Origin of the sequence: Streptomyces typhae (genome assembly GCF_009755605.1) — a bacterium.
GTDB classification, from domain to species: domain Bacteria; phylum Actinomycetota; class Actinomycetes; order Streptomycetales; family Streptomycetaceae; genus Streptomyces; species Streptomyces typhae.
The window spans coordinates 57,672-113,999 of record NZ_WPNZ01000027.1 but is presented as its reverse complement, the minus strand read 5'-3'; the positions used below and the strand labels follow the sequence as shown (position 1 = coordinate 113,999).

General features: G+C 71.4%; 55 protein-coding genes and 2 riboswitches (2 of these 57 running past the window's edge). Of the genes, 37 read left to right on the top strand and 18 right to left on the bottom strand.

Annotated features, from left to right (window positions below; translation table 11 throughout):
• Positions 1–2,117, bottom strand: the 5' portion of a protein-coding gene (gene glgX, locus GPA10_RS35230; protein WP_425505874.1) for a glycogen debranching protein GlgX. It extends 301 nt beyond the left edge of the window; 2,117 of the gene's 2,418 nt are visible here — the first part of the coding sequence; the start codon lies at positions 2,115–2,117; the stop codon falls past the left edge of the window.
• 209 nt (positions 2,118–2,326) lie between these two features.
• On the opposite strand from glgX, the gene GPA10_RS35225 reads away from it, so the two are divergent.
• From GPA10_RS35225 to GPA10_RS44200, 8 genes are all read left to right on the top strand, one after another.
• Positions 2,327–3,556 carry a L,D-transpeptidase gene (locus GPA10_RS35225; protein ID WP_343041668.1) on the top strand — a complete coding sequence of 410 codons (1,230 nt, stop codon included), beginning with the start codon at positions 2,327–2,329 and terminating at the stop codon, positions 3,554–3,556.
• A 174-nt stretch (positions 3,557–3,730) separates the two neighbouring features.
• Positions 3,731–4,972: a L,D-transpeptidase gene (locus GPA10_RS35220; protein ID WP_157168983.1), complete on the top strand. Its 1,242-nt coding sequence runs from the start codon at positions 3,731–3,733 to the stop codon at positions 4,970–4,972.
• Positions 4,973–5,114: 142 nt separating this feature from the next.
• Complete coding sequence (locus tag GPA10_RS35215) at positions 5,115–5,885, top strand: enoyl-CoA hydratase/isomerase family protein (protein ID WP_058850846.1); 771 nt, start codon at positions 5,115–5,117, stop codon at positions 5,883–5,885.
• A 264-nt stretch (positions 5,886–6,149) separates the two neighbouring features.
• A complete protein-coding gene (locus tag GPA10_RS35210) occupies positions 6,150–6,653 on the top strand; it encodes an ATP-binding protein (protein ID WP_157168982.1) in 504 nt (167 codons plus the stop codon).
• A 379-nt stretch (positions 6,654–7,032) separates the two neighbouring features.
• Positions 7,033–7,833, top strand: coding sequence for a polysaccharide deacetylase family protein (locus GPA10_RS35205; RefSeq protein ID WP_157168981.1), 801 nt, complete (start codon positions 7,033–7,035; stop codon positions 7,831–7,833).
• Positions 7,833–9,092: a YncE family protein gene (locus GPA10_RS35200; RefSeq protein WP_246260334.1), complete on the top strand. Its 1,260-nt coding sequence runs from the start codon at positions 7,833–7,835 to the stop codon at positions 9,090–9,092. The genes GPA10_RS35205 and GPA10_RS35200 overlap by 1 nt, the downstream gene beginning before the upstream one ends.
• Positions 9,093–9,197: 105 nt before the next feature.
• Positions 9,198–9,410: an EF-hand domain-containing protein gene (locus GPA10_RS35195; RefSeq protein WP_058850844.1), complete on the top strand. Its 213-nt coding sequence runs from the start codon at positions 9,198–9,200 to the stop codon at positions 9,408–9,410.
• 322 nt (positions 9,411–9,732) lie between these two features.
• Entirely contained in the window at positions 9,733–10,461 is a 729-nt protein-coding gene (locus GPA10_RS44200; RefSeq protein ID WP_425505873.1) for an endonuclease domain-containing protein, read from the top strand.
• A gap of 15 nt (positions 10,462–10,476) precedes the next feature.
• On the opposite strand, the gene GPA10_RS35185 is transcribed toward GPA10_RS44200, so the two are convergent.
• Positions 10,477–11,031, bottom strand: coding sequence for a glycoside hydrolase family 25 protein (locus tag GPA10_RS35185; protein WP_157168979.1), 555 nt, complete (start codon positions 11,029–11,031; stop codon positions 10,477–10,479).
• A gap of 359 nt (positions 11,032–11,390) precedes the next feature.
• Between GPA10_RS35185 and GPA10_RS35180 the strand changes: the two genes are divergently transcribed.
• A complete protein-coding gene (locus GPA10_RS35180) occupies positions 11,391–12,278 on the top strand; it encodes a phosphatidylinositol-specific phospholipase C (RefSeq protein ID WP_157168978.1) in 888 nt (295 codons plus the stop codon).
• Positions 12,279–12,776: 498 nt separating this feature from the next.
• Here the strand turns inward: GPA10_RS35180 and GPA10_RS35175 are convergent, their stop codons facing one another.
• On the bottom strand, positions 12,777–12,986 hold the full coding sequence (locus GPA10_RS35175; RefSeq protein ID WP_157168977.1) for a hypothetical protein: 210 nt from the start codon (positions 12,984–12,986) through the stop codon (positions 12,777–12,779).
• Between the two features lie 68 nt (positions 12,987–13,054).
• Between GPA10_RS35175 and GPA10_RS35170 the strand changes: the two genes are divergently transcribed.
• Positions 13,055–13,231 carry a hypothetical protein gene (locus GPA10_RS35170; protein ID WP_157168976.1) on the top strand — a complete coding sequence of 59 codons (177 nt, stop codon included), beginning with the start codon at positions 13,055–13,057 and terminating at the stop codon, positions 13,229–13,231.
• Positions 13,232–13,645: 414 nt separating this feature from the next.
• Here GPA10_RS35170 and GPA10_RS35165 read toward each other — a convergent pair whose 3' ends face one another.
• From GPA10_RS35165 to gcvT, 5 genes are all read right to left on the bottom strand, one after another.
• Positions 13,646–14,197 (bottom strand): Uma2 family endonuclease, encoded by a 552-nt coding sequence (locus GPA10_RS35165; protein WP_157168975.1) that lies wholly within the window; start codon positions 14,195–14,197, stop codon positions 13,646–13,648.
• Between the two features lie 671 nt (positions 14,198–14,868).
• The gene (locus tag GPA10_RS35160) at positions 14,869–16,239 is read right to left on the bottom strand and encodes an L-serine ammonia-lyase (RefSeq protein ID WP_058850839.1); all 1,371 of its coding nucleotides are present in this window, start codon (positions 16,237–16,239) and stop codon (positions 14,869–14,871) included.
• Positions 16,240–16,426: 187 nt separating this feature from the next.
• The gene (gene glyA / locus GPA10_RS35155; protein WP_157168974.1) at positions 16,427–17,689 is read right to left on the bottom strand and encodes a serine hydroxymethyltransferase; all 1,263 of its coding nucleotides are present in this window, start codon (positions 17,687–17,689) and stop codon (positions 16,427–16,429) included.
• Between the two features lie 21 nt (positions 17,690–17,710).
• Positions 17,711–18,088: a glycine cleavage system protein GcvH gene (gene gcvH, locus GPA10_RS35150; RefSeq protein ID WP_157168973.1), complete on the bottom strand. Its 378-nt coding sequence runs from the start codon at positions 18,086–18,088 to the stop codon at positions 17,711–17,713.
• Between the two features lie 119 nt (positions 18,089–18,207).
• Positions 18,208–19,335, bottom strand: a complete 1,128-nt coding sequence (gene gcvT, locus GPA10_RS35145) for a glycine cleavage system aminomethyltransferase GcvT (RefSeq protein WP_157168972.1) — start codon at positions 19,333–19,335, stop codon at positions 18,208–18,210.
• A 36-nt stretch (positions 19,336–19,371) separates the two neighbouring features.
• Positions 19,372–19,491: riboswitch (glycine riboswitch) on the bottom strand.
• Positions 19,492–19,595, bottom strand: a riboswitch (glycine riboswitch). It abuts the riboswitch before it with no gap.
• Between the two features lie 153 nt (positions 19,596–19,748).
• On the opposite strand from gcvT, the gene GPA10_RS35140 reads away from it, so the two are divergent.
• From GPA10_RS35140 to GPA10_RS35095, 10 genes are all read left to right on the top strand, one after another.
• Positions 19,749–20,480, top strand: coding sequence for an AAA family ATPase (locus GPA10_RS35140; protein WP_246260332.1), 732 nt, complete (start codon positions 19,749–19,751; stop codon positions 20,478–20,480).
• Positions 20,481–20,607: 127 nt separating this feature from the next.
• Complete coding sequence (locus GPA10_RS35135; RefSeq protein ID WP_157168971.1) at positions 20,608–21,495, top strand: enhanced serine sensitivity protein SseB; 888 nt, start codon at positions 20,608–20,610, stop codon at positions 21,493–21,495.
• A gap of 359 nt (positions 21,496–21,854) precedes the next feature.
• Positions 21,855–22,670 carry an enhanced serine sensitivity protein SseB C-terminal domain-containing protein gene (locus GPA10_RS35130; RefSeq protein WP_425505872.1) on the top strand — a complete coding sequence of 272 codons (816 nt, stop codon included), beginning with the start codon at positions 21,855–21,857 and terminating at the stop codon, positions 22,668–22,670.
• A gap of 380 nt (positions 22,671–23,050) precedes the next feature.
• A complete protein-coding gene (locus tag GPA10_RS35125) occupies positions 23,051–24,055 on the top strand; it encodes an ABC transporter permease (protein WP_157168970.1) in 1,005 nt (334 codons plus the stop codon).
• A 102-nt stretch (positions 24,056–24,157) separates the two neighbouring features.
• Entirely contained in the window at positions 24,158–25,930 is a 1,773-nt protein-coding gene (locus GPA10_RS35120; protein WP_058850833.1) for an ABC transporter substrate-binding protein, read from the top strand.
• A 159-nt stretch (positions 25,931–26,089) separates the two neighbouring features.
• Positions 26,090–27,091 carry an ABC transporter permease gene (locus GPA10_RS35115; RefSeq protein WP_343041673.1) on the top strand — a complete coding sequence of 334 codons (1,002 nt, stop codon included), beginning with the start codon at positions 26,090–26,092 and terminating at the stop codon, positions 27,089–27,091.
• On the top strand, positions 27,088–28,230 hold the full coding sequence (locus tag GPA10_RS35110) for an ABC transporter ATP-binding protein (RefSeq protein ID WP_157168969.1): 1,143 nt from the start codon (positions 27,088–27,090) through the stop codon (positions 28,228–28,230). Before GPA10_RS35115 ends, GPA10_RS35110 begins: the two co-directional genes overlap by 4 nt.
• A gap of 11 nt (positions 28,231–28,241) precedes the next feature.
• Positions 28,242–29,507 carry an ABC transporter ATP-binding protein gene (locus tag GPA10_RS35105; RefSeq protein WP_157168968.1) on the top strand — a complete coding sequence of 422 codons (1,266 nt, stop codon included), beginning with the start codon at positions 28,242–28,244 and terminating at the stop codon, positions 29,505–29,507.
• Between the two features lie 310 nt (positions 29,508–29,817).
• The gene (locus tag GPA10_RS35100) at positions 29,818–30,495 is read left to right on the top strand and encodes a trimeric intracellular cation channel family protein (RefSeq protein ID WP_343041666.1); all 678 of its coding nucleotides are present in this window, start codon (positions 29,818–29,820) and stop codon (positions 30,493–30,495) included.
• A gap of 25 nt (positions 30,496–30,520) precedes the next feature.
• Complete coding sequence (locus tag GPA10_RS35095; protein WP_058850829.1) at positions 30,521–31,393, top strand: thioesterase family protein; 873 nt, start codon at positions 30,521–30,523, stop codon at positions 31,391–31,393.
• A 52-nt stretch (positions 31,394–31,445) separates the two neighbouring features.
• Here GPA10_RS35095 and GPA10_RS35090 read toward each other — a convergent pair whose 3' ends face one another.
• From GPA10_RS35090 to GPA10_RS35080, 3 genes are all read right to left on the bottom strand, one after another.
• Complete coding sequence (locus tag GPA10_RS35090) at positions 31,446–32,525, bottom strand: YeiH family protein (protein WP_157168967.1); 1,080 nt, start codon at positions 32,523–32,525, stop codon at positions 31,446–31,448.
• Entirely contained in the window at positions 32,525–33,094 is a 570-nt protein-coding gene (locus tag GPA10_RS35085; protein WP_157168966.1) for a cysteine dioxygenase family protein, read from the bottom strand. The genes GPA10_RS35090 and GPA10_RS35085 overlap by 1 nt, the downstream gene beginning before the upstream one ends.
• 155 nt (positions 33,095–33,249) lie before the next feature.
• Positions 33,250–34,155, bottom strand: a complete 906-nt coding sequence (locus GPA10_RS35080; RefSeq protein WP_058850826.1) for a LysR family transcriptional regulator — start codon at positions 34,153–34,155, stop codon at positions 33,250–33,252.
• A 94-nt stretch (positions 34,156–34,249) separates the two neighbouring features.
• Here GPA10_RS35080 and GPA10_RS35075 point away from each other — a divergent pair, with 94 nt between their 5' ends.
• Positions 34,250–35,341: a helix-turn-helix transcriptional regulator gene (locus GPA10_RS35075; RefSeq protein WP_343041665.1), complete on the top strand. Its 1,092-nt coding sequence runs from the start codon at positions 34,250–34,252 to the stop codon at positions 35,339–35,341.
• Here the strand turns inward: GPA10_RS35075 and GPA10_RS35070 are convergent.
• Positions 35,313–36,191, bottom strand: coding sequence for an alpha/beta fold hydrolase (locus GPA10_RS35070; RefSeq protein WP_157168965.1), 879 nt, complete (start codon positions 36,189–36,191; stop codon positions 35,313–35,315). The two genes, GPA10_RS35075 and GPA10_RS35070, sit on opposite strands and share 29 nt — an antisense overlap.
• Before the next feature lie 52 nt (positions 36,192–36,243).
• Positions 36,244–36,903, bottom strand: coding sequence for a TetR family transcriptional regulator (locus GPA10_RS35065; protein ID WP_157168964.1), 660 nt, complete (start codon positions 36,901–36,903; stop codon positions 36,244–36,246).
• A gap of 137 nt (positions 36,904–37,040) precedes the next feature.
• Here GPA10_RS35065 and GPA10_RS41950 point away from each other — a divergent pair, with 137 nt between their 5' ends.
• From GPA10_RS41950 to GPA10_RS35055, 3 genes are all read left to right on the top strand, one after another.
• Entirely contained in the window at positions 37,041–37,193 is a 153-nt protein-coding gene (locus tag GPA10_RS41950) for a hypothetical protein (RefSeq protein ID WP_198351793.1), read from the top strand.
• A gap of 302 nt (positions 37,194–37,495) precedes the next feature.
• On the top strand, positions 37,496–37,714 hold the full coding sequence (locus GPA10_RS35060; protein ID WP_058850875.1) for a hypothetical protein: 219 nt from the start codon (positions 37,496–37,498) through the stop codon (positions 37,712–37,714).
• Positions 37,715–37,761: 47 nt separating this feature from the next.
• The gene (locus GPA10_RS35055) at positions 37,762–38,940 is read left to right on the top strand and encodes a cysteine desulfurase family protein (RefSeq protein WP_157168963.1); all 1,179 of its coding nucleotides are present in this window, start codon (positions 37,762–37,764) and stop codon (positions 38,938–38,940) included.
• Positions 38,941–39,111: 171 nt separating this feature from the next.
• Here the strand turns inward: GPA10_RS35055 and GPA10_RS35050 are convergent, their stop codons facing one another.
• A complete protein-coding gene (locus GPA10_RS35050) occupies positions 39,112–39,837 on the bottom strand; it encodes an N-acetylmuramoyl-L-alanine amidase (RefSeq protein ID WP_058850821.1) in 726 nt (241 codons plus the stop codon).
• 61 nt (positions 39,838–39,898) lie between these two features.
• Between GPA10_RS35050 and mnmA the strand changes: the two genes are divergently transcribed.
• The 4 genes from mnmA (at position 39,899) to GPA10_RS43055 (ending at position 42,507) form a co-directional block, all read left to right on the top strand.
• A complete protein-coding gene (gene mnmA, locus GPA10_RS35045; protein ID WP_157168962.1) occupies positions 39,899–41,041 on the top strand; it encodes a tRNA 2-thiouridine(34) synthase MnmA in 1,143 nt (380 codons plus the stop codon).
• 146 nt (positions 41,042–41,187) lie between these two features.
• A complete protein-coding gene (locus GPA10_RS43065; protein WP_246260330.1) occupies positions 41,188–41,364 on the top strand; it encodes a hypothetical protein in 177 nt (58 codons plus the stop codon).
• A 27-nt stretch (positions 41,365–41,391) separates the two neighbouring features.
• On the top strand, positions 41,392–42,081 hold the full coding sequence (locus GPA10_RS43060) for an AAA family ATPase (RefSeq protein ID WP_246260328.1): 690 nt from the start codon (positions 41,392–41,394) through the stop codon (positions 42,079–42,081).
• 6 nt (positions 42,082–42,087) lie between these two features.
• Positions 42,088–42,507: an AAA family ATPase gene (locus GPA10_RS43055; protein WP_343041672.1), complete on the top strand. Its 420-nt coding sequence runs from the start codon at positions 42,088–42,090 to the stop codon at positions 42,505–42,507.
• Between the two features lie 298 nt (positions 42,508–42,805).
• On the opposite strand, the gene GPA10_RS35035 is transcribed toward GPA10_RS43055, so the two are convergent.
• Positions 42,806–43,018: a DUF397 domain-containing protein gene (locus GPA10_RS35035; RefSeq protein ID WP_157168961.1), complete on the bottom strand. Its 213-nt coding sequence runs from the start codon at positions 43,016–43,018 to the stop codon at positions 42,806–42,808.
• Between the two features lie 14 nt (positions 43,019–43,032).
• Positions 43,033–43,887: a helix-turn-helix domain-containing protein gene (locus GPA10_RS35030; protein ID WP_157168960.1), complete on the bottom strand. Its 855-nt coding sequence runs from the start codon at positions 43,885–43,887 to the stop codon at positions 43,033–43,035.
• A gap of 280 nt (positions 43,888–44,167) precedes the next feature.
• Here GPA10_RS35030 and GPA10_RS43050 point away from each other — a divergent pair, with 280 nt between their 5' ends.
• Together GPA10_RS43050 and GPA10_RS35020 are read left to right on the top strand one after the other, a co-directional pair.
• Entirely contained in the window at positions 44,168–44,692 is a 525-nt protein-coding gene (locus tag GPA10_RS43050) for an ATP-binding protein (RefSeq protein ID WP_343041664.1), read from the top strand.
• A gap of 40 nt (positions 44,693–44,732) precedes the next feature.
• Entirely contained in the window at positions 44,733–44,981 is a 249-nt protein-coding gene (locus GPA10_RS35020; protein WP_157168958.1) for a DUF397 domain-containing protein, read from the top strand.
• Positions 44,982–44,984: 3 nt separating this feature from the next.
• Here GPA10_RS35020 and GPA10_RS35015 read toward each other — a convergent pair whose 3' ends face one another.
• The gene (locus GPA10_RS35015; RefSeq protein ID WP_246260323.1) at positions 44,985–45,941 is read right to left on the bottom strand and encodes an NADP-dependent oxidoreductase; all 957 of its coding nucleotides are present in this window, start codon (positions 45,939–45,941) and stop codon (positions 44,985–44,987) included.
• Between the two features lie 94 nt (positions 45,942–46,035).
• Between GPA10_RS35015 and GPA10_RS35010 the strand changes: the two genes are divergently transcribed.
• Positions 46,036–47,016: a GlxA family transcriptional regulator gene (locus tag GPA10_RS35010; protein ID WP_157168957.1), complete on the top strand. Its 981-nt coding sequence runs from the start codon at positions 46,036–46,038 to the stop codon at positions 47,014–47,016.
• Positions 47,017–47,032: 16 nt separating this feature from the next.
• Here GPA10_RS35010 and GPA10_RS35005 read toward each other — a convergent pair whose 3' ends face one another.
• The gene (locus GPA10_RS35005; RefSeq protein WP_058850814.1) at positions 47,033–47,365 is read right to left on the bottom strand and encodes a DUF427 domain-containing protein; all 333 of its coding nucleotides are present in this window, start codon (positions 47,363–47,365) and stop codon (positions 47,033–47,035) included.
• Between the two features lie 129 nt (positions 47,366–47,494).
• Here GPA10_RS35005 and GPA10_RS35000 point away from each other — a divergent pair, with 129 nt between their 5' ends.
• The 6 genes from GPA10_RS35000 to gatC all read left to right on the top strand — a co-directional run.
• The gene (locus tag GPA10_RS35000; protein ID WP_058850813.1) at positions 47,495–48,034 is read left to right on the top strand and encodes an LOG family protein; all 540 of its coding nucleotides are present in this window, start codon (positions 47,495–47,497) and stop codon (positions 48,032–48,034) included.
• Between the two features lie 79 nt (positions 48,035–48,113).
• Positions 48,114–48,803 (top strand): SDR family oxidoreductase, encoded by a 690-nt coding sequence (locus GPA10_RS34995; protein WP_079086796.1) that lies wholly within the window; start codon positions 48,114–48,116, stop codon positions 48,801–48,803.
• Positions 48,804–48,820: 17 nt separating this feature from the next.
• Positions 48,821–49,819: a methionine synthase gene (locus GPA10_RS34990; protein ID WP_157169010.1), complete on the top strand. Its 999-nt coding sequence runs from the start codon at positions 48,821–48,823 to the stop codon at positions 49,817–49,819.
• A gap of 30 nt (positions 49,820–49,849) precedes the next feature.
• Positions 49,850–52,033, top strand: a complete 2,184-nt coding sequence (ligA, locus tag GPA10_RS34985) for an NAD-dependent DNA ligase LigA (RefSeq protein ID WP_343041663.1) — start codon at positions 49,850–49,852, stop codon at positions 52,031–52,033.
• Positions 52,034–53,941: 1,908 nt separating this feature from the next.
• Positions 53,942–56,059: a putative bifunctional diguanylate cyclase/phosphodiesterase gene (locus tag GPA10_RS34980; RefSeq protein ID WP_241845389.1), complete on the top strand. Its 2,118-nt coding sequence runs from the start codon at positions 53,942–53,944 to the stop codon at positions 56,057–56,059.
• A gap of 143 nt (positions 56,060–56,202) precedes the next feature.
• Positions 56,203–56,328 carry the beginning of an Asp-tRNA(Asn)/Glu-tRNA(Gln) amidotransferase subunit GatC gene (gatC, locus tag GPA10_RS34975; protein ID WP_030568011.1) on the top strand. The gene runs 171 nt beyond the window's last position, so the window shows 126 of its 297 coding nt (coding positions 1–126); the start codon lies at positions 56,203–56,205; the stop codon falls past the right edge of the window.

Sequence of the window (56,328 nt, the reverse complement as noted above, 5' to 3'; positions counted from 1 at the left end):
CAGTCGGCCTCCGTCATCTCCGTGCCCCGCGCCGTGAACCACGCCAGGTCCCGCAGCCCGTCCGCGGAGTGCGCACGGCCGGAGAAGAAGGCCCGGCGCCGCAGCACCGGATGCCGGTGCCGGAGCGCGATCAGCCGGGACGTGAGCGCGAACAGCTCCCGCCACCCCGGTTCGTCGCGCAGCCCCCAGTCGACCCAGCTCACCTCGTTGTCCTGGCAGTAGGCGTTGTTGCTGCCGCGCTGGGTGCGTCCCATCTCGTCGCCCGCGACGAGCATCGGCACGCCGGTGGAGAGCAGCAGCGTGGTCATCAGGTTCCGCAGCTGCCGCCGCCGCAGCGCGCGCACGTCCGCGTCGGCGCTCTCGCCCTCGGCACCGCAGTTCCAGGACCGGTTGTCGTCCGAGCCGTCCCGGTTGCCCTCGCCGTTGGCCTCGTTGTGCTTGCGCTCGTACGAGACCAGGTCGCGCAGCGTGAAGCCGTCGTGGGCCGTCACGAAGTTCACCGACGCGTACGGGCGGCGCCCGCCCCACGCGTACAGGTCGCTCGACCCCGACAGGCGGTAGCCGAGGTCCCGCACATCGGGCAGCGCGCCCCGCCAGAAGTCCCGTACGGCACCCCGGTAGCGGTCGTTCCACTCCGTCCACAGCGGCGGGAACGCCCCCACCTGGTACCCGCCGGAGCCCACGTCCCACGGCTCGGCTATCAGCTTCACGCGGCGCAGGACCGGGTCCTGGGCGATGACCGCGAGGAACGGTGAGAGCATGTCGACGTCGTGGAAGGAGCGCGCGAGCGCCGCTGCCAGGTCGAAGCGGAAGCCGTCCACGCCCATCTCCGACACCCAGTACCGCAGCGAGTCGGTGATCAAGCGGAGGACCTGCGGCTGGACGACGTGCAGGGTGTTGCCGCAGCCCGTGTAGTCGGCGTAGCGCCGGGCGTCGTCCTGGAGGCGGTAGTAGCCGCGGTTGTCGATGCCCTTCAGGGACAGCATCGGCCCCAGCTCGCCCGCTTCCGCCGTGTGGTTGTAGACCACGTCCAGGATCACTTCGATGCCGGCCTCGTGCAGGGCCCGCACCATCCTGCGGAACTCGCCGACCTGCTGGCCGCGGGTGCCGGACGCCGCGTACGCCGCGTGCGGGGCGAAGTAGCCGATCGAGTTGTAGCCCCAGTAGTTCCTGAGGCCCCGCCGCAGCAGATGGTCCTCGTGGGCGAACTGGTGCACGGGAAGGAGTTCGACGGCCGTCACGCCGAGCCGTACCAGATGCTCCACGGCCGCCGGGTGCGCGAGCCCCGCGTAGGTGCCGCGCAGCTCCTCAGGGACCCCGGGGTGCAGCTTGGTGAAGCCGCGGACATGCACCTCGTAGATGACGGAGTCCGCCCACGGGGTCTTCGGGCGCCGGTCCTCGCACCACTCGTCGTCCGGGGCGTCGTCGTGCACCACGACGCCCTTGGGTACGTACGGGGCCGAGTCGCGGTCGTCGCGCACGGTGTCGGCGACGTGCTGCTGCGGCCAGTCCCGCACATGGCCGTACACCTCGGGCGGCAGCGCGCCGTAGTCGTCGCCCGCGCCCGCGTCGACCGCGCGGGCGTACGGGTCGAGCAGCAGCTTGGCCGGGTTGAAGCGGGCGCCGGTCCACGGGTCCCAGCGGCCGTGCACCCGGAAGCCGTACCGCTGCCCCGGCAGCACCCCGGGCACGAAGCCGTGCCAGATCTCGTGGGTCAGTTCGGTCAGCGGACACCGGGTCTCGACGGTGCGGCCACCGGAGCGGCCCCCGTTCCCCGGGCCTCCGAAGGGCCTCTGTCCGCCGAAGGACCCCGGGCGGCCGTCGCTTCCCGGGCGGCCGCGGCCCGCGTCGTCGTCGGGGTCGTCGAACAGGCACAGTTCGACGGCCTCCGCGCCCCCCGCCCACAGCGCGAAGTTGGTGCCCGCCACCCCGTCGGGCCCCACCCGGAACCGGGCGCCCAGGGGCGTCGGCGTCCCCGGCCACACCGTCCGCGCGGGGGCCTTGCGCGTGTCGGGGCCACCGTTGTGCGCCCCGGACGCGGCCCGAGGGCCGTCCGGCCGGTCGCGGCCACGGGTTCGTGCTCCTTGCACTGCCTCCTGATCGGCTGCGCTCGACACCGTTCAGCCTCCCGCGGCTCGGGCCGGTGGACGCACGGCAGGAGAGCGCGCGGCGTCCCGGCCGCGGCCGCCCGCACGGCGTCCTTCTGTCTGTTCTGCCCACCCGGTGCGTCGCACTCACGTTTCCCCGGGCGGGCACGGTCGTTGGGACCCACGTGAGACAGGCAACGAGGCGCGCTCGGCGCGCAGGAGCCGCGCTGGCCGCAGCGGTGGCATGGGCAGGACTGACGCTCGGGGCCGCGGGGTGCACCGGCACGGAGTTCGACGGGCTCCTCGGCAAGCCGCCGAGGCCCGCCGACGCGATCCGGGTCACGCCCGGCGACGGCGACAAGAACGTGCGCGCACACGAGCGCCTCGAGGTGCGGGTGCCGGCCGGGCGCCTGGAGTCCGTACGGGTGGTGCGGTCCCAGGACGCCCGGGAGACCCAGGTGCCGGGGCGCATCGGCGAGGACGGCACCACCTGGCGCCCGCTGACCCGCGGGCCGCTGGCGCTCGCCGCGAAGTACACCGTGGACGCGGTCGCGCTCGACGGCCACGGCCGGCGCACGGCACGGCACACGACCTTCACCACGTTCGTCCCCGACGAGCGCTTCGTCGCGTACGTGGCTCCGGAGAACAGGTCCACGGTCGGCACCGGCATGATCGTCTCACTGGAGTTCAACCGTGAGGTCGCCGACAGGAAGGCCGTCGAGCGCGCGGTGCGCGTCACGGCGAGGCCGGGCGTCGAGATCCGCCCGCACTGGTTCGGCTCGACCCGCCTCGACTTCCGCCCCGAGAAGTACTGGAAGCCGGGCACCGAGGTCACCGTCGACCTCGGCCTGCGGGACGTGCGGGCCGCGCCCGGCGTCTACGGCCTCCAGGACAAGACCATCTCCTTCACCGTCGGCCGCAGCCAGGTCAGCCTGGTCGACGCCGCCGAGCACACCATGGAGGTGCGCCGCGACGGCGAGCTGATCTCGACCGTGCCGATCACCGCGGGGGCTCCTGGGACGACGACGTACAACGGCAAGATGGTCGTCACCGAGATGCTGGAAGTGACCCGCATGAACAGCCGCACCGTCGGCTTCGGCGGCGAGTACGACATCCCCGACGTGCCGCACGCGATGCGCCTCACCACCTCCGGCACCTTCCTGCACGGCAACTACTGGGCGCCGGACGCCCCCGGGAAGACGAACGTGAGCCACGGCTGTGTGGGCCTGCGCGACGTCAAGGGCGGCAGCCCGAGGACACCGGCGGGCTGGTTCTTCGACCGCTCCCTGATCGGCGACGTCGTCGAGGTCGTCCGCAGCAAGGACAAGAAGGTCGCTCCCGACAACGGCCTCGGCGGCTGGAACATGGCTTGGGAGGAGTGGAGGACGGGAAAGAAGGCCGGAAAGAAAGCGGCTAAAGCCGTAGAAAGGGAAAAGGGCGACAAGAGGCCTCGCGCGAACCGCCCCTGAAGGCCACGGGCCTGCCCCATGAACACAGTTGGAACGGAACGGTGACATTGGCGGGGAGTCATCGCTCCGGGCCCTGTGGTTATCTAGCGCAGTGCGCGAGTCGGCTTGTTTTCGGCCACCGCGCCGGGGCACTGGAGTGCGGGCCTCAGCGGGCCGTGCGAGGGGAGAAAGATCTTGAACGGGCGACCGATATCGGGGGCGTCGGCCCACGCGCGCAAGCGCGGGCGGCGGCGGGGCGCCAGAACACTGCTCGCGGCGGCGTCCGGGGCGACGCTGCTGTTCGTGGCCGCGTGCGGCGGTGGTGGGAGCGACGGAGACGGCAGTGGGGACAAGGGCGGGGCGGACGCCAACAAGCCCTCGCGGGCCGTCGTCACCATCGCCCCGAAGGACGGCACCAAGGCCGTGGCGACCAGTGGCGCGCTGCGGATATCCGCCGCCAAGGGCAAGCTGACCGAGGTGACGGTGAAGGGCCCGAAGGGCAGGACCGTACCCGGAAAGATCACTTCCGGTGGCGCGAAATGGACGCCCGAGCAGCATCTCGCCGCCGGCACGGAGTACAAGGTCCACGCGATCGCCAAGGACTCCGAGGGCCGCACCTCCGCCAAGGACTCGACGTTCACCACACTGGTGCCGAAGAACACCTTCGTCGGCCAGTTCACGCCGGAGGACGGCACGAAGGTCGGCGTCGGAATGCCGTTCTCCGTGCGCTTCACCCGCGGCATCACCGCCCCGCGCGCCGTGGAGAAGGCGATCCGCGTCACGACCGAGCCTTCCGTGCCCGTCGAGGGCCACTGGTTCGGCAACGACCGTCTGGACTTCCGCCCGGAGAAGTACTGGAAGCCCGGCACCAAGGTCACCGTGGAGCTCGACCTCGACGGCGTCGAGGGCCGTCCGGGCGTCTACGGCAAGCAGGCCAAGACCATCAGCTTCGAGATCGGCCGCAGCCAGGTCTCCACCGTCGACGTCAAGACCAAGAAGATGACCGTCGTGCGCGACGGCAAGGTCCTGAAGAAGATCCCCGTCACCACCGGCAAGCCCGGCTACGAGACCTGGAACGGCCAGATGGTCATCAGCGAGCGTCTGGAGGTGACCCGGATGAACGGCGAGACCGTGGGCTACGGCGGCGAGTACGACATCAAGGACGTGCCGCACGCCCAGCGCCTGTCGACGTCCGGCACGTTCATCCACGGCAACTACTGGGGCGGCGGCGCGTTCGGCAACTACAACGCCTCGCACGGCTGCATAGGCCTCCAGGACGTCCGCGGCGGCTACGACAAGAAGGTCCCGTCCGCCTGGTTCTTCGACCGCTCGATGGTCGGTGACGTCGTCGTGGTGAAGAACTCCGACGACAAGACCATCGCCCCGGACAACGGCTACAGCGGCTGGAACATGTCCTGGGACGAGTGGAAGGCGTAACGATCCGCAGCACCGCGGTGCACCGCACGGCACTGCGCCGCAGCGCACTCCGCTGCACCGCACCGCACCGCATGGCACGGCCCGGCGCACTGTGACGCAGTGCACCGGGCCGTTTCGCGTGAACGCCCGCTAACGTGCCCGCATGACAACTGTGCATCTCGAAGTCGCCGACGGCGTCGGCACGATCCGCCTCGACCGCCCGCCCATGAACGCCCTGGACATCGAGCTCCAGGACCGCCTCAAGGACCTCGCCGCCGAAGTGACCGACCGCGACGACGTGCGCGCCGTCGTGCTCTGGGGCGGCGAGAAGGTGTTCGCGGCCGGTGCGGACATCAAGGAGATGCAGGCCATGGACCACACGGCGATGGTCGTGCGGTCGCGGGCGCTGCAGGACGCCTTCACCGCCGTCGCCCGCGTCCCCAAGCCGGTCGTGGCCGCCGTCACCGGCTACGCGCTCGGCGGCGGCTGCGAACTGGCGCTGTGCGCCGACTTCCGCATCGCCGCCGACGACGCCAAGCTCGGCCAGCCCGAGATCCTGCTCGGCCTGATCCCGGGAGCGGGCGGCACCCAGCGCCTGCCACGCCTGGTCGGCCCCGCCAAGGCCAAGGACCTCATCTTCACGGGCCGGATGGTGAAGGCCGACGAGGCGCTCGCCATCGGCCTCGTGGACCGTGTGGTGCCCGCCGCCGAGGTGTACGAGCAGGCCCACGCCTGGGCCGCCCGCCTCGCCAAGGGCCCGGCGCTCGCGCTGCGCGCCGCCAAGGAGGCGGTGGACGCGGGTCTGGAGGCGGACATCGACACCGGCCTCGCGGTCGAACGCACGTGGTTCGCAGGCCTGTTCGCAACCGAGGACCGTGAGCGGGGTATGCGCAGCTTCGTGGAGGAGGGGCCTGGCAAGGCGAAGTTCCGCTGATTTCCGGACAGTTGAAAGGCCGTCAGCCAAAGTGTCCCTCGAAGGGGCGGATTATGGCGGCCTTAAGAGAACCTTAAGGCGAGCCGGTCCCGACCGCTCTGTGATCACCTGTGAGCGTGTAGTCACCGCAGGTGGGAGGGGGTGTGACGGAGACCGAACTGCCGTAGGCATATGCCTGTCGAGCCCCCCGGAACGGTAGCTTCCGGGGGGCTTATTCCGTCGGAACGGCCCCAACGCCCCCGCGGTGCGGCCATCATGGGGGGCATGGCGGGGCAGGAGGGTGTCGAACAGCCGCGGAAACGCACGGGTGCGACCGCGGCGCGCTGGTCTCCGGCGGTGGAGGACGAACACGCCCTGAAGGCCCTGGAGTTGTTCGGCAACCCGACCGACGCCGAAGTGCCGCTGCCCTCGCGCCCCGAGTCCGCGGCCATCGCCCGCCGGCTCGCGCAGGTGGTCGTCCTGCGCCACTGGGGCCTCACGCCCAAGCTCACCGAGGACGTCGTGCTCCTGGTGTCCGAGCTCGTCGGCAATGCCGTGCGGCACACCGGGGCCCGGGTCTTCGGCCTCAGGATGCTGCGGCGGCGCGGCTGGCTCAGGGTCGAGGTGCGCGACCCCTCCCGCGGGCTGCCGTGCCTGATGCCCGTCCACGAGCTCGACGTCAGCGGCCGCGGCCTCTTCCTCGTCGACAAGCTCGCCGACCGCTGGGGCGTGGACCTGCTGCCGCGCGGCAAGACGACGTGGTTCGAGATGCGGATCCACGACCGCTGACACCCGCCGGGTACGCGAAAGCCCCCGGGGCCGTGGGTGCGGCGCTGTCGGGGGCCTTCGAGCGGGGCCATGGACGAAAGGGGTGTGGTCCACGGCCGCAAGGACGACCGAGCCCGGGTCAATGGGGGTCGCTGCTTTCGACTATGGCAGACAGGGGTCACCGATCCAAAAGTCCCGAGTCGGTCATTTATGGGCATAACCTTACACCTTAGAGGTGAATCCTTGGTGAGATAGAGCACTCACCTTGTAAACGATGGCTAAACAGCGGCTGTGTGGCGCCATAGAGAAGGTTTGGTCACCCTTACTTGGTCCAGTCCAGCCGACCCGCAACCATCCCTGAACAGGTCAATCAGCAGCTTTCCGAGCAAACCGCCATTAAATGGTCCGCGTGACTGAGCGCGCAGACGGCACCGACCGCCGAGCGGCCCTGCGGACGGCGGCCGCCCTCGCCGCCGTCGCGGGCGCGGCGGCCGCGGGCTGCACCCCGAAGGCGGCCTCCCCCCGCCCCGCCACCGCCCGCGAACCCACCGGCTCCCCGGCCACCCGCGGCCCCGCCCCCGGCCCCCGCGGCTTCCCCGGCCTGCCGGTGCAGATCTCCCACAGCCCCCGCGGCCGCCCCGAGGTCGCGCTCACCTTCCACGGGCAGGGCGATCCCGCCACCGCGCACACCCTGCTCGCCGAGGCCGAACGCGCGGGGGCCCGGGTGACCGTCCTCGCCGTCGGCAGCTGGCTCGACGCCCACCCGCGCCTCGCCCGCCGCGTCCTCGACGGCGGCCACGACCTCGGCAACCACACCCTGAACCACCGCGACATCAACGCGCTGCCCGAGGCGGCGGCGTACGCGGAGATCACCGGCTGCGCGGACCGGCTCCGGCGGCTCACCGGGGGCATCGGCAACTGGTTCCGGCCCTCGCGGGCCCGCCGCGCCAGCCCGCTCGTCGCCCGGCTCGCGCGCCGCGCCGGCTATCCGCACGTCCTGTCGTACGACGTCGACTCCCTGGACTTCACCTCGCCCGGCGCCCCGGCCGTCGTACGCGCCGTCGCCGCCGGAGCCCGCGCAGGCTCCGTGGTGAGCCTGCACTTCGGGTACGCGGACACCGTCGCCGCGCTGCCCGCCGTCCTCGACGACCTCCACCGCCGCGGCCTGCGCGCCGTCACGACCACGGAGCTGCTGACCTGATGTCCACCCGCACCCGCACCCGTATCCGTCCCCGCACCCGATCCCGTATCCGCACCCGATCCCGTGTCCGCCCTGGTATCTCCCCGAGCGGGCGGACCGCCGCGCTCCTCGCCGCCGGGGCCGCCGTCGCCGCGCTGCTCGCCGGCTGCGGCACCGAGCCCGGCGACCGGCAGAACAAGGCCCTCGCCACCAAGGTCCCGCCGGCGCCCGCCGAGCCCGAGCCCGTCAAGGGCCTGCCCGGCATGCCGCCCGTCCTCGACCCCAAGGACGTCTACGCCGCCGACCGGCCGAACAAGCTCTCCCCGGTGGTCAAGGACTTCCCCTCCCGGGTCTACGTCCCCAACACCAACTCCAACACGGTGTCGGTGATCGACCCCAAGACGTACGAAGTGATCGACACGATCAAGGTCGGCGTCCAGCCCCAGCACGTCGTGCCCTCCTGGGACCTGAAGACGCTGTGGGTCAACAACAACCGCGGCCACACGCTCACACCCATCGACCCGAGGAGCGGCAAGGCGGGCAAGCCCGTGGAGGTGCACGACCCGTACAACCTCTACTTCACACCCAACGGCAAGTACGCGGTCGTGATGGCCTCGCTCGACCGCGAGCTGGTCTTCCGCGACCCGCACACCATGAAGCGCGTCAAGACCGAACCGGTGAGCTGCTACGGCGTCAATCACGCCGACTTCTCCCTCGACGGCCGCTACTTCATCGTCTCCTGCGAGTTCTCCGGCGAGCTCCTCAAGGTCGACACCGAGAAGATGAAGGTCGTCGGGCAGCAGAAGCTGCCCTTCAAGGGCGCCATGCCGCAGGACGTGAAGGTCTCCCCGGACGGCAAGCGGTTCTACGTCGCCGACATGATGGCCGACGGCATGTGGGTCCTGGACGGCGACTCCTTCGGCAAGCCGAAGCTGCTGCCCACCGGCAAGGGCTGCCACGGCCTGTACGTCGGCAGGGACTCGCGCGAGATGTACGTCTCCAACCGCGGCGAGGGCACCGTGTCGGTCTTCGACTTCACCAGGAACAAGCTGACCAAGAAGTGGCACCTGCCCGACGGCGGCAGCCCCGACATGGGCGGCGTCTCCGCCGACGGCAAGATCCTCTGGCTGTCCGGCCGCTACGACTCCGAGGTGTACGCGATCGACACCCGCACCGGCGTCCAGCTCGCCCGCGTCCCCGTCGGCGGCGGCCCCCACGGCCTCGCGGTCTACCCCCAGCCGGGCCGCTACTCCCTCGGGCACACCGGCATCTTCCGCTAGGGCCTCCCCGGATCCGCTGGCCAAGGCCGTACTCCCTGCATTCGGCCGGGAGGGCGGCCGTTACCCTGGCCCCCGTCAATACTGCACAAAGAAGGGGCGGACCCGGTGGCGGACATCGAAGAGGCACGCAAGGCGTTCGAGCGGTTCGACGCGGACGGCGACGGATTCATCACGGCGGCCGAGTACAAGACGGCCATGGCGCAGATGGGGGACTGGAACGTCACCGAGTCGGTCGCCGAGGCCATCATCAAGTCCAAGGACGCGAACGGCGACAAGCTGCTCTCCTTCGACGAGTTCTGGGCGAGCCTGAACAAGTAGCCCGCGCGCGCGGCCCGGTGGGACCGGTCCGCGTCGGCAGAAGGGGCCGCCCCCGGCACGGGGACCGGCCCCTTCCGCATGACCCACGCCGTGCCGCCAGCCGCGCCCCGCGGACCGCACGCTCCAGCGACCGCCGTGGCGCTCCACGCGTACCGGGTGGGAGCGTGGGGTGCGGGCGGGCGCCGAGCAGCCCGAGCAGGGTGGACTTGCCCGTGCCGTTGGCGCCGACATCGTCCTGGACGAAACGGTTCGACACGGCCGCGTGCTGGTACTGCCGCATGCCGGTAGGTGACGCGAAGAGGTTCGCATCGTTGATCGATGTATGGATACCTGTTCTGCAAGTGGAGACGGCTGTGCGTGTGATCGGACGTCGGACCGATATCCCTTGACGCGAAAGTTGTGCCCCGCGCACTACGCGCAGTCCCGAAGGGGGAAGCCGCTGACGCTCATTGGCGCTCGCGCCTCCAAGCGACGTGAGCACTCGCCGTGTTCGTTCGGCGGCTGCGAGCGGACTGTCTCCGCCAAAGGGCTGTGCAGGGCCCACTGCGGCCAGAAGAGCGCGGGCCGCCCGCTGACCCCTGTGCGGCGCAAGCGGGGCAGCCAGGACTACCAGGCAATGCTGCGGAGCGGGGTCGTGGAATGTCTCGGGTGCGGGGAGAGCAAGCCCGTCTCGGCCTACTCGCCCCTCAATCGTGCCGGAGGATTGCGCCCATACTGCAAGCTGTGCAACTCCGAGCGGGTGCGCCTTGCTCAGTACAACTTGACGAAGGATTTCCTCGACCGGCTGCTCGGCCGTCAGGAAGGACGGTGTGCGATATGCGGTACCGTCCCGAGCGCCGGGCATCGGCCCCTGCACATCGACCATGACCATGGCTGCTGCGCAGGTGCGCGTTGCTGCGGAGCATGCGTGCGGGGCCTGGTCTGCTCGAACTGCAACGCCTACGGCCTTGCCTGGTACGAGGCGCTGCCGACCGAGCTGCGTACATTCGACCTGCTGAACGACTACCTCGCTGATCCGCCGGCCCAGCGCCTCCGAAGAGAGCCCGCATGAAGCCGGCGGAAGGTGTCAGTCGATCGTGGCCCAGCCCCGCAGCGCGTCCTTGCTCGCGAAATCCGCCACGTTCTTGTCCAGCGGTGTCGACGTGTACTGGTGGATGCGCCACTTCGCCTTGATACGGGGCTTGCCCGACGTCACGTAGTCGGCGATCCAGAGACCGTCGCCCGCGTAGGAAGTCGTGTCTCTGTTCAGCCAGAAGTCGCGGTTCGTGTACAAGAGCACGCGGTGCTTCGGTCGCAGCCGCTTCACCTCCCGGATGAAGCGGTCCTTCTCGCTGTTGCTCGCCGCCGTGTGGTCCCCCGTCCACTCCCAGTCGACGGCCAGGAGGTCGCCCTTCTTCTCCGGGGCCTTGGCGACGAAGTACTCGGCCTGGGCGGTGATGTTGCCGGGCCACAGGAAGTGGTAGTAGCCGACGACGCAGCCGCCGTCGCGGGCGATCTTGGTCTGGGCGGTCAGGCGGGGGTTGATGTAGGAGCGGCCCTCCGTGGCCTTTATGAAGACGAAGGACTGCCCGTCGGTGTCGAACGTCGACTGGTAGGAGCTGACGTCGATGCCACGCAGCATGGAGCCTCCAGAGGTGGGGGGAGTGACCGGGCGCCGCGGTGGGGGTGGCCGGAGTCGGCGCGCGGTGGGTGAACGGTGAAAGGTTGACGTGTTGATGCCCCGGGAGGGTGTGGTTCCACCCTCGTACTGGCGTCCAGGCTGTTGGGAGCGGGGATTCGGGGGCCATTCGGGTGGTGGGGGCCGGGTCAAACGGCGGTGGCGGGGCCGAGAGAGGCATTTGGGGCTGGGGGTGCTCAACCTGCCTGAGGTGAGGGGGAGTTGTGCGCGGGGGTTGATTTGCCGGGCCGCTCGCTGTACTCGGTAGTAGCGCACCGCTCCCGGCCCCCCCGCACTCCCCTCACACCCCCAGGGACCCCCACATGCCCTTGACCCGCCGTGCCTTCCTCGCCTCCGCCGCCGCAGCGACGGCCTCCGTCGGCCTCGCCGCGCCGCCCGCCTCGGCTGCGGGTCGCACCAACCGCGTCATCGGCGTGCAGAACTGGATGGCGGGGATCGACGCCGCCACCCCGCTGCAACGCCTGACCATTCCCGGTACCCACGACTCCGGCGCCCGCTTCGGCGGCTGGTGGGTGGAGTGCCAGAACGCGACGCTGGCGCAGCAACTCGGCTCCGGCATACGGTTCCTGGACATCCGGTGCCGGGCCTTCGAAGGCTCGTTCACCATCCATCACGGCGCGTTCTACCAGAATCTCAATTTCGACGACGTCCTGCGCGCCTGCCGGGACTTCCTCGGCGCGCAGCCCACGGAGACCGTGCTCATGCGGGTCAAGCAGGAGTACTCGGAGGTGGGCGACGCCGCCTTCCGGGCGGTCTTCGACGACTACCTGGACCGGCGCGGGTGGCGCTCCCTCTTCCACATCGGGACGGCCTGGCCGCGCCTCGGCGACGTACGCGGGAAAGTCGTGCTCATCGCCGACAACGGCGGTCTGCCCGGTGGCATCCGGTGGGGCGACAGCGGTGTCTTCGACCTCCAGGACGACTGGAACGCGGCGCCCACCGCCAAGTACCCGAAGATCGAGGCGCACTTCCGGAAGGCCGCGGGCAGCCCCGGCAAGCAGTACGTCAACTTCGTGAGCACCGCGGCCGGGCTGCCGCCCCGATGGAACGCCGACGACCTCAACCCGCGCGTGCACACGCTCCTGGAGAGCGCGGAGGGACGCGGCTGGCGCGGGCTCGGGATCGTACCGATGGACTACCCCGACACCCGCGCCGGCCTCGTGGAGACGCTGATCGCCCGCAATCCGTGAGACGGAGCCGCGGCAGAGGACGGAGCCGCAGCGGAGGACGGCCCGGAGGGCGTGTACGGCCCGGAGGGAGTACGGCGCGGACGGTGTTCACGGCCCGGACGGTGTGTACGGCGCGGAAGCGCTCAGCACTCGATGATGTTCACCGCGAGCCCGCCCCGCGCCGTCTCCTTGTACTTCACGTATGTGTGGTCGGTTATTGATCATGGGATTGACCTGCGCTTTTGGCCTGCTCAGGCTTGCCTTGAAGCGCGTCAGGGACTTCTTGGGTGACTTCTTGTCGAGGGCTGACTGCAACGTATTCCATGCGGCGGGAGACGTCTGCGGGATTGGGCAGTTGCTGCTCCAGCGGCATGCGATGGCTTCGGTGAGCCCCGCACTCGTAATGCGTAGGTGTCGGGTTCGAATCCCGAAGGCGGCTTCAAGGTTAACCGCTGTGCATGTAACGCGCAGGTCAGAGTTTCGCTCTGTGGGCTCAGTGAGGTGCACCAGCTCCCTGCGCTACACCTCGACGTCAGTGATCTTCACGTCGCCTTGCTGTGCCCATCGCTCCAGGGCGGGGCGCGATTCGTGAGACCAGTAGCGTCGGCGCAATTCGCCCTCTGGGGAGAACTGCAGGATTTCGGCACGGCCGAACGCCTGGGCAAGACCGGAGCCCAACCTGTGGGCGGCGGCGACAAGTTCAGGGCCACCGGCGGCCATGTCGTCCACATCGGAAACGGTGACAGCCGGCACGGCTCTGGTCAGGACCCGGGCCCCGAGAGGCTCGGGGAAGCGCCGTGGTGACGGTAGTGCACGAGCCGGGCGGGACGCTCCGCCGCCACCGGCTGAACCATCGCCCGCAGAAAGACGTTGCCACCGGCTGCCGCGCGATCACGCGCATGGCGCGCGAGGTACTGGAGACCACTGAGCAGGCCGTCGGCCAGATGCTCGTCGCCGATGTCGACCTGGGGTGAGTTACCTCGATCTGTGCGGCCGACGATGGCCGCGAAGGCGCCTGCTCCTGTCGCGTGCTGATGGCATGCCAACCACTGGCGGGCGGCTTGTCGAGGACTTTCTTCGCGGCGCGCTCGCCGCGGTCAGTGCGGCTGGCCTGGCCGGCGGCGTCCTCGTACTCGCGAGACGCGGGCTTGATCTGCTCTACCGGGGGATGGGTTCAGAACTGGAGTCCTGCCCGACGGAGCCCCGCCCAGCCCGCCGCCGGGCCTTCCTGGGGCCTGATGAGGACGGAAGGACAGGGAAGCACCGGGAGTGATCACCAAACCCCCGGGCGCCCCAATGCCTGGAGCGCTTCAGTCCGGTTTCGATGATCCTGCGCGGGCCAACCGGCTGCCGGGCCATTTCCTGCTTCAGGGCGTGTTTTCTCAGACTCAGTGAGTGTCGGGCTCCGGGTCCGGCAGGGGGAGTTCGTCGAGGTCGAGGGTGAAGGTGCGGCCGTCGGCCAGGGGGATGGGGAGCTTGCCTGTGCCGTATGCGCGGGTGTGGGCGGTGCCGTAGCCGCTGGATGTGGGTTCGGTGTGCAGGACGACTTCCCGGGCGTAGGGATCCACGACGAGGTAGACGGGGATGCCGTACCGGCCGTACTTCGCGGTGCAGTCGTCGTAATCCTTGCGTGCCGATGACGTGGAGACGACCTCCGAGACCAAAAGGACGTCCTCGAAGCTGTAGCGCTTGCCCTCCTTGCGCGCGTCCTCGCGCAGAATGGCCAGGTCGGGGGCGGAGTTCTCGTCGGCGGGGAAGTCGATGTAGACGTCCGAGGTGACCTTCGCATGACGGCCGAGGGCGAGAGAGTCGATCTGCATCGACCTGATTGTGCTTGAGTGCTCTTCACTCTGCGGGGTCATGATGATCTTTCCGTCGGCGCCGAAGAACACCACGTATCCCGCGGGGAACTCGGTGTGCGTGATCGCGTCGACACTCATGGACGGTGCTCCTTCCCGTGTGCCGTCATGATACGGCGGACAGCGTCGCCACACGGGTGGACTTCCGTGACGCGCGCACTGTAGGGGGAACCGGTTCGCACGAGCGGCCGCCGTGACGTGGGGCGTGAGATCGGCCCGTAGATATTCAGACGCAACAGCCGGCGTCCGGTACGACGCATGTGGTTTGACCTGGCACAACGGCCTCTGGCGGCATCAGTCGTCACCAGGGCCGGGCAGGCTGGATGGGCACCAGGTCCGCCGCTGTCCCGCCTGGGCCCGCCGGTTCACCCTCGCGATGCCGGCCCCACGCATTCCTCTATCTCCCTCTCCGTGACCAAGTGCGCCAGATAGGAAGGGGAGAGCAGGGCCTGCCGCGCCTGCGCCGTCGTGAATGTGGGGGGAGTGGCCGGTCTGCCGCTGTTGCAAGCGCGGGTTTTCCGCAGAGTTCATGTATCGAATGGCACCCCTTGAGCGGGGTAAGGGGATCGATTTGATACATCAGCTGGTGGGTGATCGGCACATCCGGCGTTGATCACGTGCCGCGAACCTGCAGGTCAAAAGCCCCTTCCAGGGGGATGTCTTAGGGGTTCCCCAGGGACTCTCCGCCGCGTGAACAGGGAAGGCCCTGACAGCGCTGAAAGATGGAAACGCGCTGGTCAGGGCCTAGAACCTCAGCATTCGATGATGTTCACCGCGAGCCCGCCCCGCGCCGTCTCCTTGTACTTCACGCTCATGTCGGCGCCGGTCTCCTTCATGGTCTTGATGACCTTGTCCAGGGACACCTTGTGGCTGCCGTCGCCGCGCATGGCCATCTTCGCGGCGGTCACGGCCTTCACCGCGGCCATGCCGTTGCGCTCGATGCAGGGGATCTGCACGAGCCCGCCGACCGGGTCGCAGGTGAGGCCGAGGTTGTGTTCCATGCCGATCTCGGCGGCGTTCTCGACCTTCTCGGGGGAGCCGCCGAGGACCTCGGCGAGGGCGCCGGACGCCATGGAGCAGGCGGAGCCGACCTCGCCCTGGCAGCCGACCTCGGCGCCGGAGATGGAGGCGTTCTCCTTGAAGAGCATGCCGATGGCTCCGGCGGCGAGGAGGAAGCGGACCACGCCGTCCTCGTCGGCACCGGGCACGAAGTTCATGTAGTAGTGCAGGACGGCGGGGATGATCCCGGCGGCGCCGTTGGTGGGCGCGGTGACGACCCGGCCGCCCGCCGCGTTCTCCTCGTTCACGGCCATCGCGTAGAGGGTGATCCACTCCATGGCGCGGGCCTGGGGGTCGCCCTCGGCGCGCAGCTGCCGGGCGGAGTTCGCGGCCCTGCGGCGCACCTTCAGGCCGCCGGGCAGGATGCCCTCGCGGGACATGCCGCGGGACACGCAGGCCTGCATGACCCGCCAGATGTCCAGGAGGCCCTCGCGGATCTCCTCCTCGGTGCGCCAGGCCTTCTCGTTCTCCAGCATCAGGGCGGAGATCGACAGGCCGGTCTCGGAGGCGAGGCGCAGCAGCTCGTCGCCGGTGCGGAAGGGGTACTTCAGGACGGTGTCGTCGGGGACGATCGGGTCCTCGCCCGCGACCGCGTCCTCGTCGACGACGAAGCCGCCGCCCACCGAGTAGTACGTCTTCTCCAGGACGAGCGCGCCGTCGGTGTCGTACGCGGCGACCGTCATGCCGTTGGCGTGGTACGGCAGGGCCTTGCGGCGGTGCAGGACCAGGTCGTCGTCGAAGGCGAAGGGGATGTCGTGCATGCCGAGGACGTTCAGGCGGCCGGAGGACTTGATCTCCTCGACGCGGTCGTCGGCCTTCTCGACGTCGACCGTGCGGGGGGACTCGCCCTCCAGGCCGAGCAGGACGGCCTTGGGCGTGCCGTGGCCGTGCCCGGTGGCTCCGAGGGAGCCGTAGAGCTCGGCGCGTATCGAGGCGGTGTGGGCCAGCAGGCCCTCGTTCTTGAGGCGGCGGGCGAACATCCGCGCCGCGCGCATCGGACCGACCGTGTGGGAGCTGGACGGGCCGATGCCGATCGAGAACAGGTCGAAGACCGAGATGGCCACGAGAGAACTCCAATGGTGGGTGGTAGACGCCGTTGTCCGCCGGGTGGTGCGGGGCAGTGCTGCGTGCTGGGCGGTTCCGTGTGCGGGGCACGTGGTGCGTGCCACGTGGTGCGGGGCACCGCGCGCACTGTCCTGTGTCCAGTGTGCGTGGTGCCCCGGAAGTTCGTACCAACTAAAGCGTACGAAACTACTTCAGGCCGGGGTACAGCGGGTGCTTGTCGGCCAGAGCGGACACCCGGGTCTTGAGGGACTCCGCGTCGAAGCCGGGCTTGAGGGCCTCGGCGATGATGTCGGCGACCTCGCGGAAGTCCTCGGCCTGGAAGCCGCGGGTGGCGAGGGCCGGGGTGCCGATGCGCAGGCCGGAGGTGACCATCGGGGGCCGCGGGTCGTTCGGGACGGCGTTGCGGTTGACCGTGATGCCGACCTCGTGCAGGCGGTCCTCGGCCTGCTGGCCGTCGAGCTCGCTGTCGCGCAGGTCGACGAGGACCAGGTGCACGTCGGTGCCGCCGGACAGGACGGAGACGCCGTGCTCCTTGACGTCGTCCTGGACCAGGCGCTCGGCCAGGATGCGGGCGCCGTCCAGGGTGCGCTCCTGTCGCTCCTTGAAGTCGTCGGAGGCGGCGACCTTGAAGGACACGGCCTTGGCCGCGATCACGTGCTCCAGCGGGCCGCCCTGCTGACCGGGGAAGACCGCGGAGTTGATCTTCTTGGCGAGCTCCTGCGTGGACAGGATCACGCCGCCGCGGGGGCCGCCGAGGGTCTTGTGCGTGGTGGTGGTGACCACGTGCGCGTGCGGGACGGGGGAGGGGTGCAGGCCCGCGGCCACGAGGCCCGCGAAGTGCGCCATGTCCACCATCAGGTACGCGCCGACCTCGTCCGCGACCCGGCGGAAGGCGGCGAAGTCCAGCCGGCGCGGATACGCCGACCAGCCCGCGACGATCAGCTTCGGCTTGGCCTCCTTGGCGAGGCGCTCGACCTCGGCCATGTCGACCTGACCGGTCTCGTCGTCGACGTGGTAGGCGACCACGTTGTAGAGCTTGCCGGAGAAGTTGATCTTCATGCCGTGGGTCAGGTGCCCGCCGTGCGCGAGGTTCAGACCCATGATCGTGTCGCCCGGCTTCAGCAGCGCGAACATCGCGGCCGCGTTGGCCTGCGCGCCGGAGTGCGGCTGCACGTTGGCGTGCTCGGCGCCGAAGAGCTCCTTGACGCGGTCGATCGCGATCTGCTCGACCACGTCGACGTGCTCGCAGCCGCCGTAGTAGCGGCGGCCGGGGTAGCCCTCGGCGTACTTGTTGGTGAGGACCGAGCCCTGCGCCTCCATGACGGCGACCGGAGCGAAGTTCTCCGAGGCGATCATCTCGAGGGTGGACTGCTGGCGGTTCAGCTCGGCGTCGACGGCGGCGGCGACATCCGGGTCGAGCTCGTGAAGGGAGGTGTTCAGAAGCGACATGGGAGATCCTTGACGGTTGGCTCAGCCGGCGGTGAAGGCGGTGTACTCATCGGCGGACAGCAGGTCGCCCGGCTCATCCGAGATACGGACCTTGAACAGCCAGCCGCCCTCGAAGGGGGCCGAGTTCACCAGGGAGGGGTCGTCCACGACGTCCTGGTTGGCCGCGACGATCTCGCCGGACACCGGGGCGTAGAGGTCGCTCACCGACTTGGTCGACTCCAGCTCGCCACAGGCCTCGCCCGCGGCCACCGTGTCGCCGACCGCCGGGAGCTGGGCGAAGACGACGTCACCGAGCGCGTTGGCCGCGTGCTCCGTGATGCCGACGGTCGCCACGCCGTCCTCGGTGGCCGACAGCCACTCGTGCTCCTTGCTGTAACGCAGCTGCTGGGGGTTGCTCATGGCCTGAATTCTCCTGTACGCGGACGTGTGCTGAGAAACGTGGGTCTTACGGACTGAGACGGGCGGGACGGACGTGCTCACTTCCGCCGCCCGCGCGGGTCACCGCTGGTGCCCGGGTGTCACTTCTGGCGCTTGTAGAACGGCAGCGCGACGACTTCGTACGGCTCGTGCGTGCCGCGGATGTCCACGCCCACGCCCGCCGTGCCGGGGGCGGCGTGCGCCACCTCCACGTAGGCCATCGCGATCGGCTTGCCGAGCGTCGGGGACGGCGCGCCCGAGGTGACCTCGCCGACTACCTCGCCGCCGGCGACCACACTCATGCCCGCGCGCGGGACCCGGCGGCCCTCGGCGATCAGGCCGACGAGCTTGCGCGGGGGAGCGGCCTCGGCGCGCTCGGCTGCGGCGCGCAGCGCCTCACCGCCCACGAAGTCATCCGCATGAGTCGTCTTGTCAAACTTGACGACTCGTCCCAGACCGGCGTCGAACGGCGTGAGGGCCGTCGTCAGCTCGTGCCCGTACAGCGGCATGCCCGCCTCCAGGCGCAGCGTGTCGCGGCAGGACAGGCCGCAGGGGACCAGGCCCACGCTTTCGCCCGCCTCGGTCAGGGCCCGCCACAGCTGCTCGGCGTGCTCGGGGGCGACGAACAGCTCGAAGCCGTCCTCGCCGGTGTAGCCGGTGCGGGCGATCAGGGCCGGGACGCCGGCGACGGTGCCGGGCAGGCCCGCGTAGTACTTCAGGCCGTCGAGGTCGGCGTCGGTGACCGACTTCAGGATGCCGGGGGACTCCGGACCCTGGACGGCGAGCAGGGCGTAGGCCTCGCGGTCGTCGCGCACCCCGGCGTCGAAGCCGGCCGCACGCTCGGTCAGCGCGTCCAGGACGACCTGGGCGTTCCCGGCGTTGGCGACGACCATGTACTCCTGGTCCCCGAGCCGGTAGACGATGAGGTCGTCGAGGATGCCGCCGTCCGCCTGACAGATCATGGTGTAGCGGGCGCGGCCGGTGCCGACGGAGCCGATGTTGCCGACGAGCGCGAAGTTCAGGAGGTCCACGGCCTGCGGGCCGGTGACGGTGATCTCGCCCATGTGGGAGAGGTCGAAGAGGCCGGCGCGGGTGCGGACGGCGTTGTGCTCGTCGCGCTCGCTGGCGTACCGCAGCGGCATGTCCCAGCCCGCGAAGTCGGTCATGGTCGCGCCGAGCGACCGGTGCAGCGGGTCGAGGGCGGTGTGGCGTGGTGGCGTATTGCTCATCAGTACTGGCTCCCGGGGCATGACGGGCGAGGTCTATCCTCCCCATCTGTCATCGGACCTGAGAGGTTCACCACGCCCGTACGTGCGCCGGGGCATGACTTGCACCTTGGGTGGAGCCGCCCCTGTGACCGGTGGTGGCCCGCTTTTCAGATGTGCCTCGCCCGCGCGGTACGGGGCCTGAGAGATTCAAGGGAGGAACTTGCTCCTTCGGCGTCCCGGGGGGAACGTCATGTCCCCGGGAACTCTCCCGCGCGGATTCAAGCGGCCGGTATGGAGTTGGCGCGCACATCATTGCACGCGCCCCCTCTTCACAACAGCCGCAACCTGAGTGCGCTGGTTTCGGGGGCTTCAGGGCCCTTGGCGCTCTTGTGCGGCATTACCTTCTCTTTACACTCGACGGAGAAGTACTGGGGATGAGTGACGTGACCAGCATGGGGAGGCGGATCACGGTGCGCAGGAGCAGTGCTTGTGAGGCGGCCACGGGTGTGGCGCTGCCGGGCAGCGGCGTGGGTGTGCTGCCGCCGCAGTCCGGTGTGCCCGCGCGCGAGAGCCTCGGGTACTTCCCGCGGCCCGTCGTGCGCGATCTCAGGGGCCGCCGTGCCGCCGCGGGTTCGCGGCGGCTGGTGTTCGGTGCGGCGGACGTCGTGGTCGTGTCCGGGCTGCCGGGCAGCGGCAAGTCCACGCTGATGCGGCGCGCGGTGGCGGGCCCGCGCGTGGACTCCCAGGACACCCGCGACCGCTGGGCGGCCCGCATGCCGAGACTGCTGCCCTACGCGCTCTACCGCCCGCTGGTCCGCGTCGCGCACTACGCCGGTCTGCGCCGGGCCCTGCGCGCGGGCGACGGCGTCGTGGTGCACGACTGCGGCACCCAGCCCTGGGTGCGCCGCTGGCTCGCCCGCGCGGCGGCCCGGCGCGGGGCGACCCTGCATCTGCTGCTGCTCGACGTGCCCGAGGAGACCGCCGTCGAGGGGCAGCGGGCGCGCGGGCGCGGGGTGTCGAGGTACGCCTTCGCGCGGCACCGCAGGACGGTCGGCCGCCTCGTGCGGGCCGTGGAGCGCGGTGACCTGCCGCGGGGCTGCGGCTCCGCAGTGCTGCTCGACCGGGAGGCGGCCGGGGCGCTCGGGGAGATCGGCTTCGGGACTTGAAGACCCAGAAGACCCAGAAGACCCAGAAGCCCCGGCTGCTCCGGCCGCCCCTGCCCTGCTGCCCAGGCCCCGGCGTTAGGGTCGGGCACCGGCAGCAGGAGCACGGCAGAGCAGGGGTCGAGGGCACATGAACCATCCGGACTACCCGGGCCACCCGGGCCACCCGGGCCACCCGGGCCACCCGGGTCACGCGGGCCACCCGGGTCACGCGGCGGACCTTCCGGGCGGCGTTCCGGCGCAGGCGCACGCACCGGCGCAGGCGCACGCGCATCCGTACGGGGGGTGGCCGGCCAACGAGTTGGAGGAGGTCCTCGCCGCCTCGCTCGGCGTGCCGCCCTCCGACGCGGTGGGGGCCCGCATCGTGGAGGCCCTGGGCCGCAGCCGGATCTGGATCCCGCTGCCGGGCGGCGGCGGCCCGGACAGCGGCACCCTCGACCTGCCGACCCTCGACATCGACGGCCAGGCCTACGTCCCCGTCTTCACCTCCGAGCAGCAGTTCCAGCAGGCCACGGGCGGCCGGATGGACGGCACCGCGGCGCCCGCCGTGGAGTTCGCCCGCGGGCTGCCGCCACAGCTCGGCATCGCCCTGAACCCGGAGGGCACCGTCACGGTGCCGCTGCCGCCGCCCGCCGTCGCCGCGCTGTGCCGGGTGGGGCGCACGGAGCTGGACGGGCCGGCGAGCGGGGGGCGCGTGCGCCTCTTCGAGCCGGACTGGAAGGAGGACCCGGTCGACTTCCTGGCGGCGGCGGCCGAGGAGTTCCGGGCCACCGGCGTGGTGCTCACCGCCCGCCGCTGCCTGGCCGCCGTCGAGACCGAGGACCCGACCCTCTTCGTCGGCGTCGAACTGTCCACCTGGGACGGCGACGCCCGCGACCTCCCCATGCGGGCCCTCGGCCGGGCCCTCGGCCGCTTCCCCCTCCCCTGGCCGGTCAACCTCGTCCTCATGGACGTGGCCCAGGACCCGGTGGCGGACTGGCTGAGAAACCGCATACGCCCGTTCTTCACGGCAGGCTGACGAACACGAGGCCTCTGGCGCACGAGGCCCGTGGCGCACGAGGCCCGTGGCGGACGGGGCCCGTGGCGGACGAGGCCCGTGGCGCACGAAGCGCCTGGCACACGAAGCGCCTGGCGCACGAGACCCGTGGCGCACGAGGCCCCTGGCGCACGAGGCGTCGTGCCCGACGCGCCGGAGCGGAGGCGCGCGGGCCCCCGCCCGGCGCGCCGGAGCCGCCGGTAACGGGCGGCCGGGTGGGAAAACAGCCGAGCGGCGGCGAGCACGCCGCCCCCCGGCACAAGCCCCGATCAAGGCGCCCCCGCCAGAAGTAAGCTGGGGCGGTCGAGTAAGTAGGGCACGTCGCGAAGGGGCGGTTACGGGTGAGTGCGTCGGGCACGGCCGCGGGCGATGGGACCACCCAGGGTCGAGCGCAGTCGACACCGTGGGAGCGGGTCGAGCACATGCTGCGCCAGGTCGCCCCGGGGCGCTACGACACCTACGAGGCGCTCCTGCGTGCCCTCGCCGAGGGACAGGTCTGGATGCTGCTCTGGCACGGCCAGGCCGGCTCCCCCGACGCGCAGTACGGCAACATGGAGATCGAGGGCCTCGGCTACGCCCCCTGCGTGACCTCCGCCCAGGAGCTCGCGGCCAGCGGCTGGAACCGCGGGTACGAAGTGATCGGCGCCCTCGACGCGGCCCGCGCCCTGTACCCCGACCACTACGGCCTGTGGCTGAATCCGCATGCGCCGGGCGGTGGCGTGGGCATCCCCTGGCTGGATCTGCGCCGTCTCACGAGCGGCCTCGACCAGCAGCCCGCGGGCCCGCTGCGGCTGACGGAACCGGCCATCGAACTGCCGCAGTTCTACGCCCTGCTGACGCAGAACGCCCACCGCACCCCGGCGGTCCGCTCGCTGCGCCGCGCCTGGGTGCAGCCCGCGCTCGGCGCCCCGTACCTGGCCATCGGCCTCGATGTCTACGACACCTCGCCCGCCTCGGTCGACGCGGTCCGCGCGATGATGCAGCAGTCCATCGGCGCCGTTCCCGAGGGCCTGCCGGTGTCCACGGTGGCGATGTCCGACGCGCACGACCCGGTCGCGATGTGGCTGCGGGCCAACGCCCGCCCGTTCTACGACCGCGACGCCCAGGCGGCCCCGGCCCCCGCCGCGGGCGGATACGGATATCCCGCCCCGTACTGAGCGGACCACCGCAAACCCCACCGCATCGATCCGGACACCGTCCGGAACTCGACGGTCCGATCCGGGCCCGGACCGTGCTGATCAGCGCCGACCGGCGGGATGTCCGCTTCAGGTGCCACCGTACTGGTATAGACCTCCTGAGACCCTTGGTCACCAACTGCCCCGTGTTCGCCCGTCGTTCAGTCTCGTCCGGATAACGGAACACCTCGATCAGCATCACGGTTGCGCATCCATTCCCCGACAAGTCTGGTAACAGATCACGGCCCCGTTGAAGACTCCCGCAGCAAGGGGCCTTCGCCCCTGTGTACGACGGACTGATCACGTCGCTACAGCGGCAAGTGCGGGCCGGTCACCGCCGGTTGAGAGGGGTCCCTGCCACGATGACGGCGCCATTGCATGACACACCTGCGGACGCGAAACCCACCGAGGACGTCGCTCCCGCAGCTGGTGCAGGGGTGAAGAAGGTCGAGGGGCGCTCCCTCAAGCAGATCGCCTGGAACCGGCTGAAGCGTGACAAGGTCGCCCTCGCGGGCGGCATCACGGTGCTGCTCCTGGTCCTGGTGGCCGTCTTCGCACCTCTGATCGTGAGTCTCCTCGGCCACCCGCCGAACGACTTCCACCAGGACAAGCTGGATCCGCTGACGAACCTGCCCACGGGCGCCTTCGGCGGCGTGAGCAGCGACTTCCTGTTCGGTGTCGAACCCAACAAGGGCCGCGACGTCTTCAGCCGCATCGTCTACGGCGCGCGGATCTCGCTCCTGGTGGCATTCCTCGCCGCCATCGTCGCCGTGGTCCTCGGCACCCTCTTCGGGATCATCGCGGGCTACTTCGGCGGCTGGGTCGACGCGTTGATCAGCCGCGTGATGGACGTACTGCTCTCGTTCCCGCAGCTGCTCTTCATCATCTCCCTGATCTCGGTCCTGCCCGACGACCTGATGGGTCTGGAAGGGACGAGCGTGCGCGTCGCGATCCTCGTCCTGGTGATCGGCTTCTTCGGCTGGCCGTACGTCGGCCGCATCGTGCGCGGCCAGACGCTGAGCTTGCGCGAACGCGAGTACGTGGAGGCCGCCAAGAGCCTCGGCGGCGGCCGGCGCCACATCCTCTTCCGCGAGCTGCTGCCGAACCTGGTCGCCCCGATCACGGTCTACGCGACCCTGATGATCCCCACCAACATCCTCACGGAAGCCGCCCTCAGCTTCCTGGGCGCGGGCGTCAAGCCGCCGACCGCCTCGTGGGGCGGCATGCTGCGGGACGCTCTCGAGACGTACGAGCACGACCCGATGTTCATGGTCTTCCCAGGCGTGACGATCTTCATCACGGTGCTCGCCTTCAACCTCTTCGGGGACGGTCTGCGCGACGCGCTCGACCCCAAGGGAACCCGCTAGCAGGCCCAACTGACTTGCCCCTGCCGCTGGTCAGGTGGCTTTTTCCATGGTTCTTCGGCAGCGATAAAGCCAGGGACCGCGAATCTCGGAGGTTGCGAGAAAATGCCCAGAGTTTCCCCGAAACGACGGCTCACCGCCGGTGCGGCCCTCGTCGTCGCGGCGCTGGTGACCACCACGGCGTGCGGCGGCGGCGACGATGACGACAGCGGCGGCGGCAAGGGCGCGGGCTACAACGCCTCGCTGAACAAGGTCGCCAACCCGTCCAAGAAGGCCGGCGGCACCCTGCGCATGGTCGGCAAGCAGGACCTGGACTCGGCCGACCCGCAGCGCGCCTACTACGGCATGTCCTGGGACTTCATGCGCTTCTACACCCGGCAGCTGGTGTCGTACGACACCAAGCCCGGCAAGGAGAGCACGAAGCTGGTCCCGGACCTCGCCGAGTCCACCGCGAAGATCTCCGCGGACGGCAAGACCTACACGTACAAGCTTCGTGATGGTCTGACGTGGGAGGACGGCTCCGCGCTGACGTCCAAGGACGTCAAGTACGGCATCGAGCGCCTGTGGGCGACGGACACCATCACCGGTGGCCCCGGCTACATCCGCCAGACGCTCGACCCCAAGGGCGAGTACAAGGGCCCCTACAAGGACACGTCCAAGGACAAGCTCGGTCTGAAGGCGATCGAGACGCCCGACGACAAGACCATCATCTTCAAGCTGCCCAAGCGCAACGGTGACTTCGAGCAGTTCCTGGCCATGCCCGCGGGCTCCGCGGTCAAGGCGGCCAAGGACACCAAGGCCAAGTACACCCAGCGTCCGTTCTCCGCGGGCCCGTACAAGTTCGCCGAGTACAAGGCCGGCAAGAAGATCGTCCTGGTCCGCAACGACAAGTGGAAGAAGGAGGCGGACCCGATCCGCCCGGCGCTTCCCGACAAGATCGACGTGACGATCTCCGCCAACCTGGAGGAGAACGACAAGCGCCTGATGGACGGCGACTACGACGTCGACCTCAACGGCACCGGCATGACCCAGTCCGGCCGCGTCACCGCTGTGCAGAAGCACAAGAACAACGTCGACAACATGCACACGTCCTTCGTGCGCTACGTCGCGCTGAACCACAACGCGAAGCCGTTCGACAACGTGCACTGCCGCAAGGCCGTCTTCTACGCCACCGACTTCGCGGGCCTTCAGCAGACCCGCGGCGGTGAGCTGGCCGCGGGTGAGATCGCCAACAGCACCTTCCCGAAGGCCGTCCCCGGCTACAGCGACTACGACCCGTACGGGATCCTGGCGCGCAAGGGCAAGCCGGACGTCGCCAAGGCCAAGGACGAGCTCAAGCAGTGCGACAAGCCGAGCGGCTTCAGCGCCAAGCTCACCGCGCGCAACAACAACCCCGGTGAGGTCGACACCGCCGAGGCCCTCCAGGCGCAGCTGAAGAAGGTCGGCATCAACGTCTCCGTCGAGCAGCTCGACGGCGCCGACTCGGCCAGCATCACCGGCTCGCCCTCCGTGGTGAAGAAGCGCGGCTACAGCATGCAGATGAGCGGCTGGGGCCCGGACTTCCCGACCGGCCAGGGCTACGCCCAGCCGCTGTTCGACAGCCGCTTCCTCATGGAGAACGGCAACTACAACGAGTCCCAGATCAAGGACAAGAAGATCGACGCCCTGTTCGACAAGGCGATCGGTGAGACGGACCCGGTCAAGGGCGGCGAGATCTACAAGGAGCTCGACAAGCGGATCCTCGACCAGGCCGACTGGATGCCCTTCCTCTACGAGAAGAACATCACCTGGCGCGGCTCGCGGCTGACGAACGCGTACATGTCCGACGCGTACAACGGCCGTTACGACTACGTCTCGCTCGGCGTCAACCAGAAGTAAACGGCACGCCGCGGCGGGCTCCGGCCCGCCGCGGCAACCGCCTCCTGATCTCCCGTCACATTGCCGCCGCATCCCGCCAGTCCGAAGGGCAGGTGATGGCCCCGGGCGGTGACCGAAGCCCCTCACGAGGGGGCGCCGGGCACCGCCGGGCCGCGCACAGTGCTTGCTTATCTCATCCGGCGCCTGATCGCCGTCATCATCATGGTGCTGGTCGTACTGCTCGCGACCTTCACCGTCTTCTACATGCTGCCCAAATGGGCGGGACAGGACATCGCCGTCCTCTTCGCCGGCAAGCAGGCCGGAGCCGAGCAGCTCGAAGGCATCCGGACCAAACTCGGCCTCGACGACCCCCTGATCGTCCAGTTCTGGGACTTCATCAAGGGCATCCCGATGGGCCGGGACTACGTCAACGGCAGTGACGTCACGCACTGCCCCGCACCCTGCTTCGGCTACTCCTTCCGTACCGAGGCGCCCGTCTGGGAGACCCTCAAGGACGCCCTGCCCGTCACCGGCGCGCTCGCCGCCGGCGCCTGTGTGCTGTGGCTCGGTGCCGGTGTCCTCACCGGTGTCGTCTCCGCCCTCAAGCGCGGCACCATCTGGGACCGCGCCGCGATGACCACCGCCCTCGGCGGCGTCTCGCTCCCCGTCTTCTTCACCGGCATGATCGCGATGGGCATCTTCGTCCACAACCTGGGCTGGGTGGAGATCGCCGACAGCCTCAGTACGGACGACTCGATCGACGTCTGGTTCCAGACGCTGATCCTGCCGTGGATCGTGCTGGCCTTCCTCAACGCCGCGATGTACGCCCGTCTGACCCGCGCCACCATGCTGGAAGTGCTCGGCGAGGACTACATCCGCACCGCACGCGCCAAGGGCCTCGGCGAGGTCGTGGTCATCCGCAGACACGCGCTGCGCTCGGCGATGACGCCCATCCTCACCGTCTTCGGACTCGACCTCGGCGTGCTCATGGGCGGCGCCGTGCTCACCGAGTCCACCTTCAACCTTCCGGGCCTCGGCCTCGAAGCGGTCAGGGCCATCAGCAGCAAGGACCTGCCCGTGATCCTCGGCGTCACGCTCTGCGCGGCTCTCGCGATCGCCATCACCAACCTCGTCGTGGACCTTCTGTACGCCGTCATCGACCCGCGAGTGAGGCTGGGATGACCGAACTGTCCAAGAGCGGAGCGACGCCCGACGGCGCCGCGACGACTGCCGTGTCGACGTCCGGCGCGGCCGTAGGCGAAGTGGTCTCCGGCTCGCCCGCCTCCTCCGCCTTCCTCGAGGTGCGCGACCTCAAGGTGCACTTCCCGACCGACGACGGCCTGGTCAAGTCCGTCGACGGGCTCAGCTTCACGCTGGAGAAGGGCCGCACCCTCGGCATCGTCGGCGAGTCCGGGTCCGGCAAGTCCGTGACCTCGCTCGGCATCCTCGGACTGCACACGGCAGGCCAGTACGGCCGCCGCAAGGCCCAGCTCTCCGGTGAGATCTGGCTGAACGGCACCGACCTGCTCAGCGCCCCCGCGGACGAGGTGCGCAAGCTGCGCGGCCGCGAAATGGCGATGATCTTCCAGGACCCGCTGTCCGCGCTGCACCCCTACTACTCGATCGGCACCCAGATCGTCGAGGCGTACCGGGTGCACCACGACGTCGACAAGAAGGTCGCGCGCAAGCGGGCCATCGAGATGCTCGACCGCGTGGGCATCCCGCAGCCGGACAAGCGCGTGGACAGCTATCCGCACGAGTTCTCCGGCGGCATGCGCCAGCGCGCGATGATCGCGATGGCTCTGGTGAACAACCCCGAGCTGCTCATCGCCGACGAGCCGACCACCGCCCTGGACGTGACCGTCCAGGCGCAGATCCTGGACCTCATCCGGGACCTGCAGAAGGAGTTCGGCTCCGCGGTCATCATGATCACCCACGACCTGGGCGTGGTGGCCGAGATGGCCGACGACCTGCTCGTGATGTACGGCGGCCGCTGTGTCGAGCGCGGCACCGCGCAGCAGGTGTTCTACGAGCCCCAGCACCCCTACACCTGGGGTCTGCTCGGCTCGATGCCGCGCATCGACCGTGAGGAGACCGAGCGCCTCGTCCCGGTCAAGGGCTCGCCTCCCTCGCTCATCAACCTCCCGTCGGGCTGCGCCTTCAACCCGCGCTGCCCCTACGCCGACGTACCCAAGGACCAGATCACGCGCACCGAGCGCCCCGAACTGCGCGAGGTCGGCTCCGGCCACTACTCGGCCTGCCACATGTCGCGCGAGGAGCGCACCAAGATCTGGACCGAAGAGATCGCGCCGAAGCTGTGAAGGACCAGGACATGACCATCCCCTCGCAGGCGGAATCCGCCCCGGACGACCGGGACGTGCTGCTCAAGGTCGAAGGACTGGTGAAGCACTTCCCCATCAAGAAGGGGCTGCTCCAGCGCCAGGTCGCGGCCGTGCAGGCCGTCGACGGGCTGAGCTTCGACGTACGCTCCGGTGAGACGCTCGGCGTCGTCGGCGAGTCCGGCTGCGGCAAGTCGACGATGGGCCGGCTCATCACGCGGCTCCTCGAACCGACCAGCGGACGCGTGGAGTTCCAGGGCACGGACATCACGCACCTGAACACGGCACGGATGCGGCCGCTGCGCCGCGACGTCCAGATGATCTTCCAGGACCCGTACTCGTCGCTGAACCCCCGGCACACCATCGGCACGATCGTCGGGGCGCCCTTCAAGCTCCAGGGCGTCAGCCCCGAGGGCGGCGTGAAGAAGACCGTCCAGGGCATGCTGGAGCGCGTGGGCCTCAGCCCCGAGCACTACAACCGCTATCCGCACGAGTTCTCCGGCGGTCAGCGCCAGCGCATCGGCATCGCCCGCGCGCTCGCCCTTCAGCCCAAGCTCGTGGTGGCGGACGAGCCGGTGTCGGCCCTCGACGTGTCCATCCAGGCGCAGGTGGTCAACCTCCTCGACGACCTCCAGGACGAGCTCGGGCTCACCTACGTGATCATCGCGCACGACCTGTCGGTCATCCGGCACGTGTCCGACCGCATCGCCGTGATGTACCTCGGCAAGATGGTCGAGCTCGCGGACCGCAAGGACTTGTACACCAAGCCCATGCACCCGTACACCAAGGCGCTGCTGTCCGCCGTGCCCGTGCCCGATCCCAAGCGGCGGGGCGTCAAGAGCGAGCGGATCCTGCTGCGCGGTGACGTGCCCTCGCCGATCGACCCGCCGAGCGGGTGCCGCTTCCACACGCGGTGCTGGAAGGCGACGCAGATCTGCGCCGTGAAGGAGCCGCCGTTCCTCACCCTGGAGACCGCGCACCAGGTGGCCTGCCACCACCCGGAGAACGCGCCCGACCAGGCGCCCGAGGACACCCAGCTGCTCTCTGCCGCCAGGGAGGCGATCGACGTGGTGTCGGTGTCCACCGCGGCGGACGCCGCCGCCGAGGCGGCGGAGGCTCCCTCCCCGACCCTGCCGGCCGAGCCCTCGGCCCCGGACCCGGCCCCGGCCCCTGCCTCGGACCCGGACCCGGACCCGGTCCCGGCTGCGGAGAAGGAGCCTGCGGCTGAGCTGAAGAAGGAGTCCGGTAAGGCCGAGTGACGTCGGGCCCCTGTCGGTCGGCCTCCGGCCTCGTCCTCAAACGCCGGACGGGCTCTTTTCCCCACCCACCCGCCCTCTTCGCCTGCGGCGGGCATCATCGGCCCAGCCCCGTCGGGAGGGGCCGTGCGGGGAAGTGAGCCCGTCCGGCGATTGAGGACGAGCGCGCAAGCGCGATGAAGGGGCGGGCGGGCGGGGAATCAAGCCCGTCCGGCGATTGAGGACGAGCGCGGCAGCGCGATGAACGGGCGACCGGGCGGGTGAGGTGGGGGCGGTGAGGTGGGACGGCCCCCCGCCGGGGGGACAATGGTGCGTGCTTCTGGAATTGTTCAGTCCGTCGGTCCAGCACGCCCTGGACATCGTCGGCATCTTCGTCTTCGCGATCTCCGGCGCCCTCCTCGCCGTACGCAAGAACTTCGACGTCTTCGGCATAGCCGTACTCGCGGAGGTCACGGCCCTGGGCGGCGGACTCTTCCGCGATCTGGTGATCGGCGCGGTGCCCCCGGCCGCCTTCACCGACCTCGGCTACTTCCTCACCCCGCTGCTCGCCGCACTCCTCGTGTTCTTCCTGCACCCGCAGGTCGAACGCACCCAGTTCGCGGTGAACGTCTTCGACGCGGCGGGCCTCGGCCTGTTCTGTGTGACGGGCACCACGAAGGCGTACGACCACGGGCTCGGCCTCACCGCGTCCGCCACCCTCGGCCTGGCCACGGCGGTCGGCGGCGGCGTGCTGCGCGACATCATCGCCAACGAGGTGCCGTCCCTGGTGCGCTGGGACCGTGACCTGTACGCGGTGCCCGCCGTCGTGGGCGCGGCGATCGTCGCCCTGTCCATCCGCTTCGAGGTCCTGAACGGCATCACCACGGCGCTCGCCGTCGTCACCGCGTTCGTCCTGCGGTTGCTCGCGCTGCGCTACCACTGGCGGGCGCCGCGCGCCTGGAACCGCCGGTCCTCGGCGGAGGAGCCCGCAGAAGAAAAAGCTACCGCTTAGTAGTTGTCTGTTGTACGTTGCTGCCATGGCGGAAACGGAAACAGCTGAGGCGCCGACGGCGCGCGCGACGGTGGGGGACAGCGAGTTCGACCGCGACACGGCGGTCACCCTGCGGGAGCCCGGCGTCCACGACGCCGACCTCTCCGCGGGCTGGACCATCGTCAACGCCGTCAACGGCGGCTATCTCCTCGCGGTCGTCGGCCGCGCCCTCGCACAGGCGCTGCCGCACCCCGACCCGTTCACGATCTCCGCGCACTATCTGACGGCGTCCGAGCCGGGTCCCGCCGTCGTGCGCACCGAGACCGTGCGCACCGGGCGCGGGCTCTCCACGGGGCAGGCCTCGCTCGTGCAGTGCGACGCCGACGGCAACGAGGTCGAGCGGCTGCGGGTGCTCGCCTCGTACGGCGACCTCGACGCGCTGCCCGACGACGTGCGCACGTCGGCCGCGCCCCCGTCGATGCCCCCGCCCGAGCACTGCTTCGGCGCCGACGACGCCCCTGCCGACCAGCGCTCCATGCCCGGCTCGTCCGCGATCGCCGACCGGCTGTGGCTGAAGCTGGACCCGGCGACGCTGGGCTGGGCGCTCGGGCAGCCGTCCGGCAAGGGCGAGATGCGGGCGTGGTTCGGGCTCGCCGACGGGCGTCCGGCCGATCCGCTGTCGCTGCTGCTCGCCGTGGACGCGCTGCCGCCGACGGCGTTCGAGATGGGGCTCACCGGGTGGGTGCCGACGGTGGAGCTCACCGTCCACGTCCGCGCGAAGCCCGCTCCGGGGCCGCTCCGCGTCGCCATCTCCACGCGCAACCTGGCCGGCGGCTTCCTGGAGGAGGACGCCGAGGTCTGGGACTCCGCGGACCGCCTGGTCGCCCAGTCCCGCCAGTTGGCCCGCGCCCGCCTCTGACGCGGCCCCACCCGGGCGCTCCCGCTCCCGCTTCCGCAGGGCGCGCCCGTGCTCACCCCGTCAGGCAGACCCCCGCGTAGGAGACCCCGCCCACGACAACCCACGCACACAGCCCCACAAGCCCCACCCGCCCCCCGGTACGCACCAACGACCGGAGGTCGACCGCGCTGCCGAGCCCGAACAACGCCGCGGCGAGCAGCAGTTCCTGACCCACCCCGGCCACGTCGAGAGCGGCGTCCGGCACCCACCCGGTGCTGCGGACGACGACCATCGCCACGAACCCCGCCACGAACAACGGCACCAGAGGCGGGCGCCGCTCACCCGGAACACCCGCACCCGAGCCCGCACCGGCGCCCGCGGCCCGGCGGGCCCGCACCGAGAGCGCCACCCCCGCCACGAGCGGCGCCAGCATCGCCACCCGCATCAGCTTGACGAGGACCCCCTCCCCGAGGGCGTCGCCCCCGGCGGTCTGCGCGGTGGCGACGACCTGCCCCACGTCGTGCACGCTCGCCCCGACCCAGCGCCCGAACTCCGCGTCACTGAGCCCGAGGGGGCCCTGGAGCAGCGGGAGGACGGCGATCGCCAGCGTCCCGCAGAGCGTCACCACGGCCACCGAGACGGCCGTGTCCCGCTCCTCGCTGCGCGAGACGTCGCTGACCGCGCCGATCGCGGACGCCCCGCAGATCGAGTAGCCGGTCGCGATGAGCAGCGGCTGGTCGCCGGGGAGCCCCAGCCTCCGGCCGAGCCACCACGTACCGAAGAACGTCGCGGCGACCACCACCAGGACCATCGCGACGGTTCCCCAGCCCACCCCGAGCACGTCGCGCAGGCTGAGCTTCAGGCCGAGCAGCACCACGCCCACCCGCATCAGCCGCTTCGCCGCGAAGGTGAGTCCGGGCCGGGACCGGCCGCGTACCCACACCCGGGTCCCGGGCAGCTGCGCGGCGGCGAGGCCGAGGACGATGGCGACCGTCAGCATCGGCACTCCGGGCAGCAGCCGGTGGGTCAGCCAGGCCGCCGCGACACCGGCCGCGGCCAGGGCGAGACCGGGCCAGGGCCCCGCGGCCCGTACCCGCGCGGCGGCGACCCGCGCCGGCGCCGTCCTCGGCGGGCGCTGTCCGAGCAGCGCCATCAGCGGTCGGCCGGCAGGTCGTAGACGCGCCGTACGCTGCTGCCGAGCCGCGCGATGTCCGCGCCGTAGACGTGCAGCGATATCGCGCGTCCCGCGCCCGCGTTCCAGACCCGGTGGATGTCACCGGGCGGCGCGAACCCGCACACCGCGCCCTGCGGGTTGACCACGTCCTCGGTGGCGACGAGGTGCGCGGCGGTGCCCGGCCCGGCCGCGGGGACGAGCCGGTAGCGCCGCTCGTGCTCCTCGCCCTCGTGCACGCCGGTCACGCACCACGACACGTGGTCGTGCACCGAGGTGCGCTGACCGGGCAGCCAGACCAGACCGATGAGCGAGAAGCTGCCGTCGCTCTCGGCGTGCAGCAGGTGCTGGCGGTAGCGCTCCGGGTCGCCCTCGCACTGCGCGGGGGTGAGCAGGTCGGCGGCGCCCAGGTGCGGTGCGAGGCGCTCTCCCACCAGGTACGCGGTCAGGTCCGGCGGCAGCCCGCGGCCGACCGCCGCACGGATGTCGTCGACGAGCGCGTCGAGGCGCTCCGTGGTGCGGGTCCTGGTGTGCGTGGTGGGGGTGGTCATACGGGCAGCGTCGGCCCGCGTCATCCATCACGTCCAACGACGGTTTCTTGGCAGAACCTCAAAAATTGCTTATGGACGGGTCCGCGGGCGGCGGCCGGACGGACGGGTGGCTGGACGCGTGGCCGGACGGGTCGCCCGACGGCGGCCGGGCGCGGTCAGCAGCCCACCCGGTTCGTCGCGACCGCCTTCAACTCGTCGAGCACCAGCGCCGTGGCCGGAATGCGCAGGTGCTCGCGGAGCACGTACGCGGACACCTGCCGCCGGGACGCCGGATCGAGAGGGCGGCCGGTGACCGAGCGGTGGCACAGGAAGTTCAGGACGAGGCCGGGCATCATCGCGATGCCGAGCCCCTCCGAGACGAGGCTCTGGATGACGAGGTTGTCGTCGGTGGTGAAGGCGATGTCCGGGGCGAAGCCCTGCTCGGCGCACTCGTGCAGGAAGTTGGCGCGGCAGCGCAGACAGCCCGCTATCCAGCGCTCCTCGGACAGATGGGCGAGCCGCACCGAGCGGCGGCGCGCCATCGGGTGCCGGGTCGGCATCAGGACCGTCAGCTGGTCCTCCATCAGCGGTACCTCGACGACCTCGTCCGGCACCTCCTCGCGCAGCCCCGGATAGGTGAAGGCGAGCGTGACGTCGGCGTCGCCGTGCACCAGGCGCTGCAGGGACTCCGGTGGCTCGTACTCCTGGAGCTCGACGCGGATGCCGCGGTGGGCGCGGGCCAGGCGGGCCAGGGCCTCCGGGATCAGCGTGGCGGTGGCGCTCGGGAAGGCGCAGAGCCGCACCCGGCCGGTGCGCAGGCGCGTGATCGCGTTCATCTGCTGCTGGGCCGCGTCGATGTTGCCGAGGATCACGCCGGCGTGCCGGGACAGCGCCTCACCCGCCTCCGTCAGCCGCATGCGCCGGCCGACCCGGGTGAACAGGACCGTGCCCACGGACCGTTCGAGCGCCTTCATCTGCTGGGTGATCGCGGGCTGCGTATAGCCGAGCGAGCGGGCCGCGGCGGAGTACGAGCCGGTGCGGACCACTTCGTGGAAGGACCTGATGTGCCGGGAGTCGAACACGTCCGAATCATAAGCAAAATTTGGGAACAGCTGAGGAGCCTTTTCCGTCGCTTCTGGATACGGATGGATACGAACGCGCGCGATCCTGTTCCGTGTGAAGTCCGACCGGTTGCTCTCCATCCTCCTGCTGCTCCAGACCCGCGGCACGGTGCCCGCGCACGAGCTCGCGGAGCGCCTCGAAGTGTCCGTGCGCACCATCTACCGCGACGTCGAGGCGCTGTCCGCGGCCGGCGTGCCGGTGTACGCCGAGCGCGGCAGGCACGGCGGGATCGCGCTCATCGACGGCTACCGCACGGATGTCACGGGTCTCACCGCCGACGAGTCCCGCGCCCTGTTCGTGCTCGCGGCGAAGGGCACGCATGCCGCGCTCGGCCTGGACGCGGCGATCGGCTCCGCCCTGCGCAAGGTGATGGCGGCCCTGCCCGCGCCGCACAGGAGCGCCGCCGACCTGACGAGCCGGCGGATCCTCGTCGACGCCACGCGCTGGGAGCGCGGGCCCGGCGCGGGGCTGCCCGTGGACCATCTGGAGACGCTCCAGGAGGCCGTCTTCGCCGACCGGCGGCTGCGCGTGCGCTATGTGCACAGCGGCACCGACACCGAGCGGGAGTACACGCTGGACTCCTACGGCCTCGTCTCCAAGGCCGGTGTCTGGTACCTCGTGGCCGACCGGGACGGGGAGCCGCGGCTGTTCCGCGCCGACCGGGTGCGCGCGGCGCGGCTCACGGACGAGCCCGTGCGCCGCAGAGCCGGTGTCGAGCTCGCCGGTGTCTGGGAGTTCCTGAAGCGGCGGGTGGAGCGCCGCACCGGCGGGATCGAGGTCACGGCCCGGGTGCGCCGGGACCGCTACGGCCGCTTTCTGCGGCTGCACGCGGGCGCGCTCACGGAACTCGTCGACGCGGGCGGCTCGGGCGGCCCGGGTCCCGCGGGTCGTGAGGGCGGCGCGGGACCTGCGGGTCGCGAGGGCGGTGCGGACGACGAGGGCGGCGTGGCGGGCGGCGACGGCGACGGGAGCGGCGGCGGCGCGGGGGAGTGGGTCACCGTGCGCCTCGTCTGTGAGGAGGTGCGTGCGGCCCGCGTCCTGCTCGCCTTCTCCGATGCCGTCGAGGTCCTCTCGCCGCCCGAGGTGCGTGCGGAGCTGGCGCGGGCCGCCGCGGCTGTCAGTGACCTGTACGAGGGCCCGCAGTGAGGAAACGACCGAGCTCCGCCGTGAGTTCCGCGGGCGCGTCCTCCTGTACGAGATGGCCCGCGCCCTCGATCAGGCGCAGCTCGGCGCCGGGGATCAGACCGGCGAGCTCGTGGCCGCGCGCGAGGGGGATCCAGGTGTCCTCGGTGCCCCAGCAGACGAGGACCGGCAGCGCCAGCTCCCCGTACCTGCCCTGGATCTCGTCGGTGAAGCGCTGGTCGTTCTGCGCGATCTGCCGGTAGAACGCGGACTGCCCCGCCGGGGTGCACCAGGGCGCGACGAGCCGGTCCAGGACGGCGGGGTGCAGCCCGCGGTGGCTCGCCGAGCCGACGTACTCCCGGACCATCGCCTCGTGCAGCGCGGGCGGGAGCTGGGCGAAGACGTCCGCGTGCGCGCCGAGCAGCCGGTACGCGGGCGACCCCCAGGGCGCGAGGGCCACCGGGTCGACGACGGCGAGCCGGGCGTAGCGGGCGCCGTGCAGCAGATGGGCCCGCAGCGCCACGCAGCCGCCGAAGTCGTGGGCGACGACGGCCGGGGGCCCGTCCCCGGCGGCCAGGCCCCAGTGCGCGAGGAGTTCGGTGAACACCCGCGCCTGCGCCGCCAGCGAGACGTCCTGGCCGGTCCGCATCTCCGAGGCGCCGTACCCGGGCAGGTCCCAGACGTACACGCGGTGATCGCGGGACAGCGCCCCGGCGATGCCGCGCCACACGTACGACGAGAACGGGGTGCCGTGGACCAGGACGACCGGGGGCGCCCCGGCCGGGCCGAGCGCGGCCCAGCGGACGGCGCCCGATGAGGAGTCGAACGTCTCGGGGAGCGCCCAGTCGGTCAGGCCGGTCGGGATGTTGGTCATGAGCGTAGAGGCTAGTTGCCCCTTACTGTCCCGTCGAGGGCGGCGGGCCGGGTCACCGGTCCGCCGGGGGCGGGGCGTCGAGCCAGTGCCTGCGGCCGAGGCTCACCAGGCGCAGCTGCCGGCGCGCGGTGTCCGTCACCGGCCCCGCGTCGTCGGTCTCCAGGAGCGCGGACGCGGTCATCACCATGTGGTCCACGTACATCCGGGCGAGCATCAGCAGGTCGTCCTCGCTCCAGCCCACCGCCTCCGGCTCCTTGGCGAACTGCGCCGCCACCTCCCGCGCGAACAGCGCCAGTTGCGCGCCTATGGCCTCGCGCACCCGGCGGACGCCGCCGTGCTGCTCCCGCGCGATGAAGCGGGCGTGCGCGGGGTACGCGCGCACGTAGGCGACGATCAACTCGACGGCTGCCGCGATGCGTTCCTCGCCGTCGCCCTCGCCGGTCGCCGCGAGCGTGGCGACGAGCGTCGTGTGCAGGCTGCCGAGCGCCTCCTCGACCAGTGCCACGCCCAGGTCGGCGATGTCGCGGAAGTGCCGGTAGAAGGCCGTGGGGGCCACCCCCACGGCCCGGGTCACCTCGCGCAGCCCGAGGCTGGACAGGCTCTGCTCCGCCAGCAGGCGCAGGGCCGCGTCGAGGAGTGCCTGCCGGGTCCGCAGCTTCTGGGCCTGCCGGGCGCCCGGGGTCGGGGCCGGATCGCCGAGGGTGTGACTCATGCCATGCAGTTAACAACTGTTCTCCGAGTTTTGGAAGCCGTGGAGGGAGTAGACTCCATAGTCAGTGAACAGTTGTAACCACAGTCGTTCACCGAAGTGTCGTCCACAGTGACCCGCACACGGGAGGCATCGTCACCATGCTGTTCCTCGTCGCCGCACTGCTGCTCCTGGGCGTCGCCATGGGGACCGTGGCGCACGCACCGCTGTCCGTCACGCTCGTGATGGCCGCCGTCATCGGCGCCTGGCTGCTGATCTTCACGGTGCGCGAGCGCCACGCACGCCACCGCTGACCCGTCCGTTCCGTACGACGTCCGATCCGTCCCCGAGGAGTCGCACCATGGAACTCACCGCTACGGCAACCGACACACGTCGTGCCGACGAACGGCCCACCGACGAACGGCCCACCGGCACGCAGTCGGCCGACGCTCGCTCCGCTGAGGCCCAGTCCGCAGACGCGCAGTCCGCCGGAACGCGGTCCGTCGACGCGCGGTCCGTTGACACGCGCTCCGCTGACACGCGCTCCGCTGACACGCGCTCCGTCGACACGCGGTCCGTCGACACGCGGCCCACCGGTCGGCGGGACACCGACGGCATGGCCGTGGCCGCCTTCGTCCTCGGCCTTCTCGGGCTGCTCGTCCTGAACATCGTCCTCGGCCCGATCGCCATCGTCCTGGCGTCGATCGCCCTGTGGCGCGGCACGGCCCGCCGCGGCCGCGCCCTCCTCGGTCTCGGTCTCGGCGTGGCCGACCTCGTCGTCCTCGTCACCCTGATGTCCATGGACAACACGGTGTCCTGGAGCCTCGGGCTCTGACCGCGAGGTCGGGCGCGCTGTCCACGGTCCGTAGAATCGGGGCCACCATGGCCTACCTCGACCACGCCGCGACCACCCCGATGCTCCCGGAAGCGATCTCGGCGATGACCGCCAAGCTCGCCGTCACCGGCAACGCCTCCTCGCTGCACGCGGCGGGCCGCCGGGCACGCCGCACCGTCGAGGAGGCCCGCGAGACGCTGGCCGAGTCGCTCGGCGCCCGCCCCAGCGAGGTGGTTCTCACCTCCGGCGGCACCGAGGCCGACAACCTCGCCGTGAAGGGCCTGTACTGGGCGCGGCGCGCGGGCAAGGACGGCGGACCGCCCCGCGCCCGGGTCCTGGCCAGCCCCGTCGAGCACCACGCCGTGCTCGACGCGGTGGACTGGCTCGGCGAGCACGAGGGCGCCACCGTCGAGTACCTCCCCGTCGACGCGCACGGCCGCGTGCACCCCGAAGCGCTGCGCGAGGCCATCGCCCGCAACCCCGACGACGTGGCGCTCGCCACCGTCATGTGGGCCAACAACGAGATCGGCACCCTGCAACCGGTACGGGAACTGGCCGACGTCTGCGCCGAGTTCGACGTCCCGCTGCACGCCGACGCCGTGCAGGCCTTCGGGCAGGTGCCCGTCGACTTCGCCGCCTCCGGGCTCGCCGCCATGACCGTGTCCGGGCACAAGATCGGCGGTCCGTACGGTATCGGCGCGCTGCTCCTCGGCCGCGCGTACAGCCCCGTGCCCGTGCTGCACGGCGGCGGCCAGGAGCGGCATGTGCGCTCCGGCACCCTGGACGTGCCCGCGGTCGCCGCGTTCGCCGTCGCCGGGCAGCTCGCCGCCGAGCGGCGGGAGTGGTTCGCCCGCGAGATCGGCGCGCTCCGCGAGGAACTGGTCGCGGCCGTCCGCGCCGCCGTCCCCGACGCGCTCCTCGGCGGCGACCCGGACCCGGCGGGACGGCTCCCGGCCAACGCCCACTTCACCTTCCCCGGCTGCGAGGGCGACTCGCTGCTGCTCCTGCTCGACGCCCAGGGCATCGAGTGCTCCACGGGCTCGGCGTGCACCGCGGGTGTCGCCCAGCCGAGCCACGTACTCCTCGCCACCGGCACGGACCCGGACCTGGCCCGCGGGACGCTCCGCTTCTCGCTCGGCCACACGTCGACGCGGGCGGACGTGGAGGCGGTGGCGGAGGCGATCGGCCCGGCGGTGGAACGCGCCCGCACGGCGGGCCTGAGCTAGCTGCTTGCTTCCAGGCCCGCTGGTGGATCTCAGCCCCTCCGGCGTTTGAGCAGCGGGGTCCGGGGCGGAGCCCCGGGAGCGGGAAGGGGCGGGATCGGGGGCTCCCAGCCGGGCCGCACACCCGCACACCCGCACCCACCCACCCGTGCGCCCACCCGCCCGGGCCAGGGGCTACGCAGGCGTACCGGTGGCCCGAGCGGGCTTCCGGTCCCGCTCCCGCCGCACAAGCCGCATATACCGCTCCCAGTCCCAGTGCGGCCCGGGATCCGTGTGATCCGTCCCCTCCACCTCCACGTGCCCGATGATGTGCTCCCGGTCCACCGGTATGTCGTACCGCCGGCAGATCCCGGCGGTGAGCGCCGCCGAGGAGGCGTACATGGCGTGGGTGAACGACGACTTCCGGTCGACGAACCCCTCGTGCTCGATGCCCACGCTGCGCTCGTTCATGGCGCGGTTGCCCGCGTGGAAGGCCACGTCGAGCTCGCGGATCATCTGGGCGACGTGCCCGTCCTTGCGGACCACGTAGTGCGTGGCCGCGCCGTGCCCGGGGTCCCTGAAGACGCGCAGCGCCGTGCGGTACTCGCCCTGGACGACGTGGATGACGACGCGGTCGATGTCGTAGTCGGCGGGGCGGTCGGCCCGGCGCCAGTTCGCCCCCGACGCCGCTATCCACTGGGCGCCGCGGGCGTCGACCACGCCGTCCTCGCGGGGTGTGGAGATCCGCGGCCGGTGCCCCCACAGCCGGCCGAGCTCGTCGTGGCCGAGCACCAGGGCGCCGAGCCCGACGGCGGCGCCGCCGAGGAGCAGGGCGCGGCGGGCCGTGCCGCGGCCCTCGGCCGGCTCCGCGCCGTGTGTGCTTCCGGTGTCCCTCGTCCCCGAGGTGTCCTCTGCCCCCATGTGATCCTCAACGCTTACTCACGCGCGCCCGGTTCCCGGGGACCCGTACCCTGTTAGGGCTATGACTTCGCAGATCCCGTCGGCCCCGCCGCGCACCAGCCGCCCGCTCCGCGTCCTCGCCGCCATGTCCGGCGGCGTGGACTCCGCCGTCGCCGCCGCCCGAGCCGCCGAGGCCGGGCACGACGTGACCGGTGTGCATCTGGCGCTCTCGGCGAACCCGCAGTCGTTCCGCACGGGCGCGCGCGGCTGCTGCACCATCGAGGACTCGCGGGACGCCCGCCGTGCGGCGGACGTCATCGGCATCCCGTTCTACGTGTGGGACCTCGCCGAGCGCTTCCGTGAGGACGTGGTCGAGGACTTCGTCGCGGAGTACGAGGCGGGGCGCACCCCGAACCCGTGCCTGCGCTGCAACGAGAAGATCAAGTTCGCCGCGCTCCTGGACAAGGCCCTGGCGCTGGGCTTCGACGCGGTGTGCACGGGCCACTACGCGCAGGTGGTCGTGGACGAGAACGGCGAGCGAGAGCTGCACCGGGCGTCCGACATGGCGAAGGACCAGAGCTACGTCCTGGGAGTCCTGGACGACCGCCAACTGGCCCACGCGATGTTCCCCCTGGGCGACACGGTCACGACCAAGGACGAGATCCGCGCGGAGGCCGAGCGCCGCGGCCTGGCCGTCGCCAAGAAGCCCGACAGCCACGACATCTGCTTCATCGCGGACGGCGACACCCAGGGCTTCCTGGCCGCGCGCCTCGGCAAGGCGGAGGGCGACATCGTGGACGAGTCCGGGACGGTCCTGGGCACCCACGAGGGCGCGTACGGCTTCACGATCGGCCAGCGCAAGGGCCTGCGCATCGGCACGCCCGCGCCCGACGGCAAGCCGCGCTACGTCCTGGACATCTCCCCGGTGGACAACACCGTCACGGTCGGCCCCGCCGCGGGCCTCGACGTGACCGCCCTGACGGCCGTCAGGCCCCGCTGGTGCGGCGCCGCCCCCACCGGAGCGGGCACCTACACCGCCCAGCTGCGCGCCCACGGCGGCGAGACCGAGGTGACCGCCGAACCGGTCGACGGCACTCTGCACGTCACGTTCACCGAGCCGGTGCGCGGCGTGGCGCCCGGCCAGGCGATCGTCCTGTACGACGGTTCGCGCGTGGTGGGCTCGGCGACGATCGCCACCACCCAGCGGGCGGCCGCCGCCGTCTGAATCCTCTGAGGCTGGCCCCGCAGATCGCGGCGTCACACTGTGGCTACAGCGGGCTACCACTTATCCGGTTAAGTGGTTAGCCGCTAAGTTGCTGGAATCGGTGCACGTAACGACAGGAGTCTGCTCCTGTCTCCGGGAGGACGACGGTGCTGCTGCGTTTCAGGGTGGCCAATCACCGCTCGATCCGGGACGAGTGCCAGCTCGGCTTGGTGCCGGCGGTCCCTTACGCGGGCGGCGCGCTCCGTACGGATCTGCGGGACGAGGACCGCGAGGTGACGGTCCTGCCCGTGACCGGCATCTTCGGAGCGAACGCCTCGGGCTAGTCCAACCTGCTCCTCGCCCTGCACGACATGCGGCAGGCCGTACGCACGTCCTTCGCGGAATGGGCGACGCGCCCGGGAGTGCCGCGCCGCCCCTTCAAACTCGACCCCTCGTGTTCCGACGAGACCACCCTCTTCGAAGTCGACCTCGCACTCGGCAGACGACCCGTGCGCTACACGTACGGCTTCGAGCTGTCGGACGAGCGGGTCGAGGCGGAGTGGCTGCACGCCTACCTCGACGGCACCCGGGTGGTCTGGTTCGACAGGGAGGCCGACCGGCCCGACGACGAGGGCGGCGAGTTCGTCTTCCCCGGGGTGGACAGCCAGGAAGGTCCCGCGTTCCGGGGCCGTCGCGACGACCTGGTGGCGCTCACCCGGCCGAACGCCCTCTTCCTCTCCACGGCGGCCACACTGAACGACCCGCAGCTGAGCGAGCTGTACCGCTGGTTCCTCGACAATCTGCTGCTGGTCACCCCCGACGAGAGCGTCGCCGAGCGCACCGCGTGGACCCAGCGGATGCTCGGTGCGCCCAAGCCGCACCACTCCCACAAGAGCGGCGGTGCGCCCGCCCCGCACGGCAGCGAGCAGCCCTCGGGCCTGGGGGACCTCGACCGGCTGACCGGCCTGCTCGCCATCGCGGACCTGGGCCTCACCGGCGTCGACGTCGACCCGGTCACGGGAGAGCTCGCGCTGCGCCACCGCACCCCCGACGGGACCTAGGAGACCCTGGACTTCCGTACCGAGGAGTCCCTGGGCACGCTCGCGTGGTTCGCCTTCCTCGGCCCGATGCTGACGGCCCTGGACCGGGGGACGACCCTCCTCGTCGACGAACTCGACTCCAGCCTGCACCCCACCCTCGCCGCCGAAGTCGTACGGATCTTCCAGGACCCCGAAGCGAATCCGCACCGGGCGCAACTGGTCTTCACCACGCACGACGCGACACTGCTCGGTGACGCCGTGCTGGAGCGCCCGCTGGCCGCCGAGCAAGTGTGGATCACGGTGAAGCGGTCCACCGGCCAGACCGAGCTGTACCCGCTCACGGCGGCACGCCCGGACCCCGATGAGGACTTGGAGCGCGGCTACCTGCGCGGCCGGTACGGTGGCGCTCCCAGGGTGACTCCGGGCGAGATCGCCAGGGAACTGTAGAGCGTCATGGGCGCGCGCGCCGCTGCCCTCCAGGGCAGGGTCGGTACGGCGATCGGCCACGCCCGGGGCCTGCTGGCGCAGTGCGAACACGGGGCGTGCAAGGCGGGGCAGGCCACCATCGTCACCCCGAGGAGGCCAGAAGGTGCCGTGGTAGCGCCGAGCCCGAAGTCGCCCGAGCGGTGGGCGGCCCGCTCGGGACACGCGCCGAGCTGCCCGGTCCTGAACCGTGACCCGTCCACCGACGTCTGGCGCCTCTAGGTGAGCCTGGGAATCACGCAGGACGACTGGAAGTAGATGGCTATCGCGTGGGACTGCTTGTTCCGGACAGAGGTGACGCCTCCGACTGCACCGTCCGTATGAGCGCCAGCAGGGCGCGCCGGCCTGTTGTCAGCACGGTGGCTGGGCTGTCGCTTTCGCGGAGTGCGATGCCGTCCGCTGTCGCGGCGACCTCGACGCAGTTGTTGCCGCCACCGCCGCAGAACGACGATCGCTGCCACTCGACTTCGGTCATGACGTCCGGTCCTCTCATAGTTCGCGGGCAATGGACCGGATGAGCTTCTGCGACTCCTCAGAGGACAGCGCGGACTGCTCCATCAGGTCGAGAAGGGAACGATAGTTCGCGAGCGGTGTCGGGGCATCCACGAAGTGCGCGCCCAACGCCGTGTCCAACTGGACTGTGTCCAGCTGCTGTACGGGTCCCTCGGCATACAGGACTGACTGCCCCGCGCCGTGGAAGCCGCCTGCACTGAAAGGGATGACGAGGAGGGTGACGCTGTCGCGCTCAGAAGCGTCAGCCAAGTAGTTCAGTTGAGCACGTGCCACGTCTCTGCCGCCGAACTCCAGCCGCAGGGCCACTTCGTGGATGATTCCGATGTATGGAGTCGGGTTCTCCCCGGTGAGAATCTTCTGTCGCCCGAGCCGGTGGGCAATGCGTAGCTCGACTTCGAGACGTGACAGTCGCGGCACCGTCAGCTCGAAGATCGCCCGAGCGTGATCCTCGGTCTGGAACAGGCCGGGCAGATGCACTGTCTGCGCTGTGCGGATGCGCGTGGCGTAGTGCTCTACCTCCGAGATTTCGAGATGACCTTCCGGGATCTTGCCTCGGTACTCGTCCCACCAGTGACTCGGCCGCCGTGGTCCGGTCATGGACGTGAGTGCGTCGATCAGGGCCAGGTCGGGGCATCGGTACGCGCTTGCCAGTTGGCGTACGCGCTCCTCGCTCAAGCCCGTTCGTGTCGCCTCGATGTTGGAGATCATCGTTCGGTCGACGCCGAGCGTGGAGGCGGCTTGTTGCACGGTGATGCCTGCCTGCTCCCGCATGCGACGCATCTCCGCTGCGAGTCGGCGGTGGCGAGCGGTGGGTGCGTTTCGTGGAGCCATGAGTCCTCTCTCGGGCGCGCGGACAGTGTGGCAGCACCGACAGATAGGGGTCTAGTGAGTCACACACTTCGCCACTCGTAAGTGGAAAGTGGCTCACATGTGATGCGGAATGGTCCTACAGTGTGGCTCGCGCCGCACACTCCGCCGCAAACAGGAAGCGCGCCGCCCCTTCCCTCGGGGCAGCGCTAGCCGCGTTAAGGCCACCTGCAACAGGGAAACCGCAACGCCCCCGGCGCGCCCCATCCTCTCGGCACGACCGCGCACCCCAGGAGGTGCCACCGTGAAATCGGACCAGCGTCAGGAACAAGGCCCGACCGCTCCCGCGGACAACGGGACCCCGTCATCCCCCATCCCCTGCCTGCTCCCCAGGCAACTCCACCCCCAGCCCCTCCCCTTCACCGACCCCTGGCACTACGAACTTCACTTCCCCTGCGACCCGCGAGGCCCCCGCATCGCTCGCGTCACCCTGCGCGCCGTCCTCGATGCCCATGGGCTTACCGATCTCACCGATCGCGCCGAACTCCTTGCCTCGGAGCTGGCCACCAACTCCGTACGGCACACCAAGGGCCCCGTGTCCGTACGCCTTCAGTGGCTGCACCCTGTACTGCGGGTCGGCGTGTGGGACACGAGCCCCGAGCAGCCGTCCACACGGTGCGCGCAGGCCGGGCTGCACGCCGAAGGCGGGCGCGGGATACTGATCCTCGACATGGTCGCCGACCGGTGGGGCGGCTACCCGATAGGGGCGCGACCGCGCGGGCCGGGCGGCAAGACGGTCTGGTTCGAACTGGCCCTGTCCGGGGGGTGAGTTCGCTTTCGACCGGCAGGGTGGCGGGGAAATTGGTCCCATGAGTCAGAGCCCCGGCACCCCGGACTTCAATGGCCTCGACTGGATACGGGCCGTCCCCGAAGGCGGAACCGAGCACGGGCCAGGCCCGTGGATCGAGGTCGCCTTCGGGGACGGCGACGCCGTGTACCTGCGGGAGAGCGACGACCCCGGCACCGTCGTGACCACCACACGGCAGAAGTGGGACGCGTTCGTACGGGGCGTGCAGGCGGGGGAGTTCGACCACTTCGTGGAAGACGCCTGCCGCTGAAAGTCAGGGGACCGTCAGGACGATCTTGCCCTGGGTGCGGCCCAGTTCGCCGAGCTCGTGCGCCTTCGCCGCCTCCGCGAGGGGCAGCGTCGCGGCGATCTCCGGGCGCAGGCTGCCCTCGGTGACGAGGCGGGCGATCTCCAGCATGCCGTGCCGGTCCGGTTCCACGACCGTCCAGCCCGCGTGGACGCCGAGCTCACGCGCCCGCTCGGGGTCGGGCAGACCGCCGGGGTCGGGGAGCGTCACCAGGTGGCCGCCGCGGCGAAGGACGGGCAGCGAGCGGTCGCCGTACTCCCCGCCGACGCCGTCCAGGACCACGTCCACGTCCCGTACGGCCTCCGCGAAGTCCGTCGCGGTGTAGTCGATCAGCTCGTCCGCGCCGAGCGAGCGCAGGAAGTCGTGCTTGTCGGCGCGCGCCGTCCCGATGACGTACGCGCCCTGCGCCTTGGCGATCTGCACGGCGAGGTGGCCGACGCCGCCCGCTGCCGCGTGGATCAGGACGCGCTGCCCGGCGCGGAGACCGGCCGTCTCGATCAGGCCCTGCCAGGCCGTGAGCGCCGCGAGCGGCAGCGCAGCCGCGCCCACGTGATCGATGTTCCCGGGCTTGCGGGCGAAGCGCCGCGCGGGAGCGGTCACGTACTCGGCGTAGCCGCCCGCCTGCTCCGGGAAGCGCGGCATGCCGAACACCTCGTCGCCGGGCTCGAACAGGGTCACTCCGGGGCCCACGGCCTCGACCGTGCCGGACACGTCGTACCCGAGGATCGGGGTGTCGCCCCAGGTGCCGAACGCACCCGCGGCGCGCGTCTTCCAGTCGACCGGGTTCACACCGGCCGCGTGCACCTTGACCAGGATCTCCGTGAGACCCGGCGCGGGGCGGTCCACCTCCACGGGGACCAGGACGTCGGGGGCACCCCACGCGCGCGGGCTGACGGCACGCATGGTGGTCGTGGGCAGGCTCATTGGTCTTGTCCTCTCTGCTGAGCGGCCCTCAGCGTGCGCCAACGAGCGTTCCCGCGGTGCTGGCAGTTTGGCCATGATGTGACAGGATCTGGCCATGGCCTCCCGCACCGCGCACCGTGTCGTCGTCCTCGCCCTCGACGGCGTGTACGCCTTCGAGCTGGGCATCCCCGCACGGGTCTTCGGCGCCGCGGCGGACGGCGCCGGGCACCCGCTCTACGACGTCGCCGTGTGCACGGTGGACGGCGGCGCCGTGCGCACCGACGCGGGCTTCTCGCTCACCGGCGGGACCGGCCCCAAGGCCCTGGAGGGTGCCGACACCGTCGTGATCCCGCCCACCCGCGTCCTCGACCGGGGGCTGCCCGGCGGCGCGCTCCCGGAGGCGGTGGCGGGGGCGCTCGGCCGGATCAGGCCCGGGGCGCGGCTCGTGTCGTTCTGCAGCGCCTCGTACGTCCTGGCGGCCGCGGGGCTCCTGGACGGGCGCCCCGCGACGACCCACTGGCACCTCGCCCCGCACTTCCAGCGCAGCTACCCGCGCGTGCGTGTCGATGAGGACGTGCTGTTCGTGGACGACGGCGACGTGCTCACCTCGGCCGGTGTCGCCGCGGGCATCGACCTGTGCCTGCACCTCGTGCGCCGCGACCACGGCAGCGCCGTCGCCAACCAGGTCGCCCGCGCGTGCGTGGTGCCGCCCTGGCGGGACGGCGGACAGGCCCAGTACATCGAACGGCCCGTCCCGGAACCCACGCTCGCCACGACGGCGGCCACGCGCGCGTGGGCCCTGGAACGGCTCCAGGAACCGCTGACCCTCGGAGAGCTCGCCGGGCACGCGCGCATGAGCCTGCGCACGTTCACACGCCGCTTCCGCGACGAGGTGGGCACCACACCGGGCCGCTGGCTCACCGCCCAGCGCCTCGAACTCGCCCGCCACCTCCTGGAGACCAGCGACCTGCCCATCGACCTGGTGGCCCACCGCGCGGGCTTCGGCACCGCCAACTCGCTGCGTCAGCACATGCGTTCCGTCCTCGGCGTGTCACCCGCCGCCTACCGCAGGACGTTCGCCGCGACGGCCGCCTAGAGGCCGTCCGGAGTGGCTACGCCGCCGGGACCTCCGTCACCTCGTAGAAGCAGAAGTGGTCCTTGATCTGGGCCACGTCCGGCTTCGGCTCGGGGTACGCCCACACGGTGTCCGCCGCGTCCGGCAGCGACCAGTAGGACGCGGTGCCCTTGAAGGGGCAGTACGTGTGCGTGTCCGACGGTGTCAGCAGGTCCGTGCGCACATCCTCCGGAGGCAGGTAGTAGCGCACCGGGCAGCCCGTCTCGCGCAGCACCAGCGGACGCGTGGAATCGGCCACCACCTGGCCGCCGTGCTCCACGCGCACGTGCTGGGTGCCCTGCTCGACCGTGATGCGGTGTCCTTCGGCCATGACGCTGCCCCTTCCGGAGGTCCTGTGACGGCTGCTGCCGCTCGTCTTCCCGCAGTGTGCTGGTGCGCTCACCTTCGCGCAGTGCGCTCACCTTCCTACAGTGTCGGTGCCGGAAAGTACCGTGGGGCCATGAACATCTGCGTCTTCCTATCCGCCGCCGACCTGCCCGAGCGCTACACCCGCCCCGCCCGCGAGTTCGCCGAGCTGCTCGGCAGGGGTGGGCACGCGTTGGTGTGGGGCGGTTCGGACGTCGGCCTGATGAAGGTCGTGGCGGACGGCGTGGAGGCGGCGGGCGGGCGGCTCGTCGGCGTCTCCGTCGACTTCCTCGCTGCCAAGGCGCGCCCCGGCGTGCAGGAGATGGTGATCGCCAAGGACCTCGCCGAGCGCAAGGCCCTGCTCCTGGAGAAGGCCGACGCCGTGGTCGTCATGGTCGGCGGCACCGGCACCCTCGACGAGGCCACCGACATCCTGGAGCTGAAGAAGCACGGCAGGACGACAAAGCCGGTGGTGCTGCTCAACTCAGCCGGCTTTTACGACGGGTTGAAGGAGCAGTTCCGCCGCATGGAGGACGAGGGCTTCCTGCCGGTGCCCCTGACCGATCTGGTCTTCTTCGCGGAGGAGCCGGTCGGCGCCCTCGCCTACCTGGAGGAGGCCATGGGCACGCGCTGACCCCCGCGGCGCCGGGCGCGGCGCCTCCCGCGCCGACCGAGGCGTCCGCCGCCACCGGCCGGAATGCGACCATAAGCGCATGGCAACTCATGTGATCACCGGGGCGGGCTCCGGCATCGGCGCGGCCGTCGCCCGCCGCCTCCACGCGCGCGGCGACGCGCTCGTGCTGCACGCGCGCGACGCGGGCCGCGCCAAGGAGCTCGCCGCCGAGTACCCCGGCGCCGACACCCTCGTCGGCGACCTCTCGGACCCCGACAAGCTCTCCTGGGCCTTCTCGCACCAGAGCCTCCCCGACCGCGTCGACTCGCTGCTGCACATCGCGGGCGTCGTCGACCTCGGCCCCGTCGGCGAGCTCACCCCGAAGTCCTGGCGGCACCAGCTCAACGTGAACCTGATCGCGCCCGCCGAGCTGACCCGGCACTTCCTGCCGCAGCTCCGCGTGGCCCAGGGTCATGTGATCTTCGTGAACTCCGGCGCCGGGCTGCGCGCGAGCGCCGAATGGTCCGCGTACGCGGCCTCCAAGCACGGCCTGAAGGCCCTCGCGGACTCCCTGCGCCACGAGGAGCACGGCAACGGCGTACGCGTCACCTCCGTCTATCCGGGCCGCACGGCGAGCGCCATGCAGGCCAAGGTGCACCAGCAGGAGGGCAAGGAGTACGACCCGGGGCAGTGGATCGACCCCGAGTCGGTGGCCACGACCATCCTGATGGCCCTCGACCTGCCCCGCGACGCCGAGGTCAACGACCTGACGGTGCGGCCGGGACGGTGAGCGCAGCGGTGAGCACGATGGCGTGGGGCGGCGCCACCGGCGTCGGATCGATGCCCGGCGGCGACGCCCGCGAGACCGCGAAGACCGTCACCGGCACCTACGAGGACGCCGGCGGGGGCCTGCCGTACCTGGCGGAGCTGCCCGCCCGCGGTCCCGGCGCCGACATGATCGGCCGCACTGCCGGGCTGCTCGTCGAGGTGTACGCGCGCGTGGAGCCGAGCGGCTGGCGCATCGGCGACCGGCCGGGGCGCGACACGCGCCGCGCGGCGTCCTGGCTCGGCGAGGACCTCGACGCCCTGGAGGAGTTCACGCAGGGGTACGAGGGCCCGCTCAAGGTCCAGGCCGTCGGCCCGTGGACCCTCGCGGCGGCCCTGGAGCTGCGGAACGGCGAGGCCGCCCTCTCGGACCTCGGCGCCTGCCGCGACCTGGCCGGATCCCTCGCCGAAGGCCTGCGGGCCCACCTCGCCGAGGTCGGCAGGCGGGTGCCGGGCGCCCAGCTCGTCCTCCAGCTCGACGAGCCCTCCCTCACCGCCGTGCTGCGCGGGCAGATCAAGACGGCCAGCCAGTACCGCACGCACCGCGCCGTGGACCGCCAGCTCGTCGAGAGCGCGCTGCGCGACGTCATGGCCGTCCACGACGGACCTGTGGCGGTCCACTCCTGCGCGCCCGACGTCCCCTTCGCGCTCCTGCGCCGGGCCGGCGCGGACGCCGTGTCGTTCGACTTCGCCCTGCTCACCGAGCGTGACGACGAGGTGATCGGTGAGGCCGTCGAAGCGGGCACGAAGCTGTTCGCCGGTGTCGTGCCGGGCACCGACGGACCATTGTCAGACCCTGCCGGTAGCGTCATGGGTGTCAGGACGCTGTGGCGCAGGTTGGGGCTGAATCCGGGGACCCTCGCGGAGTCGGTCACGGTCACCCCGTCGTGCGGTCTCGCGGGCGCCTCGCCGGCGTACGCCCGCGCGGCGCTCGCCCACTGCGCCCGGGCGGCGAGATCACTCGCGGACAACCCTGAGTAACGGGTCTGAAGGCAACGGGAGGACGAGACGGTGGCTGTCGAACAGGAAGGCACGGTGCCCGCCGAGGCACGCGACGAGCACGCCCGGCTGGCCGAGCAGATCGAGGAGCACCGCTTCCGGTACTACGTGAAGGACCAGCCGGTCGTCAGCGACGCCGAGTTCGACAAGCTGCTGCGCTCGCTGGAGGCCCTGGAGGAGCGCCATCCGGAGCTGCGCACGCCGGACTCCCCGACCCAGAAGGTCGCCGGGGCGTACGAGACGGAGTTCACCTCCGTGGAGCACCGCGAGCGGATGCTGTCCCTGGACAACGCCTTCGACGACGAGGAGCTGGCCGGCTGGGCCGAGCGCGTGGCCAAGGAGGTGGGCACCAGCGAGCACCACTTCCTGTGCGAGCTGAAGGTCGACGGCCTCGCGGTCAACCTGACGTACGAGAACGGCAGGCTGACCCGCGCGGCGACCCGCGGCGACGGCCGCACGGGCGAGGACATCACGCCCAACGTCCGCACGATCGCGGACATCCCCGAGCGGCTGCGGGGCGACCGCGTCCCGGCGCTCGTGGAGATCCGCGGCGAGGTCTTCTTCCCGATGGAGAAGTTCCAGGGACTGAACGAGCGCCTGGTCGCGGCGGGCGACAAGCCCTTCGCCAACCCGCGCAACGCCGCGGCGGGCTCCCTGCGCCAGAAGGACCCGCGGGTCACGGCGACCCGCCCGCTGCACATGGTGGTGCACGGCATCGGCGCCCGGGAGGGCTTCGACATCGATCGCCTCTCGCAGGCGTACGACCTGCTGCGCGAGTGGGGCCTGCCCACCACCAGGCACAGCAAGGTGGTGGACGGCCTCGACGGCGTCCGCGACTTCGTCACGTACTACGGCAAGAACCGCCACTCCGTGGAGCACGAGATCGACGGCGTCGTCGTCAAGCTCGACGAGATCCCCCTCCAGGGCCGCCTCGGCTCCACCTCGCGCGCCCCCCGCTGGGCCATCGCGTGGAAGTACGCCCCGGAGGAGGTCAACACCAAGCTGGTCAACATTCGCGTGGGCGTCGGCCGCACCGGCCGCGTCACCCCGTACGCGCAGGTGGAGCCCGTCACCGTGGCGGGCTCCGAGGTCGAGTTCGCCACACTGCACAACCAGGACGTGGTCAAGGCCAAGGGCATCCTCATCGGTGACACGGTGGTGCTGCGCAAGGCGGGGGACGTCATCCCGGAGATCCTCGGCCCCGTCGTCGACCTGCGCGACGGCAGCGAGCGCGAGTTCGAGATGCCCACCGAGTGCCCCTCCTGCGGCACCGCCCTGGCGGCCCAGAAGGAGGGCGACATCGACCTCCGCTGCCCGAACGGCCGGACCTGCCGGGACCAGATCCGTGAGCGCCTGTTCTATCTGGCCGGCCGCAAGTGCCTGGACATCGAGAACTTCGGCTATGTCGCCGCCGCCGCGCTCAGCGACCCGCTGGAGCCCGGCACGCCGCCCGTCGCCGACGAGGGCGACATCTTCGACCTGAAGGTCGAGGAACTGCTCCCCATCAAGTCCTACGTCCTCGACCAGGACTCGGGACTGCCGAAGCGGGACCCGAAGACCGGCGAGGAGAAGGTGGTGACCTTCTTCGCCAACCAGCAGGGCGAGCCGAAGAAGAACACCCTGTCCATGCTGGAGAACATCGCCGCCGCCAAGGAGCGGCCCCTCGCCCGGATCCTCACCGGCCTCTCCATCCGCCACGTCGGGCCGGTCGCGGCCGAGGCGCTGGCCCGCGAGTTCCGCTCCATCGACCGGATCGAGCAGGCCACGGAGCAGGAACTGGCTGCCGTCGACGGAGTCGGCGGCACCATCGCCGCCTCCCTCAAGCAGTGGTTCGCCGAGGACTGGCACCGCGAGATCCTGCGCAAGTGGCGGGCCGCCGGAGTCCGGATGGAGGAGGCCGGCGGGGGAGAGGACGATGCGCCGCGCCCCCTCCAGGGACTCACCGTCGTCGTCACGGGAACGCTCCAGAACCACACCCGGGACGGCGCGAAAGAGGCGCTGCAGAGCCGCGGAGCGAAAGTCACCGGTTCCGTTTCAAAGAAGACCGGATTCGTCGTAGTGGGTGACAACCCCGGTTCGAAGTACGACAAGGCGATGCAACTGAAGGTCCCCGTTCTCGATGAGGACGGCTTCGCGGTCCTGCTCGAACAAGGGGCGGAGGCGGCTCGGGAGGCCGCACTTCCGACCGAAGAATAGCGGTTGAAGGCCACCCGTTCAGCGCATATCAGATGCATACGGGTGGCCGGGGCGCATTCGGGCAACCGTAGGCGACCGCTGCCCGTGGAAGCCCTCTGCGGCCTACTGTTGAGGGGTGCGCCTGCCGTGCCCCGCTGCGGATGGGGTATCTCCTGCTTGCCGAGAGCCGGGGAAGGTTTCGGACGCGGCTGCCCAAGGATCTTCAAGTCCGCGTGCTGCTGCGTGGCGTGTGCATCGCCGGCTGTGAGAGGGACGGGTATGGAACCGACCGAGAGCGTCGCCCCGGACTCATGGCTGCGGTCGCGCCTGCGTCGCCTGCTCGGCGGGCGGCGCGACCACACGGGCGACGCCGGTCGCGGCCCCGGGGACGCGCGGGTCGCGCGAGCCGGTGGGACGCCCGAGTTCCGGCCCCGCGAGCGCGCCTGGACCTCGGGCGTTGGCCTGAACGAGCACCTCGGGCCGGGTCGGACGGCCGTTTCCGGCCCCGATGACGTCGCACAGGAGGAAGCAACGGCTCTACGGGGTAGGGCTTCTGGTGAGGGACCGGAGCCGGGCGGTCGAGGCGTGCCCGTGCGGGGAACCGGATGTCGCGAAACGGTGGTCCCGGCGGAGGCTGGCGTGACGGCGAGTGCCGAAGAGGAACGACGGGGCCCGGACGGGCGCGATGCGCCGTGGCCGGGCAGGGACGAGACGGACGGTGCCGCGGAGCCGGTCGCCGCACCGGCCTTACGGAGCGGGGCAGTTGAGACCAGGGCGGCCGTGCGGGGCGTGCCCGTACCGGGTGACGCAGGCGCGGGCGCCGGAACCGAGGACGGCGCTCCGCTCGCGCGGGGCGCCGGGACGACCACCGAGGCGGTGCCCGGGACTCCCGCCGGTGTGCTGGCGGGGACGGCTTCCGGCGCGGCCCCGGGCGTGACCGTGGGAGCGGCCGTCGGCGCGGTCACGGGCGCGGCCGCCGGTGTGAGCGCGGGAGCGGCCGCCGTCTCAGGCCCGGCTGCGGGCGTGGTCACTGGTGTGGCAGCGGGGGCGGCCTCCGGTGCGGTCACCGGCGCAGCAGCCGGTGCGAGCGCGGGAGCGGTCTCCGGTGTGACAGCGGGGGCGACCTCAGGCCCGGCTGCGGGAGCGGTCACCGGTGTCACCGCGGGAGCGGCCACCGGCGCCACCGCAGGAGCGCCCTCCAGTGCACCCGCCGGCCCGGTCATGGGCGTACCCGCCGGCCCGGCCATGGGCGATCCCACCGGCCCGGTCATGGGCGTACCCGCCGGCCCGGCCATGGGCGATCCCACCGGCCCGGCCACGGGCGCACCCACCGGCATAGCCGAGGGAGCGGTCGCCGGTGTCACCGCGGGAGCGGCCACCGGTGCGGCCACCGACCCGCCCGCGGGAGCGACCACCGGCGTGGCAGCGGGAGCGGTCACCGGTATGGCCGCAGGAGCGACCACCGGCGTCACCACGGGAACCGTCACCGGGATGACGACAGGCGCGGTCACCGGCGCGGTCACCGGCGCGGTCACCGGCGCGGTCACCGGTGCCGTCGGTGGTGTGGCGGCCGGTGCCGTGGCGGGCGCGGGCGCCGTCGGTGGTCCGGGTGCCGCGCGGCGCGGTGCGGCCGACGGAGGGGCGGGTCCCGCCGCTGTCCGGGCCGCCGCGCCCGGTGCCGGGGGCGGCGGGGACGCCGCGTTCGGCCGGGGCGCGGCCCCGGGAGGCGGCACCGCCGCGGGAGGTGGGGACGCCGCGGGCGCGCGAGCCGTGGCGACCGGCGTCGGAGGCGCCGGGGACGGCACGGCGGGCCGGGGCGCGGCAAGGCCCGGCGCGGGCACCGACACCACAGGCGGCGGAGTGCGCCGCGGACTGTGGCGCGGCGGCCGCGGTGCCGACGTGCGGGGCACGGACAGCAGGACCCAGGGGATCGACGGCGGCGGGGTGGACGGCGACGACGACGAGGACGACCGAGGCGGCTGGCAGCTGCTGCCCGCGGCCGTAGTCGCGGCGGCCGCGGTCGTCCTCGGCACCGGCTTCTTCCACGCGTTCACCGGCGGCCACGCGCTCTTCCCCTCCGGCACGGTCGGCTGGTCCCTGGCCATCCTGACCGGCCTCATCGTCGGCCACCTCGTCGCGCTCGGCCGCGACCGCTGGTGGGGCGGCACCGGCTCCGGCGGCGCGCTGACGGTGGCGGTGCTCCTCCTGTACGGATGGATGCCCGCGGGCATGGTCAGCCTCACCGTCGTCGTCCTGGTGGGCGTCGCCCGCCGCCACCGCTGGCGACAAGGGGTGCTGCACGGCGCCGTGGACATCCTCGGCATCGGCGCGGGCGCCCTCACGATGGCCGCGTTCGGCACCGCGCCGTCCGCCGACTCGCCCTGGAACCCGGAGAGCTGGGACCTGTACACGGCGCCCGAGGTCGCCCTCGTCGCGGTCGCGTATCTCGCCGTCACCCGGGTCCTGCTCTGGTACGTGCACGCCCCGCGCACCGGCGCGCTGCCCACGGTCACCCGGACCGCCCTGGTCCGGCAGAGCTTGCTCGGTGTGGCCCTGCTCGGCATCGCCCCGCTGATCTGCGTCGTCGCGATGTCGCTGCCGCTGCTCCTGCCGCTGTTCACGATCCCGCTCGTCGCCCTCGACTCCACGCTGTGGATCGCGCGTGCCAGAGCGGAGGAGCAGCTGCGCGACCCGCTGACCGGCCTGCCCAACCGCCAGTGGCTCCTGGAGCGCACCTGGACGGCACTGGACGACGCGGAGCGCATCGGCGCGCGCTCGGCCCTGATGCTGATCGACATGGACCGTTTCCGTTCGGTCAACGACACGCTCGGGCACCTCGCCGGTGACCGCCTGCTGTTGCAGATCGCCGACCGGCTGCGGCTCGCGCTGCCGCGCGGCGCGGAGGCGGCCCGGCTCGGCGGTGACGAGTTCGCGGTGCTCCTGCCGGTCGCCGACTCCACGACGTCGGCCACGCGCGTCGCCCGCTCCCTGGTCGCGGCCCTCGGCTCGCCCCTCGACCTGGACGGCCTCACCCTCGTCCTGGAGGCAAGCGCCGGGCTCGCCGTCTTCCCCGACCACGCCCTGGACGCCGAAGGGCTGCTTCGCCGCGCGGACGTGGCGATGTACCAGGCCAAGCGGGACCGCACGGGCGTCGAGGTCTATGAGTCCAAGCGGGACTCCAACACCCCTGACCGGCTCGGCCTCCTCGGCGATCTGCGCCGCGCCCTGGACGCGGGCGACGTGGAGCTGCACTACCAGCCGAAGGTCCGCTTCGACGGGCAGGTGGCGGGCCTGGAGGCGCTGGTGCGCTGGGTGCACCCCGAGCGCGGAAAGGTGCCGCCGGACGAGTTCATCGCCATCGCCGAGTCGTCGGGACTCATGCCGCACCTCACGGAGTACGTCCTCGAGTCCGCGCTCGCCCAGGTCGCGAAGTGGCGCGCGCAGGGCCTGTACGTGCCGGTCGCGGTGAACGTGTCGCCCCGGGACGTGCACACCCCCGGATTCGCCGGGGCCGTGGCGGCCCGGCTCGCCCGGCACGGGGTGCCCCCGGGCGCGCTCCAACTGGAGATAACGGAGCACGTACTCCTGGAGGACCCGCAGCGCGCCGCCGACACCCTCGCCGGACTCACCGGGCACGGCGTGAAGATGTCCCTCGACGACTTCGGCACCGGCTACTCCTCGCTGGTCCACCTGCGTCGGCTGCCCGTCAGCGAGCTGAAGATCGACCGGTCGTTCGTGGCCCGGCTCGCCGTCGACAACGAGGACGCGGAGATCGTGCGCTGCACGGTCGACCTCGCGCACTCCCTCGGCCTGCTCGTGGTCGCCGAGGGCGTCGAGGACGACGAGACCTGGGAGCGCCTGCGGGACATGGGCTGCGACGCCGTCCAGGGCTGGCTGGTCGCCGCCGCGATGCCGCCGAGCGAGACGACGGCGTGGCTGCGTACGCGCGGCGAGCGTGGCTGGCACCGCCCCGTCGCCGCACCCGACGCCTCCGCCCCCCAGCCCCCGGACCCGGCTCCCTCCTCCCCGAGCCGCGCGATCCAGTAGCCCCCGCCACCGGCGTCGCCGACGCGCGCACCACCGCGTCGGCGCCCGCGCGTGGGCCCCACGGGGAAGTCGGGCGCGGGCAGTGCGGGCCGCCCCATAGGATTGGGGGCGAAACCATCACACTCACCCCTGAGGATCGCTGCATGCCTGGCATCACGCGCGAGGAGGTCGCACACCTCGCCCGCCTTGCACGTCTGGAGCTGAAGGAGGAGGAGCTCGATCACTTCTCCGGACAGCTCGACGACATCATCGGCGCGGTCGCACGCGTC

Bases quoted from the DNA above. Each gene is read 5' to 3' on its own strand.
- GPA10_RS35105 (WP_157168968.1), top strand. From the start codon at position 28,242: ATGACCATCCCCTCGCAGGCGGAATCCGCCCCGGACGACCGGGACGTG.
- GPA10_RS35120 (WP_058850833.1), top strand. From the start codon at position 24,158: ATGCCCAGAGTTTCCCCGAAACGACGGCTCACCGCCGGTGCGGCCCTC.
- GPA10_RS41950 (WP_198351793.1), top strand. From the start codon at position 37,041: ATGCTGTTCCTCGTCGCCGCACTGCTGCTCCTGGGCGTCGCCATGGGG.
- GPA10_RS43060 (WP_246260328.1), top strand. From the start codon at position 41,392: ATGCGGCAGGCCGTACGCACGTCCTTCGCGGAATGGGCGACGCGCCCG.
- gcvH (WP_157168973.1), bottom strand. From the start codon at position 18,088: ATGAGCAACCCCCAGCAGCTGCGTTACAGCAAGGAGCACGAGTGGCTG.
- GPA10_RS35085 (WP_157168966.1), bottom strand. From the start codon at position 33,094: ATGACCACCCCCACCACGCACACCAGGACCCGCACCACGGAGCGCCTC.
- GPA10_RS35060 (WP_058850875.1), top strand. From the start codon at position 37,496: ATGGCCGTGGCCGCCTTCGTCCTCGGCCTTCTCGGGCTGCTCGTCCTG.
- GPA10_RS35095 (WP_058850829.1), top strand. From the start codon at position 30,521: ATGGCGGAAACGGAAACAGCTGAGGCGCCGACGGCGCGCGCGACGGTG.
- GPA10_RS35210 (WP_157168982.1), top strand. From the start codon at position 6,150: ATGGCGGGGCAGGAGGGTGTCGAACAGCCGCGGAAACGCACGGGTGCG.
- GPA10_RS35125 (WP_157168970.1), top strand. From the start codon at position 23,051: ATGACGGCGCCATTGCATGACACACCTGCGGACGCGAAACCCACCGAG.
- GPA10_RS35020 (WP_157168958.1), top strand. From the start codon at position 44,733: ATGAGTCAGAGCCCCGGCACCCCGGACTTCAATGGCCTCGACTGGATA.
- GPA10_RS35015 (WP_246260323.1), bottom strand. From the start codon at position 45,941: ATGAGCCTGCCCACGACCACCATGCGTGCCGTCAGCCCGCGCGCGTGG.
- GPA10_RS35050 (WP_058850821.1), bottom strand. From the start codon at position 39,837: ATGGGGGCAGAGGACACCTCGGGGACGAGGGACACCGGAAGCACACAC.
- GPA10_RS35055 (WP_157168963.1), top strand. From the start codon at position 37,762: ATGGCCTACCTCGACCACGCCGCGACCACCCCGATGCTCCCGGAAGCG.
- GPA10_RS35065 (WP_157168964.1), bottom strand. From the start codon at position 36,903: ATGAGTCACACCCTCGGCGATCCGGCCCCGACCCCGGGCGCCCGGCAG.
- GPA10_RS35140 (WP_246260332.1), top strand. From the start codon at position 19,749: ATGAGTGACGTGACCAGCATGGGGAGGCGGATCACGGTGCGCAGGAGC.
- GPA10_RS35185 (WP_157168979.1), bottom strand. From the start codon at position 11,031: ATGCTGCGTGGCATCGACGTCAGCTCCTACCAGTCGACGTTCGACACC.
- GPA10_RS35000 (WP_058850813.1), top strand. From the start codon at position 47,495: ATGAACATCTGCGTCTTCCTATCCGCCGCCGACCTGCCCGAGCGCTAC.
- GPA10_RS35070 (WP_157168965.1), bottom strand. From the start codon at position 36,191: ATGACCAACATCCCGACCGGCCTGACCGACTGGGCGCTCCCCGAGACG.
- GPA10_RS35090 (WP_157168967.1), bottom strand. From the start codon at position 32,525: ATGGCGCTGCTCGGACAGCGCCCGCCGAGGACGGCGCCGGCGCGGGTC.
- glyA (WP_157168974.1), bottom strand. From the start codon at position 17,689: ATGTCGCTTCTGAACACCTCCCTTCACGAGCTCGACCCGGATGTCGCC.
- GPA10_RS35110 (WP_157168969.1), top strand. From the start codon at position 27,088: ATGACCGAACTGTCCAAGAGCGGAGCGACGCCCGACGGCGCCGCGACG.
- GPA10_RS35165 (WP_157168975.1), bottom strand. From the start codon at position 14,197: ATGAGTGTCGACGCGATCACGCACACCGAGTTCCCCGCGGGATACGTG.
- GPA10_RS35180 (WP_157168978.1), top strand. From the start codon at position 11,391: ATGCCCTTGACCCGCCGTGCCTTCCTCGCCTCCGCCGCCGCAGCGACG.
- GPA10_RS35200 (WP_246260334.1), top strand. From the start codon at position 7,833: ATGTCCACCCGCACCCGCACCCGTATCCGTCCCCGCACCCGATCCCGT.
- GPA10_RS35035 (WP_157168961.1), bottom strand. From the start codon at position 43,018: ATGACCGAAGTCGAGTGGCAGCGATCGTCGTTCTGCGGCGGTGGCGGC.
- GPA10_RS35135 (WP_157168971.1), top strand. From the start codon at position 20,608: ATGAACCATCCGGACTACCCGGGCCACCCGGGCCACCCGGGCCACCCG.
- gcvT (WP_157168972.1), bottom strand. From the start codon at position 19,335: ATGAGCAATACGCCACCACGCCACACCGCCCTCGACCCGCTGCACCGG.
- GPA10_RS35205 (WP_157168981.1), top strand. From the start codon at position 7,033: ATGGTCCGCGTGACTGAGCGCGCAGACGGCACCGACCGCCGAGCGGCC.
- GPA10_RS34995 (WP_079086796.1), top strand. From the start codon at position 48,114: ATGGCAACTCATGTGATCACCGGGGCGGGCTCCGGCATCGGCGCGGCC.
- GPA10_RS35215 (WP_058850846.1), top strand. From the start codon at position 5,115: ATGACAACTGTGCATCTCGAAGTCGCCGACGGCGTCGGCACGATCCGC.
- GPA10_RS35005 (WP_058850814.1), bottom strand. From the start codon at position 47,365: ATGGCCGAAGGACACCGCATCACGGTCGAGCAGGGCACCCAGCACGTG.
- GPA10_RS44200 (WP_425505873.1), top strand. From the start codon at position 9,733: ATGGATACCTGTTCTGCAAGTGGAGACGGCTGTGCGTGTGATCGGACG.
- GPA10_RS34990 (WP_157169010.1), top strand. From the start codon at position 48,821: ATGGCGTGGGGCGGCGCCACCGGCGTCGGATCGATGCCCGGCGGCGAC.
- mnmA (WP_157168962.1), top strand. From the start codon at position 39,899: ATGACTTCGCAGATCCCGTCGGCCCCGCCGCGCACCAGCCGCCCGCTC.
- GPA10_RS35030 (WP_157168960.1), bottom strand. From the start codon at position 43,887: ATGGCTCCACGAAACGCACCCACCGCTCGCCACCGCCGACTCGCAGCG.
- GPA10_RS35010 (WP_157168957.1), top strand. From the start codon at position 46,036: ATGGCCTCCCGCACCGCGCACCGTGTCGTCGTCCTCGCCCTCGACGGC.